This is a genomic window from Hydrogenophaga sp. RAC07, from assembly GCF_001713375.1.
GTDB lineage: Bacteria > Pseudomonadota > Gammaproteobacteria > Burkholderiales > Burkholderiaceae_C > Hydrogenophaga.
Genome location: NZ_CP016449.1, coordinates 1,456,207 through 1,513,171, shown reverse-complemented (window position 1 = coordinate 1,513,171; position 56,965 = coordinate 1,456,207). Strand labels below are relative to the sequence as shown.

47 protein-coding genes, 4 tRNA genes and 2 pseudogenes (2 of these 53 running past the window's edge) are annotated in these 56,965 nt (G+C 65.8%); 18 read left to right on the top strand and 35 right to left on the bottom strand.

The genetic code is table 11. The annotated features are described in order from the left end of the window. From BSY239_RS07105 to BSY239_RS07085, 5 genes are all read right to left on the bottom strand, one after another. Window positions 1–234: the start of a Bug family tripartite tricarboxylate transporter substrate binding protein gene (locus tag BSY239_RS07105; protein WP_069046230.1), read on the bottom strand. Its footprint begins 759 nt before the window's first position; the window shows 234 of its 993 coding nt (coding positions 1–234); it begins with the start codon at window positions 232–234; the stop codon falls past the left edge of the window. 35 nt (window positions 235–269) lie between these two features. Beyond that, window positions 270–1,598, bottom strand: a complete 1,329-nt coding sequence (locus BSY239_RS07100) for a malonyl-CoA decarboxylase (protein ID WP_069046229.1) — start codon at window positions 1,596–1,598, stop codon at window positions 270–272. Further along, window positions 1,595–2,263, bottom strand: coding sequence for a GntR family transcriptional regulator (locus tag BSY239_RS07095; RefSeq protein WP_069046228.1), 669 nt, complete (start codon window positions 2,261–2,263; stop codon window positions 1,595–1,597). The genes BSY239_RS07100 and BSY239_RS07095 overlap by 4 nt, the downstream gene beginning before the upstream one ends. Window positions 2,264–2,480: 217 nt before the next feature. Next, a complete protein-coding gene (lgt, locus tag BSY239_RS07090; protein WP_069046227.1) occupies window positions 2,481–3,281 on the bottom strand; it encodes a prolipoprotein diacylglyceryl transferase in 801 nt (266 codons plus the stop codon). Between the two features lie 4 nt (window positions 3,282–3,285). Next, complete coding sequence (locus tag BSY239_RS07085; RefSeq protein WP_069046226.1) at window positions 3,286–4,206, bottom strand: LysR family transcriptional regulator; 921 nt, start codon at window positions 4,204–4,206, stop codon at window positions 3,286–3,288. A gap of 98 nt (window positions 4,207–4,304) precedes the next feature. Here BSY239_RS07085 and ilvD point away from each other — a divergent pair, with 98 nt between their 5' ends. Next, complete coding sequence (ilvD, locus tag BSY239_RS07080) at window positions 4,305–6,011, top strand: dihydroxy-acid dehydratase (protein ID WP_069046225.1); 1,707 nt, start codon at window positions 4,305–4,307, stop codon at window positions 6,009–6,011. A gap of 6 nt (window positions 6,012–6,017) precedes the next feature. Here the strand turns inward: ilvD and BSY239_RS07075 are convergent, their stop codons facing one another. Further along, on the bottom strand, window positions 6,018–6,263 hold the full coding sequence (locus BSY239_RS07075; protein WP_069046224.1) for a TIGR04438 family Trp-rich protein: 246 nt from the start codon (window positions 6,261–6,263) through the stop codon (window positions 6,018–6,020). 124 nt (window positions 6,264–6,387) lie between these two features. On the opposite strand from BSY239_RS07075, the gene BSY239_RS07070 reads away from it, so the two are divergent. Both BSY239_RS07070 and BSY239_RS22805 read left to right on the top strand, forming a co-directional pair. After that, window positions 6,388–6,693: a c-type cytochrome gene (locus BSY239_RS07070; protein ID WP_069046223.1), complete on the top strand. Its 306-nt coding sequence runs from the start codon at window positions 6,388–6,390 to the stop codon at window positions 6,691–6,693. Between the two features lie 84 nt (window positions 6,694–6,777). Next, window positions 6,778–7,868, top strand: a pseudogene (locus BSY239_RS22805) (IS3 family transposase); the annotation flags it as partial. Window positions 7,869–7,875: 7 nt separating this feature from the next. Here BSY239_RS22805 and BSY239_RS22010 read toward each other — a convergent pair. After that, window positions 7,876–9,252, bottom strand: coding sequence for an IS30 family transposase (locus BSY239_RS22010; protein WP_083239850.1), 1,377 nt, complete (start codon window positions 9,250–9,252; stop codon window positions 7,876–7,878). 67 nt (window positions 9,253–9,319) lie between these two features. Between BSY239_RS22010 and BSY239_RS07050 the strand changes: the two are divergent. Continuing rightward, window positions 9,320–9,592 (top strand): annotated as a pseudogene (locus BSY239_RS07050) (IS3 family transposase); the annotation flags it as partial. A gap of 83 nt (window positions 9,593–9,675) precedes the next feature. On the opposite strand, the gene acs reads toward BSY239_RS07050, so the two are convergent. Further along, window positions 9,676–11,670: an acetate--CoA ligase gene (gene acs / locus BSY239_RS07045; RefSeq protein ID WP_069046219.1), complete on the bottom strand. Its 1,995-nt coding sequence runs from the start codon at window positions 11,668–11,670 to the stop codon at window positions 9,676–9,678. Window positions 11,671–11,884: 214 nt separating this feature from the next. Between acs and BSY239_RS07040 the strand changes: the two genes are divergently transcribed. Next, window positions 11,885–12,484, top strand: coding sequence for a TIGR00645 family protein (locus BSY239_RS07040; RefSeq protein ID WP_069046218.1), 600 nt, complete (start codon window positions 11,885–11,887; stop codon window positions 12,482–12,484). Window positions 12,485–12,539: 55 nt separating this feature from the next. Here BSY239_RS07040 and fumC read toward each other — a convergent pair whose 3' ends face one another. Then, window positions 12,540–13,925, bottom strand: a complete 1,386-nt coding sequence (fumC, locus tag BSY239_RS07035) for a class II fumarate hydratase (RefSeq protein WP_069046217.1) — start codon at window positions 13,923–13,925, stop codon at window positions 12,540–12,542. Between the two features lie 125 nt (window positions 13,926–14,050). On the opposite strand from fumC, the gene BSY239_RS07030 reads away from it, so the two are divergent. Together BSY239_RS07030 and murI are read left to right on the top strand one after the other, a co-directional pair. After that, on the top strand, window positions 14,051–15,604 hold the full coding sequence (locus tag BSY239_RS07030) for a fumarate hydratase (RefSeq protein ID WP_069046216.1): 1,554 nt from the start codon (window positions 14,051–14,053) through the stop codon (window positions 15,602–15,604). Continuing rightward, entirely contained in the window at window positions 15,601–16,401 is an 801-nt protein-coding gene (gene murI / locus BSY239_RS07025) for a glutamate racemase (protein WP_069046215.1), read from the top strand. Before BSY239_RS07030 ends, murI begins: the two co-directional genes overlap by 4 nt. Here murI and BSY239_RS07020 read toward each other — a convergent pair. From BSY239_RS07020 to BSY239_RS06955, 14 genes are all read right to left on the bottom strand, one after another. Then, window positions 16,390–17,703 carry an MFS transporter gene (locus tag BSY239_RS07020; protein ID WP_069046214.1) on the bottom strand — a complete coding sequence of 438 codons (1,314 nt, stop codon included), beginning with the start codon at window positions 17,701–17,703 and terminating at the stop codon, window positions 16,390–16,392. The genes murI and BSY239_RS07020 overlap by 12 nt on opposite strands. A gap of 89 nt (window positions 17,704–17,792) precedes the next feature. After that, window positions 17,793–18,416 carry a DUF6806 family protein gene (locus tag BSY239_RS07015; protein ID WP_069046213.1) on the bottom strand — a complete coding sequence of 208 codons (624 nt, stop codon included), beginning with the start codon at window positions 18,414–18,416 and terminating at the stop codon, window positions 17,793–17,795. A 40-nt stretch (window positions 18,417–18,456) separates the two neighbouring features. After that, window positions 18,457–18,549: transfer RNA gene (locus BSY239_RS07010), tRNA-Leu, on the bottom strand. A gap of 113 nt (window positions 18,550–18,662) precedes the next feature. Continuing rightward, window positions 18,663–18,736 (bottom strand) — tRNA-Cys (locus BSY239_RS07005). 73 nt (window positions 18,737–18,809) lie between these two features. Next, window positions 18,810–18,885: transfer RNA gene (locus tag BSY239_RS07000), tRNA-Gly, on the bottom strand. A gap of 98 nt (window positions 18,886–18,983) precedes the next feature. After that, complete coding sequence (gene lon, locus BSY239_RS06995) at window positions 18,984–21,416, bottom strand: endopeptidase La (RefSeq protein WP_069046212.1); 2,433 nt, start codon at window positions 21,414–21,416, stop codon at window positions 18,984–18,986. Between the two features lie 100 nt (window positions 21,417–21,516). After that, entirely contained in the window at window positions 21,517–22,782 is a 1,266-nt protein-coding gene (clpX, locus tag BSY239_RS06990; protein WP_069046211.1) for an ATP-dependent Clp protease ATP-binding subunit ClpX, read from the bottom strand. A gap of 116 nt (window positions 22,783–22,898) precedes the next feature. Further along, entirely contained in the window at window positions 22,899–23,516 is a 618-nt protein-coding gene (clpP, locus tag BSY239_RS06985) for an ATP-dependent Clp endopeptidase proteolytic subunit ClpP (protein WP_069048842.1), read from the bottom strand. 183 nt (window positions 23,517–23,699) lie between these two features. Beyond that, entirely contained in the window at window positions 23,700–25,010 is a 1,311-nt protein-coding gene (tig, locus tag BSY239_RS06980) for a trigger factor (protein ID WP_069046210.1), read from the bottom strand. 82 nt (window positions 25,011–25,092) lie between these two features. Then, window positions 25,093–25,179, bottom strand: a tRNA-Leu gene (locus BSY239_RS06975). A gap of 107 nt (window positions 25,180–25,286) precedes the next feature. Then, window positions 25,287–25,928, bottom strand: a complete 642-nt coding sequence (locus BSY239_RS06970; protein ID WP_069046209.1) for an aspartate/glutamate racemase family protein — start codon at window positions 25,926–25,928, stop codon at window positions 25,287–25,289. Window position 25,929: 1 nt separating this feature from the next. Further along, the gene (locus tag BSY239_RS06965) at window positions 25,930–28,512 is read right to left on the bottom strand and encodes a TRAP transporter permease (RefSeq protein WP_069046208.1); all 2,583 of its coding nucleotides are present in this window, start codon (window positions 28,510–28,512) and stop codon (window positions 25,930–25,932) included. 90 nt (window positions 28,513–28,602) lie between these two features. Further along, on the bottom strand, window positions 28,603–29,580 hold the full coding sequence (locus BSY239_RS06960; protein WP_069046207.1) for a TAXI family TRAP transporter solute-binding subunit: 978 nt from the start codon (window positions 29,578–29,580) through the stop codon (window positions 28,603–28,605). 155 nt (window positions 29,581–29,735) lie between these two features. Next, on the bottom strand, window positions 29,736–31,082 hold the full coding sequence (locus tag BSY239_RS06955; protein ID WP_069046206.1) for an aspartate aminotransferase family protein: 1,347 nt from the start codon (window positions 31,080–31,082) through the stop codon (window positions 29,736–29,738). 154 nt (window positions 31,083–31,236) lie between these two features. On the opposite strand from BSY239_RS06955, the gene BSY239_RS06950 reads away from it, so the two are divergent. Further along, complete coding sequence (locus BSY239_RS06950) at window positions 31,237–32,505, top strand: D-amino acid dehydrogenase (protein ID WP_069046205.1); 1,269 nt, start codon at window positions 31,237–31,239, stop codon at window positions 32,503–32,505. Here the strand turns inward: BSY239_RS06950 and BSY239_RS06945 are convergent. The 3 genes from BSY239_RS06945 to BSY239_RS06935 are packed head-to-tail and all read right to left on the bottom strand — an operon-like array spanning window position 32,465 to window position 37,689. After that, window positions 32,465–33,364 carry a LysR family transcriptional regulator gene (locus tag BSY239_RS06945; protein WP_069046204.1) on the bottom strand — a complete coding sequence of 300 codons (900 nt, stop codon included), beginning with the start codon at window positions 33,362–33,364 and terminating at the stop codon, window positions 32,465–32,467. The two genes, BSY239_RS06950 and BSY239_RS06945, sit on opposite strands and share 41 nt — an antisense overlap. 43 nt (window positions 33,365–33,407) lie before the next feature. Continuing rightward, a complete protein-coding gene (locus BSY239_RS06940) occupies window positions 33,408–36,572 on the bottom strand; it encodes an efflux RND transporter permease subunit (protein WP_069046203.1) in 3,165 nt (1,054 codons plus the stop codon). A 7-nt stretch (window positions 36,573–36,579) separates the two neighbouring features. Then, complete coding sequence (locus BSY239_RS06935; RefSeq protein WP_069046202.1) at window positions 36,580–37,689, bottom strand: efflux RND transporter periplasmic adaptor subunit; 1,110 nt, start codon at window positions 37,687–37,689, stop codon at window positions 36,580–36,582. A gap of 191 nt (window positions 37,690–37,880) precedes the next feature. Here BSY239_RS06935 and hpnC point away from each other — a divergent pair, with 191 nt between their 5' ends. The 4 genes from hpnC to bchO all read left to right on the top strand — a co-directional run bounded on the left by hpnC (window position 37,881) and on the right by bchO (window position 42,693). Further along, window positions 37,881–38,768 carry a squalene synthase HpnC gene (gene hpnC / locus BSY239_RS06930; protein WP_069048841.1) on the top strand — a complete coding sequence of 296 codons (888 nt, stop codon included), beginning with the start codon at window positions 37,881–37,883 and terminating at the stop codon, window positions 38,766–38,768. Window positions 38,769–38,897: 129 nt separating this feature from the next. Further along, the gene (gene bchI / locus BSY239_RS06925) at window positions 38,898–39,929 is read left to right on the top strand and encodes a magnesium chelatase ATPase subunit I (protein ID WP_069046201.1); all 1,032 of its coding nucleotides are present in this window, start codon (window positions 38,898–38,900) and stop codon (window positions 39,927–39,929) included. Between the two features lie 24 nt (window positions 39,930–39,953). Then, window positions 39,954–41,777, top strand: coding sequence for a magnesium chelatase subunit D (locus BSY239_RS06920; protein WP_069046200.1), 1,824 nt, complete (start codon window positions 39,954–39,956; stop codon window positions 41,775–41,777). 10 nt (window positions 41,778–41,787) lie between these two features. Beyond that, window positions 41,788–42,693: an alpha/beta fold hydrolase BchO gene (gene bchO / locus BSY239_RS06915; protein ID WP_069046199.1), complete on the top strand. Its 906-nt coding sequence runs from the start codon at window positions 41,788–41,790 to the stop codon at window positions 42,691–42,693. Between the two features lie 9 nt (window positions 42,694–42,702). Here bchO and ccmI read toward each other — a convergent pair whose 3' ends face one another. The 9 genes from ccmI to ccmA are packed head-to-tail and all read right to left on the bottom strand — an operon-like array spanning window position 42,703 to window position 49,709. Then, window positions 42,703–43,956, bottom strand: coding sequence for a c-type cytochrome biogenesis protein CcmI (ccmI, locus tag BSY239_RS06910; protein ID WP_069046198.1), 1,254 nt, complete (start codon window positions 43,954–43,956; stop codon window positions 42,703–42,705). After that, complete coding sequence (locus BSY239_RS06905) at window positions 43,953–44,441, bottom strand: cytochrome c-type biogenesis protein (protein WP_069046197.1); 489 nt, start codon at window positions 44,439–44,441, stop codon at window positions 43,953–43,955. The genes ccmI and BSY239_RS06905 overlap by 4 nt, the downstream gene beginning before the upstream one ends. Before the next feature lie 4 nt (window positions 44,442–44,445). After that, on the bottom strand, window positions 44,446–44,970 hold the full coding sequence (locus BSY239_RS06900; RefSeq protein ID WP_069046196.1) for a DsbE family thiol:disulfide interchange protein: 525 nt from the start codon (window positions 44,968–44,970) through the stop codon (window positions 44,446–44,448). Beyond that, window positions 44,967–46,979: a heme lyase CcmF/NrfE family subunit gene (locus tag BSY239_RS06895; RefSeq protein WP_069046195.1), complete on the bottom strand. Its 2,013-nt coding sequence runs from the start codon at window positions 46,977–46,979 to the stop codon at window positions 44,967–44,969. Before BSY239_RS06895 ends, BSY239_RS06900 begins: the two co-directional genes overlap by 4 nt. Beyond that, window positions 46,976–47,455, bottom strand: a complete 480-nt coding sequence (gene ccmE, locus BSY239_RS06890; protein ID WP_069046194.1) for a cytochrome c maturation protein CcmE — start codon at window positions 47,453–47,455, stop codon at window positions 46,976–46,978. Before ccmE ends, BSY239_RS06895 begins: the two co-directional genes overlap by 4 nt. Beyond that, window positions 47,452–47,625, bottom strand: a complete 174-nt coding sequence (gene ccmD / locus BSY239_RS06885; protein WP_069046193.1) for a heme exporter protein CcmD — start codon at window positions 47,623–47,625, stop codon at window positions 47,452–47,454. The genes ccmE and ccmD overlap by 4 nt, the downstream gene beginning before the upstream one ends. Next, window positions 47,622–48,365, bottom strand: a complete 744-nt coding sequence (ccmC, locus tag BSY239_RS06880; RefSeq protein ID WP_069046192.1) for a heme ABC transporter permease CcmC — start codon at window positions 48,363–48,365, stop codon at window positions 47,622–47,624. The genes ccmD and ccmC overlap by 4 nt, the downstream gene beginning before the upstream one ends. Before the next feature lie 4 nt (window positions 48,366–48,369). Beyond that, a complete protein-coding gene (ccmB, locus tag BSY239_RS06875; protein WP_069048840.1) occupies window positions 48,370–49,035 on the bottom strand; it encodes a heme exporter protein CcmB in 666 nt (221 codons plus the stop codon). Between the two features lie 50 nt (window positions 49,036–49,085). Further along, window positions 49,086–49,709: a cytochrome c biogenesis heme-transporting ATPase CcmA gene (gene ccmA / locus BSY239_RS06870; RefSeq protein ID WP_083239848.1), complete on the bottom strand. Its 624-nt coding sequence runs from the start codon at window positions 49,707–49,709 to the stop codon at window positions 49,086–49,088. A 290-nt stretch (window positions 49,710–49,999) separates the two neighbouring features. Between ccmA and BSY239_RS06865 the strand changes: the two genes are divergently transcribed. The 6 genes in view from BSY239_RS06865 to bchZ are tightly spaced (at most 32 nt apart) and all read left to right on the top strand, a layout consistent with a single transcriptional unit that may run on beyond the window. Next, a complete protein-coding gene (locus tag BSY239_RS06865) occupies window positions 50,000–50,911 on the top strand; it encodes a polyprenyl synthetase family protein (protein WP_069046191.1) in 912 nt (303 codons plus the stop codon). A gap of 11 nt (window positions 50,912–50,922) precedes the next feature. Continuing rightward, on the top strand, window positions 50,923–52,140 hold the full coding sequence (locus tag BSY239_RS06860; RefSeq protein WP_069046190.1) for a methyltransferase: 1,218 nt from the start codon (window positions 50,923–50,925) through the stop codon (window positions 52,138–52,140). A 32-nt stretch (window positions 52,141–52,172) separates the two neighbouring features. Next, a complete protein-coding gene (gene bchC / locus BSY239_RS06855) occupies window positions 52,173–53,135 on the top strand; it encodes a chlorophyll synthesis pathway protein BchC (RefSeq protein WP_069046189.1) in 963 nt (320 codons plus the stop codon). Then, window positions 53,135–54,145, top strand: coding sequence for a chlorophyllide a reductase iron protein subunit X (locus BSY239_RS06850; protein WP_069046188.1), 1,011 nt, complete (start codon window positions 53,135–53,137; stop codon window positions 54,143–54,145). Before bchC ends, BSY239_RS06850 begins: the two co-directional genes overlap by 1 nt. Before the next feature lie 4 nt (window positions 54,146–54,149). Then, a complete protein-coding gene (bchY, locus tag BSY239_RS06845; protein WP_069046187.1) occupies window positions 54,150–55,694 on the top strand; it encodes a chlorophyllide a reductase subunit Y in 1,545 nt (514 codons plus the stop codon). Continuing rightward, a protein-coding gene (gene bchZ / locus BSY239_RS06840) for a chlorophyllide a reductase subunit Z (RefSeq protein ID WP_069046186.1) crosses the window boundary here: on the top strand, window positions 55,694–56,965 show its 5' portion. 210 nt of this gene lie beyond the right edge of the window; the window shows 1,272 of its 1,482 coding nt (coding positions 1–1,272); it begins with the start codon at window positions 55,694–55,696; its stop codon lies off the right edge, out of view. The genes bchY and bchZ overlap by 1 nt, the downstream gene beginning before the upstream one ends.

The following is a 56,965-nucleotide window of genomic DNA, read 5'->3' as shown; positions in this document are numbered from 1 at the left end:
ACCAGCGCCGCCACGGTTGTCGATCACCAGGCTCTTGCCGGCCAGGCGTGTGAACTGCGCGGCCATGGGACGGGCAAACGCGTCGGTGCCGCCACCGGCGGGGAACGGCACGATCATGGTCACCGGCTTGGTGGGCCAGGTGGACTGCGCGTAGGACGCAGTGCCGGTTCCGAAAACGGCTGCACCTGCGACGGCGGCGCGCAGAACATCCCTGCGGTTGAAGTTGTCGGTCATGTAGTTTGTCTCCTGTGGTTGTGAAAAAAGCAGCGTCAAAGGTACAGGTCTTCGATCGCTGCGGCTATCGGGATCTTTCCCTGCGCCAGCCAGGCGCGGTGTTTCTCCAGGCGTTTAAGGTCATAGAGGTAATTGACCATCAAACCGTAGGATTGTTTGGAACCTTTGTTGGACGGATCACCGCCCCAATTCAGCCGCTCCACACGGGCACCGTTGCCCAGGTGGAAACGGGCAACCGGGTCCAGCGGCTTGCCGCCCTGCATTTCCTTGCCCAGGTAACGCGCAGCCCAGCCCAGCAGCGCCTTGCGCTCGGGCGCGGCCTCGGTGAGCTGCTCCAGGTTCTCCCAGCTCTTGAGCAATTCGGCCGGTGCATGTTTGTTGAGCCAGCTGCGCAGGCCCGGTATGGGCGAGAGCGTGACGAACACCTTGAGCTTGGGAAATTCCTGGTGCAGGGTCTCGACCACGCGCTTGATGAGCGAATCGCCAAAACTCACGCCACGCAGTCCGTTCTGCGTGTTGCTGATCGAATAGAAGATGGCGGTGGTGGCCTTGCTGATGTCGACCGGAGCGGCCTCTTCGTCCAGCAGCGGCGTGATGCAGTCCGCGATCTCGTTCATGAGTGCGACCTCCACGAAGATCAAGGGCTCCTCGGGCAGGCGTGGGTGGAAAAAGCCGTAGCAACGGCGGTCACCGTCGAGCCGGTTTTTCACATCGGCCCAGCTGCGGATGTCGTGCACGGCCTCGTACTTGATGAGCTTTTCCACCAGCGATGCGGGTGAATCCCAGCTGATGCGACGCAGCTCCAGAAAGCCCACGTCGAACCAGGTGGAGAACATGTACTCCATCTCCACGTCGAGCGCGTGCAGGCGCTTGTCGGCCTTGAGGTGGGGCTGCATCTCGGCGCGCACATCGACCAGAAAACGGATGCCTTCGGGGTGCGCGCTGAAACGCTGCAGGATGCGCCGGCGCGGCGACACGGTGGCACGCCGGTACAGCACCTCGGCCGCGGCTTCGTCCGGCGTACCCACGGCGGCGGCAAACTGGGCCTGGGCGGACTTGATCTGCTCGGCATCGGCCACGAACTGCTCGCTCATGAGCAGCCACAGGTCGCGCCGCTCGGGTGGCGTGGCCTTGGCATACCAGGCCATCAGGGACTGCGCGCGGCTGCCGCCCTCCACTTCGCTGAGCAAGGGATCGACGATGCCCTTGAGCTGATCGAGCAGGCGTCGCAACTGGCGCGGCGACATGGCCTCGTCATCGTGGCGCAGCGCGCCCTTGAGCCTTTCCTGGGTGGAGCGCACCCCCGCCTTGCCACTGGGGCGCAGCATGGAAGCGCCCTTTTCCAGCCATTGCGCGGTGTTCATGCGGTGATCCTCGACGTGTTGCTGCGCGCGAGCTCGCGCAAGGCCACGCGCTGGCGCGTGAGATGGGTGCGCATGGCGGCCTCGGCGCCTTCGGCGTCGCGCGCCTTGATGGCGGCAAACACCGCCATGTGCTCGGACAGGCTCTGGTCGAGCCGGCCCGGCGCGTGCAGTTGCTGCAAGCGGGCCAGCTTGACGATCTTGCGCAGGTCGCCGATCACCTGCGCCAGCCAGCGGTTGTTGGCCAGGGTGATGATGGCTTCGTGGATGGCGAAGTTGGCCTGGTAATAGTCGTTGATGCGGCGGTTTTTGGCACAACGGTTCAGGCGGTCGTGCATCTGCTCCAGCGTCACCAGATCGGCGTCGGTGGCGTTGCTCGCGGCTTCGAACGCACAACGGCCTTCGAGCAAGGCAATCACGGGAAAGATCTCGTCGAGGTCGCGCTCGGTGATCTGGTTGACGAAACACCCGCGCCGCGGCTCGTGGCGCACCAGCCCTTCGGCGGCCAGCACCTTGAGCGCCTCGCGCAGCGGCGTGCGCGAGATGGCCCATTCACCGCAGAGACCCAACTCGTCGATGAAGCTGCCGGGCGCCAGCACGCCGTCGAAGATGCGCTCGCGCAGCTTGGCGGCCACTTCGTCGTGCAGGGAGTTGAGCACCAGTCGCATGGGTGGGAATCTGTTCGTAATGATCTGTAATTACGCAGAATCATAAAAAATCCCCGGCGGTTCGTACCGGGGAATTACCCTTGCAGGCGATGAGTGGCGATCAGATCCGCCGCCGGTCCGCCCCCAGGAGGTTCAGCCCCAAGGAACCGGGAAGGACGGTGCCCTCCCCTTCCTGGGGCAGCAACCCGCGAAGCGGTGGAGCGTGGGGGCAGCTTCCCTAGCTCCGCCGGCCGTACCACCACCACATGAAGGCGCCCGCGCCGATCATGGGCACACACAGCCACTGCCCCATGCTCATGCCCAGCGAGAGCAGACCCAGGTGGGCGTCGGGCTCGCGGAAATACTCGGCGATGAAACGGAACACACCGTAGCCCATGAGGAATACGGCCGACACCTGGCCACGCGCGCGCGGCTTGCGCGCATAGAGCCACAGCAGCACGAAGAGCAGCAGGCCCTCCAGCAGGAACTGGTACACCTGCGAAGGGTGGCGCGGCAGGTCACCCGCGCCCCGAAACACCATGCCCCAGGGCAAGGACGGATCGGCCACGCGGCCCCAGAGTTCACCGTTGATGAAGTTGCCCGCGCGCCCGGCAGCCAGTCCGGTGGGCACGCACGGCGCCACGAAGTCCATGACTTCCATGAAGGGGCGTTTGCGGCTGTGCGCGTACCAGACCATCGCCAGCATCACGCCGATCAGGCCACCATGAAAACTCATGCCGCCCTGCCAGATGGCAAACACCTCCAGCGGATTGGCCAGGTAATACGCCGGCTTGTAGAACAGGCAGTAACCGATGCGCCCGCCCGCCACCACACCCAGCACGCCGAGGAACAGGATGTCTTCCACGTCGCGCCGCGTCCACGGCGGGTTGGTGATGCCGGCAAAGGGCTGGTGGCGCAAGCGCAGGTTGGCCAGCCACATGAAGAGGCCGAAGGCCGCGAGGTACGTGAGGCCGTACCAGTGGATGGCCAGGGGGCCGAGCTGCAAGGCAACGGGGTCGATTTGGGGGTGTTGGAGCATCGGACTATTGTGCCTTCGCGAAGCTGATGAAATGGGCGAGCGCCGGGCTCACCGCGCCCGACCTCCAGACCAGACTGGTCTCGCACGCAGGCACCGCCCGGCCCCTGGGCCAGCCCACCGCGCGGTACACCACGCCAGGCCGCTGGAACTGCCGCACGCTCTGCGGCACCCAGGCCATGCCGAGCCCGGCCGACACCAGGTTCACGATGGTCTGCATCTGGATGGCCTCTTGCGACACCTGCGGCACGCGCCCGGCCGCGTTGTAGAGCCCAAAAATCGCGTCGAACAGCGACGGCAGGATGCGCCGGGGAAAGATCACCAGCGGCTCGGCCAGGAGTTCACGCAGCATGGGTCGTTCCTCGGCCGCCAACGGGTGTGATTCGGGCAGTGCCACCAAGAGCGGCTCGCTGGCGATCAGCGCCTGTGCCAGGCCCGGGGCGATGAAGCCGGGCGAGTGCAGCACAAAGCCGGCGTCCACCTCGCCACGCGCGAGCATCTCCAGCTGCACATCTCCCGTCGCCTCGATCAGCTCCAGCGACACCTGCGGCCACTGCTCGCGAAAGGCGCGCACCCAGCGGGGCAGCAGATCAAAACCGACCGTGGACACGAAGGCCAGCCGCAGGCGCCCCAGTTCACCCGCCGCGGCGGCGCGGGCGAGCTCGGGCAGGGCCTGCGCTCGGGCGAGCAACTCGCGCACCTCGGGCAACAAGGCCGCACCTGCCGGCGTGATCTGCACGCTGCGCTGGTTGCGTTCGAACAACCGCGCACCCAGCGCAGCCTCCAAGCCCGCGATGGCCTGGGTCAGCGGCGGCTGGGTGATGTGCAGGCGCGCGGCGGCGCGGCCGAAGTGCAGTTCTTCCGCCAAGGCGACAAACTGGCGCCACTGGCGCAATTCAATGCGCAGCGATCTGGATACCTCATTCATACGCCGAGCGTATCAAACACCTGCCCCAAAGCAATTGGAAAGCGGGCGGGGGCTGCCGCATACTTGGCGCTCTTTTCCCCACCCCACGAGACAAGCCCATGGCCGACAGCAAAACCATCCCGATCAAACCCATCAACAGCCGCAGCGCGAACATCACGCAGGGCAAGTCGCGCGCACCCAACCGCTCCATGTACTACGCCATGGGCTACGAGGAAGGCGACTTCGTCAAACCCATGGTCGGTGTGGCCAACGGCCACAGCACGATCACGCCGTGCAACTCGGGCCTGCAGAAGCTGGCCGACGCGGCGATCGCGGGTATCGAGGAAGCCGGTGGCAACGCGCAGGTGTTCGGCACGCCGACCATCTCCGACGGCATGGCCATGGGCACCGAAGGCATGAAGTACTCGCTGGTGAGCCGCGAGGTCATCTCCGACTGCATCGAGACCTGTGTCGGCGGTCAGTGGATGGACGGCGTGGTGGTGGTCGGTGGCTGCGACAAGAACATGCCCGGCGGCCTGATGGGCATGCTGCGCGCCAACGTACCGGCCATCTACGTGTACGGCGGCACCATCCTGCCGGGTCACTGGAAGGGCCAGGATCTCAACATCGTCAGCGTGTTCGAGGCCGTGGGCCAGAACGCGGCCGGCAACCTGAGCGACGAAGACCTGCGCGAGATCGAGATGCGCGCCATTCCCGGCACGGGCTCGTGCGGCGGCATGTACACCGCCAACACCATGTCGTCGGCGTTCGAGGCGCTGGGCATCTCGCTGCCCTACTCCAGCACCATGGCCAACCCGCACGACGAGAAGATGAACTCGGCGAAAGAGTCGGCCAAGGTGCTGATCGAAGCCATCAAGAAAGACATCAAGCCGCGCGACATCGTGACCAAGAAGGCGATCGAGAACGCGGTAGCGGTGATCATGGCCACGGGTGGCTCCACCAACGCGGTGTTGCACTTCCTGGCCATTGCCCACGCGGCCGATGTCGAGTGGACCATCGACGACTTCGAGCGCGTGCGCCAGAAAACGCCGGTGCTGTGCGACCTGAAACCCAGCGGCAGGTACCTCGCGGTCGACCTGCACAAGGCCGGCGGCATTCCGCAAGTGATGAAGGTGCTGCTGAACGCCGGCCTGCTGCACGGTGACTGCCTGACCATCAGCGGTCAGACGATTGCCGAGGTGCTCAAGGACGTGCCCGATGCACCGCGCGCCGACCAGGACGTGATCCGCCCGATCGACAAACCCATGTACGAACACGGGCATCTCGCCATCCTCAAGGGCAACCTCAGCCCCGAAGGTGCGGTGGCCAAGATCACCGGCCTGAAGAACCCGGTGATGACCGGCCCGGCACGCGTGTTCGACGACGAGCAGTCCGCCCTGCAGGCCATCCTGGACGGCAAGATCAAGGCGGGCGACGTGATGGTGCTGCGTTACCTTGGCCCCAAGGGCGGCCCGGGCATGCCCGAAATGCTGGCGCCCACCGGAGCACTGATTGGCGCCGGGCTGGGCGAAAGCGTGGGCCTGATCACCGATGGCCGCTTCAGCGGCGGCACCTGGGGCATGGTGGTGGGCCACGTGGCGCCTGAAGCAGCAGCCGGCGGCACGATCGCGTTTGTGAACGAGGGCGACAGCATCACCATCGACGCGCACAAACTGCTGCTCGAACTCAACGTGCCGCAAGCGGAGATCGAAAAGCGCCGCGCCGCCTGGACGGCACCGGCTCCGCGCTACACGCGCGGCGTGCAGGCCAAGTTCGCCTTCAACGCGTCCAGCGCCAGCAAGGGTGCCGTACTGGACAACTATTGACGGGCTTCAGCGCGAGCGACGCTTGGTCTTGATGCCGAGGTTCTCGCGCTGTTTGTCGATGCGGTCCTGTTTTCGCTTGTCCATCTTGTCCATCTCGCGCCGCTTGGTGTAGCCCGTGCTGTCGGCCCAGGCCCACCAGGCCACGGCCAGCGCAAACGGGGACAACACCCACCACCACGAGACGTTGGCCATGACCTCCACGTCGAGGTACTTCATCAGCATCAGGATCACGCCCAGGATCAGCAAATACATCACACGCTCCAGTAAAGGTCCGACAAAGTGGGGCAAGAATCTGTAAGCGTTCGTTTCATCGGCCCCCGCCCTCGCTAAAATCCAGCCTGTGCTGACCCCTGCATTCACTCACAAGGACAACCCCATGAAACGCGCTCTCTTGATTATGGCCGCCATGACCACGCTGGCCGCTCCCGCTTTCGCCGACGAAGCCCTGGCCAAGAGCAAGAACTGCATGGCCTGTCACGCGGTGGACAAGAAACTGGTCGGCCCGTCGTACAAGGACGTGGCCAAGAAGTACGCGGGCGATGCCAAGGCCGTCGACGCACTGGCTGTCAAGATCGTCAAAGGCGGTTCGGGCGTGTGGGGCGCAATCCCCATGCCCGCGAACACGCAGGTGAGCGAAGCCGACGCCAAGAAGCTGGCCGCCTGGGTTCTGAGCCAGAAGTAAGCTCTGCTTCTGCCAACAAAAAACCCGCTGGAGTGAACTGCACCCCAAAAGTTGGACATCAATCCAACCTTTGGGGTGTTTTTCATGGCGAGACACGATGAGAGCTTCAAGCTCGAAGTGGTACAGCAATATCTTTCTGAGTCTTCAGGCGCGCGAACGATAGCCTTGCGATATGGGCTGGACCACGGGACAGTGCGCCGCTGGGTCGAGGGGTATCGCCTTCATGGAGTGGAAGGGCTGCGCAAGAAGTTCAGCCACTACGACGAGCAGTTCAAGATGAACGTGCTGTGCCGGATGTGGCGAGAGGAGCTTTCCTGCCGCCAGGTGACTGCATTGTTCGATATACGCGGTGGGCATGGCGTCGTATCGGGCTGGGAGCGTCAGTATCATGAGGGCGGTATAGACGCCCTCAAGCCCAAACGACGACGCGGCCCGAAGTTGATGACAGCGCCCAAGCCACCCGATCCCCCGCCACCACATGCCAACGACGTAAGCACGCTGGACGCGCTGCGCAAGGAAAACGAACATCTGCGCGCGGAGGTGGCGTACCTAAAAAAATTGGATGCCTTGGTTCGAGTGAATCGGCAAGCTGCGCAGAAAAAGCGCAAGCCGTGATCGGACTGAGGCAGGACCACCCGTTACCCGCGCTGCTCAAGGCCGCAGGGCTGTCGCGCAGCACGTTCTACTACCAGGCCAAAGTGCTTGAAGCCGGCGACAGGTACGCTGGGCTGAAGACGCGCATCCGTGCCATCTACGAGCGCCACAAGGGCCGATACGGATATCGGCGCATCACTGCTGCTCTTTGCCATGCAGGCGAGGTCATCAACCACAAGACTGTTCAGCGTCTGATGCAGGCTCTTGGCCTGAAATCTCTGGTGCGACCCAAGAAGTACCGCTCCTACCGTGGACAGATCGCCGCCGCTCCCAATTTGCTGAATCGCCAATTCGAGGCCAACGGAGCAAACCAGAAATGGGTGACTGATGTGACCGAATTCAATGTCGGGGGCAACAAGCTCTACCTGTCCCCGGTGATGGACCTCTACAACGGGGAAATTGTGGCCTACGAGATGCTTGAGCGCCCTGTCTTCGCGCTGGTGGGGCGCATGCTGAAGAAAGCGCTGGCCCGGCTCTCAGACCAAGATTCGCCGCTGCTTCACTCCGATCAGGGCTGGCAGGGCGGATTCAACCGGTCGTCGCAACACCGGGTTGGTCAGCCGATTTTAGGTAGTCATTGAGCGCTTCCGCCGGAGTCTTCCAACCCAACGTCTTGCGTGGCCTGTTGTTCAAGGTCAGTGCCACGGCTTGAATCTCTTGCTCGCTCCAGCGAGACAGGTCGGTGCCTTTGGGGAAGTATTGGCGCAGCAGCCCGTTTGTGTTTTCGTTCGTACCGCGCTGCCATGGACTGCGAGGATCGGCAAAGAAGACCTTCACCCCGGACTCGATGGTGAACCGTGCATGGTCGGATAGCTCCTTGCCACGATCCCAAGTCAATGACTGCCATAGCTGGGTAGGCAGCTTGGTCACTGTTCTCTTGAGGGCGTTGGCCATGGTTATGGCTCCGTAACCTGCCAGCGCAGGACCATTCTTTGTTCGAGGAATCAGTCCATAGCCTTCCTCGCGCGGCAGGTGCACGAGCATGGTGAAACGGCTTGACCGTTCCACCAGCGTGCCAATGGCCGACCTGTCCAGGCCGATGATCAGGTCCCCTTCCCAGTGACCGGGTACCGCACGATCTTCTATCTCAGCAGGGCGGCTGGAGATCATCACCTCTTCACTGACATGTGCCCATGCCTTGGCTTGGGACCTGGCCCGGGGTGTGCGCAAAGCACGCCCCGTACGCAGGTAGCTCACAAGCTCACGCTTGAGGGCGCCTCTGCCCTGGATATAGAGCGCTTGGTAGATGGCTTCGTGAGAGATGCGCATGGACGGATCATCCGGGAAGTCGACCTGCAGGCGGTTTGCAATCTGCTCTGGCGACCAGCCATTGACCCATTTGCGGTCACCACGATGAGGCTTGTTGCGGCCGATGAAAGGAGCCTGTCGAGGTCCAGCCACCTCCCGTCCTTGGGCATCGCGGATCTTGCCATCCAGACGGTCTTGGACATAGACGCGCAAACGCTGATTCGTCACAAGCTTGGCAGGCTTGGGCCTTCTGGCGACCAGATCCGACTTCCACTGCGCTACTGAGGCCCGGTACTCGAGCTTGCCACTGCGGGTCGCAGCGTTGCGCGTCAACTCCCGCGAAACAGTTGAGGGGCTTCGACCAATACGACGAGCGATCTCCCGCACGCTGACATCTTGAGCTCGCAGAAGTCCAATCTCTTCTCGCTCCGCGAACGACAGATATCTTCCAGATACAGGTTTCGACATGAACAATGGCATGCCGCCACGATGCCGGAACCAGCGCGAGCCCACCGCCTGCGATACGCCTACCGCCTCGGCTGCCCTCTCACTGGTGATTCCGGTTGCAATCTGTACCCAGAACTGGCGCTCGACCTCTCGCCGAAGTGCAGGAGCCCCCGGGGAGCGCATCGCGTCTCTCCCTGTCAATTGCTTCATCCATCCTGCGGGTCGCCCCATACACACCTCCTGGTTGAAGGTGTTGCGACGACCAGTTGAATCCGCCCAGTACCAGATGCCCGCCTACAGACGCCAACTCATCGACCATGGACTGCACCAAAGCATGTCGCGCAAGGGCAACTGTCTGGACAACGCAGCGATGGAGAGCTTCTTCGGCACGTTGAAAAGCGAGTTCTTCTACTTGACCAAATTCGCAAGCATCAAGCAACTCCAGCAAGGCCTACATCGCTACATCCACTACTACAACCACCACCGCATCAAGCTCAAACTCAAAGGCCTGAGTCCAGTTCAATACCGGATTCAGGCCTTGAGCCGCTGACTTCTAACCGTCCAACTAATTGGGGTCAGTTCAGGAGTCCAGCGGGTTTTTTGTTGCCTGATTGGGACCAGAGTCCCGAGCGATCAGTTGTTCTCCGACAACTGATCCAGGATGGCGGGGTTCTCCAGCGTCGAGGTGTCCTGCGTGATCGCCTCGCCCTTGGCGATGGAGCGCAGCAGACGCCGCATGATCTTGCCGCTGCGGGTCTTGGGCAGGTTGTCGCCGAAGCGGATGTCCTTGGGTTTGGCGATCGGGCCGATCTCCTTGCCCACCCAATCGCGCAGCACCTTGGCGATGGCCTTGGCTTCTTCGCCGGTGGGGCGCGAGCGCTTGAGCACCACGAAGGCCACGATGGCCTCTCCGGTCAGGTCGTCCGGGCGGCCCACCACGGCGGCTTCGGCCACCAGATCGGTTTTTCCGACCAGCGCCGATTCGATCTCCATCGTGCCCATGCGGTGGCCCGAGACGTTGAGCACGTCGTCGATGCGCCCGGTGATGCGGAAGTAGCCGCGGTCGGCGCTGCGCACCGCGCCGTCACCCGCCAGGTAGTAGCCCTTGAGTTCGTCAGGGAAGTAGCTCTTCTTGAAACGCTCCGGGTCGCCCCAGATGGTGCGGATCATGGAAGGCCAGGGCTTCTTGACCACCAGAATGCCGCCCGAGCCGTTGGGCACATCCATGCCGGCTTCGTCAACGATGGCCGCGGCAATGCCCGGCAGCGGCAGCGTGCACGAACCCGGCACCAGCGGCGTGGCACCTGGCAGCGGCGTGATCATGTGGCCGCCGGTCTCGGTTTGCCAGAAGGTGTCCACGATGGGGCAGCGCTCGCCACCCACGTGCTTGTAGTACCACATCCAGGCTTCGGGGTTGATGGGTTCGCCCACCGAGCCGAGCAGGCGCAGGCTCGACAGGTCGGAGCGCGCAGGATGCACCTTCTCGTCGCCCTCGGCGGCCTTGATCAGCGAGCGGATCGCCGTGGGCGCGGTGTAGAAGATGGTGCACTTGTGCTTCTCGATCATCTGCCAGAAGCGCCCGGCATTCGGGTAGGTGGGCACGCCCTCGAACACGATCTGCGTGGCGCCAGCGGCCAGCGGGCCGTAAGCCACGTAGGTGTGGCCGGTGATCCAGCCGATGTCGGCGGTGCACCAGAAGATGTCGTCGGCCTTCAGGTCGAAGGTCCAGTTCATCGTGAGATTGGCCCACAGCAGATAGCCGCCGGTGCTGTGTTGCACGCCCTTGGGTTTGCCGGTGGAGCCGGAGGTGTAGAGCACGAACAATGGGTGTTCCGCGCTCACCATCTCGGCCGGGCACACGTCGGATTCGCTGGCCATCACCTCGTGCATGAAGCTGTCGCGCCCGGCCACCATGTTGCAGGCGGTGGGCGTGCGCTGGAACACGATCACGTTCTTGATGCACTCGCAGCCGCCCATGGCGATACCGTCGTCCACGATGGCCTTGAGTGGCAGCTCCTTGCCGCCGCGCAACTGGTAGTTGGCGGTGATCACTGCCACGGCACCCGCGTCCTGAATGCGCTCCTGCAAGGCCTTGGCCGAGAAGCCGCCGAACACCACGCTGTGCGTGGCGCCGATGCGGGCGCAGGCCTGCATGGCCACCACGCCTTCAACCGTCATGGGCATGTAGATGACGACTCGGTCGCCCTTCTTCACGCCGCGCGCCTTGAGCGCATTGGCAAAGCGCGACACCTTGGCGAGCAGTTCCTTGTAGGTGACCTTGGTCACCTCGCCGCCGTCGGCTTCGAAGATGATCGCCGTCTTGTTCTCGACCGGCGTGCCCATGTGGCGGTCCAGGCAGTTGTACGAGGCGTTGAGCTCGCCGTCTTCAAACCACTTGTAGAACGGCGCGTTTGATGAATCCAGCGTCTTGGTGAACGGCTTGTTCCAGGTCAGCGTCTCGCGGGCCAGTCGGGCCCAGAAACCTTCAAAGTCCTTGTCGGCCTCGTCACAGAGCGCCTGGTAGGCCGCCATGCCCGAGACGCGCGCGGCCTTGACGGTGGCCGCGGTGGGCTCAAAAACGCGGTTCTCGATCAGGGTCGATTCGATGGACGTCGACGGTGCGGACATGGGCAGTCTCCTCAGGTGTTGTGGATTCGGGTCAACCAATGACTGTGGGCACAGGCTCTTACGAGCCACTTACATGGCACACAAGCACCCATTGGGACAGCCTCGCACGGCGGCAGGACATCGGTACAAACCCGGGTGCGAAGGCCTCGCCACCCTACAATACGCCGACCTTGCCGCCGCCCGCCCCGGGCACCCGGCGCATCGCCCTTTCCCCATGACCGACCCTGTCAAAACTCCCGCCCCGATCCGCGCCCTGCCCAACCTGATCTTTGCCAGCCGCTGGCTGCAGTTGCCGCTCTACATCGGCCTGATCGCGGCCCAATGTATTTACGTCTTTCACTTCTGGGTGGAGTTGGTGCATCTGGTGGAAGCCGCCTTCGGCAGCCAGATCGCGCTGGACAAACTGGTCAGCAGCATTGGCTACAAGACCGACGTTCAACTGACCGGTCTCAACGAGACGGTGATCATGCTGGTGGTGCTGGCGCTGATCGACGTCGTCATGATTTCCAACCTGCTGATCATGGTGATCATCGGCGGCTACGAGACCTTCGTGAGCCGCATGCACCTGGAGAACCACCCCGACCAGCCCGAATGGCTGAGCCATGTGAACGCGTCGGTGCTCAAGGTGAAACTGGCCACCGCCATCATCGGCATCAGCTCCATCCACCTGCTCAAGACCTTCATCAACGCCGCCAACTACACCGAGCAGGTGCTGATGTGGCAGACCATCATCCACGTGGTCTTCCTGCTCAGCGCCATGGCGATTGCCATGACGGACAAACTGATGCAACCCCCGGTGGGCAGCAAGCACTGAGAGCCGCAGCAGCGGGAAAGAGCGGCCTTCACGGCCGCTTTTTTTCGCCTGTGCGTCAGCGACCGACCATGTTTTCAGGGTGCACCCACTGGTCGAACTGATCGGCCGTCACATGGCCCGAAGCCAGGGCCGCCTCGCGCAGGCTGGTGCCTTCCTTGTGCGCCTTCTTCGCAATCTGGGCGGCCTTGTCGTAGCCGATGTGTGGATTGAGCGCGGTCACCAGCATCAGGGAACGTCCCACCAGTTCCTTGATGCGCTCGTGATTGGGCGTGATGCCCACGGCGCAGTGGTCGTTGAAGCTCTTCATGCCGTCGGCCAGCAGGCGCACGCTCTGCAGGAAGTTGTGCGCCACCATCGGCCGGAACACATTGAGTTCGAAGTTGCCCGAGGCGCCGCCGATGTTGATGGCCACGTCGTTGCCCATCACCTGGGCGCACAGCATGGTCACCGCTTCGCTTTGCGTGGGGTTGACCTTGCCCGGCATGATGGATGAGCCCGGCTCGTTCTCGGGGATGCTCAGCTCGCCAATGCCGCTGCGCGGACCGCTCGCCAGCCAGCGCACGTCGTTGGCGATCTTGTTCAGGCTGGCGGCCAGGGTCTTGAGCGCGCCGTGGGCGTGCACCAAGGCATCCACGCTGGCCATGTTCTCGAACTTGTTGGGCGCCGTCACGAGGGGCAGCCCTGTGAGCCGCGCCAGTTCGGCCGCCACCTGTTCGGCGTAGCCCCTGGGGGCGTTCAAGCCGGTGCCCACCGCGGTGCCGCCCAAGGCCAGTTCACACAGGTGGGGCAACGCGTCGCGCACGTGCTTTTCGCCGTGTGCGAGCTGGGCCACCCAACCCGAGAACTCCTGCCCCAGGGTCAGCGGCGTGGCGTCCTGCAGGTGGGTGCGGCCGATCTTCACGATGTCGGTGAACTCGGCGGCCTTCTGCGCCAGGGTGCTGCGCAGCAAAGCCAGCGAAGGCAGCAGCCGGTGCACGATCGCGTCCACCGCCGCCACGTGCATGGCGGTGGGAAACACATCGTTGCTCGACTGGCTGCGGTTCACGTCGTCGTTGGGGTGCACCTGCCGGCCCTCGCCGCGCTCGCCGCCCAGCAACTCGCTGGCGCGGTTGGCCAACACCTCGTTGAGGTTCATGTTGGTCTGCGTGCCCGATCCGGTCTGCCACACCACCAGGGGAAACTCGGCCACGTGCTGCCCGGCGATCACCTCGTCAGCTGCCGCCATGATCGCGTCGGTCTTCTGCGCATCCTGAAGGCCGAGCGCCAGGTTGACCACGGCCGATGAGCGCTTGACCTGCGCCAGCGCGCGGATGATTTCGCGCGGCATGCGCTCGCCCGAGATGTCGAAGTTCTGCAGTGAGCGCTGCGTCTGCGCACCCCACAGGCGATCGGCGGGCACCGCCACCTCGCCCATGGTGTCGCGTTCAATGCGGGTCTTCATGGCACTCTCCTGTGTCAGCCGGCGTTGGGACGACCTGTCAAAATACCGGCTGGCCCACCGTAGCAGACTGTGCACTTGTGCGGCCCCCTCGGCAACAGATCCCCGACACCAACCTCCCCACCGCCATGACCACGAGCATCCGCCAGAACGACCTGATCGAATCCGTCGCCGCCGCCCTGCAGTACATCAGCTACTACCACCCGGCCGACTACATCGCCCACCTCGCCCGCGCCTACGAGCGCGAGCAAAGCGCCGCCGCCAAGGACGCCATCGCGCAGATCCTGACCAACAGCAAGATGAGCGCCACCGGCCACCGCCCGATCTGCCAGGACACCGGCATCGTCAACGTGTTCCTCAAGGTCGGCATGAACGTGCGCCTCGACGGCTTCACCGGCAGCCTGGAAGACGCCATCAATGAAGGCGTTCGCCAGGGCTACAACCACCCCGACAACCAGCTGCGCGCCTCGGTCGTGGCCGACCCGCAGTTCGCGCGCAAGAACACCAAGGACAACACGCCCGCGGTGATCTTCACCGAGCTCGTGCCCGGCGACACGGTGGAAGTGACCGTGGCCGCCAAGGGCGGCGGCAGCGAGAACAAAAGCAAGATGATCATGCTCAACCCGGGCGACTCGGTGGTCGACTGGGTGATGAAGACCGTGCCCACCATGGGCGCCGGCTGGTGCCCGCCGGGCATGCTGGGCATCGGCATCGGCGGCACCGCCGAGAAGGCCGTGCTCATGGCCAAGGAGAGCCTGATGGACGACATCGACATGTACGAGCTGCAGTCCAAGGCGTCCAAGGGCGAGAAGCTCACGCAGGTGGAAGAGCTGCGCCTGGAGCTGTACGAGAAGGTCAACGCCCTGGGCATCGGCGCGCAGGGCCTGGGCGGCCTCACCACCGTGCTCGACATCAAGATCAAGATGTACCCCACGCACGCGGCCAGCAAGCCCGTGGCGATGATCCCCAACTGCGCCGCCACGCGCCACGCGCACTTCGTGCTCGACGGCAGCGGCCCGGTGTATCTGGAAGCGCCCAGCCTGGACCTCTGGCCCAACGTGAACTGGGTGCCCGACACGCAGAAAAGCCAGCGTGTGGACCTGAACAAACTCACCAAGGCCGAGGTGGCCAGTTGGAAACCCGGCCAGACGCTGCTGCTCAACGGCAAGATGCTCACCGGCCGCGACGCCGCGCACAAGCGCATCCAGACCATGCTGGCCCAGGGCGAAAAGCTGCCGGTGGACTTCACGAACCGCGTCATCTACTACGTGGGCCCGGTCGATCCGGTGCGCGACGAAGCGGTGGGCCCCGCCGGGCCCACCACCGCCACCCGCATGGACGGCTTCACCGACATGATGCTGGAGCAGACCGGCCTGATCGCCATGATCGGCAAGGCCGAGCGCGGCCCGGTCGCCATCGAATCCATCAAGCAGCACAAGAGCGCCTACCTCATGGCCGTGGGCGGCGCCGCCTACCTGGTGTCCAAGGCCATCAAACACGCCAAGGTGGTGGGCTTTGAAGACCTGGGCATGGAAGCCATCTACGAGTTCGACGTGGTGGACATGCCGGTGACGGTGGCGGTGGACTCGGGCGGCACCAGCGCGCACATCACCGGCCCGGCCGAGTGGAAACAGCGCATCGCCACCGGTGAGTTCAAGGGCATCAGCGTCGCTGCTGCTTGAAAACCGTCGGGGTGTTCGACAGCGGGGTCGGTGGCCTGAGTGTGCTGCGCGCCCTGCTGGCCGAATTGCCCGGGGTGCGTTTCATCTACGTGGCCGACAGCGCATACGCGCCCTATGGCGAACGCACGGTTGCCGAGATCACCGAGCGATCAGAACGCATCACCGCCTGGCTGCGCCAGACCCACCACATTGACGCCCTGGTGGTGGCGTGCAACACCGCCACAGCACTCGCCATCGACAGCTTGCGCGATGCACACCCTGACCTGCCCATCGTGGGCGTTGAGCCCGCGCTCAAGCCCGCCGCTGCGACGAGCCGGACGCGACACATCGGGGTGCTGGCCACGCGCGGCACGCTCAACAGCAAACGTTTCGCGCGCCTGCGCGCGCAACTGGAAAACACCGCCTCAAGTCCCGTTCATTTCGCCTGCCAGCCCTGCGACGGTCTGGCCGACGCGATCGAGCGTGGCGACCTGCAGGCGCAGCAGGCTTTGTGCGAGCGCTACGTTCACGCGCTTCGCGACGAAGCACCCGGCGACATGGACACCGTGGTGCTGGGCTGTACCCACTACCCGTTTGCCGCCTACATGCTGACGCAATTGCTGGGCGCCGGCGTGGCACTGGTCGACACCGGCGAAGCGGTGGCGCGCCGCACACGCGACGTGCTGGGCGTGACGGCAACCATGGACGCGAACACAACACCGCCCGTGCTGTTGTCCACCGGCGATCCCGCCGCACTGGCTGTGGCCGCCCAGCGATGGCTCGGCCTGCAAATCCGCGCAGAGAAACTAGCGACCTGAAACGTTCGCCGGTTCAAGCGCGGCAGCGCGGCCGCGCTTCATGTTGACCGGGATCAGCAGCACCAGCCCGATCACGAACAACACGGCGGTGGACCCGATGGCCAGTCGCTGGTTGCCCCCGGTCATCCACGTGATGGCGCCATAGCTCAGCGGCCCGATGATGCTGGCCACGCGCGTGGCGAACGTCCACAGGCCAAAGAACTCGGCCAGTTGGGCCGGTGGTGCCAGCATGCCGGCCATGGCCCGGCCAGACGACTGGCTGGACCCCATGCACACGCCGGCGATGGCCGCGGCGTACCAGAAGCCGCCCTTGGTGGTGGTGATGGCCGCGATGACGCAGGTGACGACCCATCCCACCAGGGTGATGCCCAACGCCAGCTTGTGGCCCAGTCGATCCTGCCAGTAGCCGAACGCGAACGCACCCACCATGGCGGCGATGTTGAGCACGAAGATCAGCACCATGGTTTCCTGCTGCACAAAGCCGATCACCTGCTCGGCGTAGATCGCTGCCAACGTGATCGCCACCGCCACACCCCCCTGGTAGGCCGTGGCGCAGGCAAGCAACCACATGAAGTCCTGGTAGCGTCGCGCCTGCTGGAACGTGCTGCGCAGTTGCCTGAACGACTGGCGCCAGGCGGAACCCGACACGCCCTTGAGGGGTTGCGCGCGCTCACGCAACAAGACCAGCGTGAAGATCGAAGCCAACGCGAACACCGCCGCCGTGATCAACATGGTCACCGGAACGAACTGAGCCGCCTTCTGCCCCTGCGCTTGCGCCCACAACACATAGGCCAGGCTCAGGCCGAGCGCCAGCATGCCGCCGCAGTACCCCAGGCTCCAGCCCCAACCACTCACACGCCCCATGGCCGCGGGCTTGGCCAGCTCAGGCAGGAAGGCCGCTACCAGCGACTCGCCCCAGGCAAAGAACACGTTGGACACCACAATGAGCACCATGGCCAGCACCACCGCGCCTGGCCCCACCAAGGCCAACGTTGCCGTGGCCAGCACACAGCCGGCGGTGGTGATCATCAGAAGCCGCTTCTTCGCGCCGTGTTGATCGGCCCAGGCGCCCATGGCCGGAATGGTCAGCATCACGATCAGGTGCGACAAGCTCAGGGCCGCGGTCCACGCAAATGCGGCCCATTCGGCACCATCGGCCACGGCACCCACAAAGTAAGCGGCAAACACCGCGGTCAACACCACAGTGGTGTAGCCCGAGTTCGCAAAGTCGAACATCGCCCAGCCAAACACCTCGCGCTTGCGCACGCCGGGGTTCAGGGCATCGTTGGAAAAGAAAGACATGGGCGCTCCGGGCGGCGGATTCGGAATTCCGCCGTGGTGCGCAGTCTAGTGCCTGGTCATGTCAGGGCCGGAGAAACCCCGGCCAGAGATCAGTGCAGATGGCGCGGCTTGCGCGGACCGCCGTGGCCCGACTGGCCGCCGTAACCGCGCGGAGGTTTGCCCAGTTGCATGGAATTCACCAGCGCGTCGAAGCGCTGGGTGAAGAGCTTGTCGATCGACCCGACCACGTCGCCCAACTCGGATGCATCGAAGTGACGCTCCATGATGTGCAGCACGTCCTGCACCAGCAAATCGCGTTGCACCTGCATGATGGCCGCGGGCGTGGGACCCACAAAACACATCAGGAAATCGTCACGTGCCTCTTCTTCGGAAGACTCGTCTTCCTCGTCGAACTCGGCGTCGTAGAACGAGACCTCCAACGGTGCGCCAGTGGATGCAATGTCGTTGAGACCCATGCAGGCCTCTTCGATCACCTGGCGGAAATCTTCGTCGCCGGGCACGGTCCAGCAGATCTGCAGCACATGGGATTCGGCATCGAAACGGATGCCCGGTTCGTCTTCGTAGCTGCTCTCGGCCGCGGCAGCCAACGACTTGGCGCCGGCGTAGACCCACAGCGGCTTCAGTGCGTCCTGGATCTGGGCAAAGACCACGTCGTCGCGCAAAGGCACATCGCCGTGCACGTGGATCTCGAAGGGCGCGTTGTATCGGGTCATGAAAACTCACTGTACCGGCGAAACCGGAAAAAACCTAGCCTGGTGCCTCGAACCGGGGTCGAACCGGTACGCTCCCTTTCGGGATGGCGGCGGATTTTAAGTCCGCTGTGTCTACCAATTTCACCATCGAGGCCGAGGGTGGATTGTCGCAGGTGTCGACACTTCACAGATCGGCCCTCGCAGGCTGCGCTCGGCTGAAATGAAACAACCCCGGCAACAAACGTGTTGGCGGGGTTGCTGATGATCTGGAGGCGCGATCCGGAGTCGAACCGGACTAACCGGATTTGCAATCCGGGGCATAACCGCTTTGCTATCGCGCCATCAGGGTCGATGCCGGAAGCATCAATCTGAAAAGGCTACAAAAAAGGGAAGCAGAGCTTCCCTTTTTGAATCTGGAGCGGGAAACGAGACTCGAACTCGCGACCTCAACCTTGGCAAGGTTGCGCTCTACCAACTGAGCTATTCCCGCATTTCTCAACACTTTTCAGTGCTGTTCCGCTTGTCTGCCGGAAGCTGAAATTCTAACCTAAAAAATGGGCCTCTTTCAAGCCCCCTCAAATTTTTTGATCAGTGTTTCACCGCGTCCTGCCCGGGCGTGGACGCACGTGTGGAGGCCGCAGCAATCTGCGCCGCCACCTCTTCGTCGGTCAACGGAACGGGCTGGCGTTCGAGAGCAATCGCCAGCACTTTGTCGATCCATTTCACCGGCACGATCTCCAGACCCTGCTTCACGTTGTCGGGAATGTCGGCGAGGTCCTTGACGTTCTCTTCGGGGATGATCACCGTCTTGATGCCGCCGCGCAAAGCTGCCAGCAACTTCTCTTTCAGGCCGCCGATCGCCGTGACTTCGCCACGCAGGGTGATTTCACCGGTCATCGCCACATCGGCCCGCACCGGGATGCCGGTGATGGACGACACCAGGGCTGTGGTCATGGCCGCGCCCGCGCTCGGGCCGTCCTTGGGCGTGGCGCCATCCGGCACGTGGATGTGGATGTCGCGCTTGTCGAACTGTTCGTCCTTGATGCCCAGCATGCGGGCGCGGCTGCGCACCACGGTGCGTGCGGCCTCGACCGACTCCTTCATCACGTCGCCCAGCGAACCCGTGCGGGTGATGATGCCCTTGCCCGGCATGATCGCGACTTCGATGGTCAGCAGATCGCCACCCACCTCGGTCCAGGCCAGACCGACCACCTGGCCCACCTGGTTCTGTGCCTCGGCACGCCCGTAGCTGTACTTGCGCACGCCCAGGAAATCGTTCAGATTTTCGGCGTCCACCACCACGGTCGGTGTGTACTTCTTGAGCAGCAAACCCTTGACCACCTTGCGGCAGATCTTGGAGAGTTCACGCTCGAGTGAACGCACGCCGGCTTCGCGGGTGTAGTAACGCACGATGTCACGCACCGCCTCTTCCTTCACCTCCAGCTCGCCCTCTTTCAGGCCGTTGTTCTTGAGCTGCTTGGGAAGCAGATAGCGCATTGCAATGTTGGTCTTTTCCTCTTCGGTGTAACCCGAGAGGCGGATCACTTCCATGCGGTCCAGCAGGGCCGGCGGAATGTTCATCGAGTTCGAGGTCGCGACAAACATCACATCGGACAGATCGAAATCGACCTCGACGTAGTGGTCACCGAAGGTGTGGTTCTGTTCCGGGTCCAGCACTTCGAGCAAGGCACTCGACGGATCGCCACGGAAGTCGGTGCCGAGCTTGTCGATCTCGTCGAGCAGGAACAGCGGGTTGCGCGTGCCGACCTTGGAGAGGCTTTGCAGCACCTTGCCGGGCATGGCGCCGATGTAGGTGCGGCGGTGACCACGGATCTCGGCCTCGTCGCGCATGCCGCCCAGGGCCATGCGGACGTACTTGCGCCCGGTGGCCTTGGCCACCGACTGCCCGAGCGAAGTCTTGCCCACACCGGGTGGGCCCACCAGGCACAGGATGGGGGCCTTCACCTTGTCCACGCGCTGTTGCACAGCAAGATACTCAAGGATGCGGTCCTTGACCTTCTCCAGCCCGTAGTGGTCTTCGTTGAGCACCGCCTCGGCGTGCGCGAGGTCGTGCTTGATCTTGGTCTTCTTGCTCCAGGGCAGCGCCACGAGAGCGTCGATGTAGTTGCGCACCACGGTGGCTTCGGCCGACATGGGCGACATCAGCTTGAGCTTCTTGAACTCCGCATCGGCCTTCTTGCGCGCTTCGGCGGGCATCTTGGCGGCCTTGATCTTCTTCTCGATCTCTTCGATGTCTGCGCCCTCTTCGCCTTCACCCAGTTCTTTCTGGATGGCCTTGACCTGTTCGTTCAGGTAGAAGTCGCGCTGGTTCTTTTCCATTTGCCGCTTCACGCGGCCACGGATCTTCTTGTCGACGTTGAGGATGTCGACTTCGCGCTCGAGCTGCTCGAACAGGTTCTCCAGCCGCTTGTTGACAGGGTCGAGGTCGAGCACGACCTGTTTGGATTCGAGCTTGAGCGGCAGGTGCGCGGCGATGGTGTCGGCCAGACGACCCGGATCATCGATGCTGGAGATCGACGTGAGGATCTCGGACGGAATCTTCTTGTTGAGTTTGACGTATTGGTCGAACTGCTGCATGACCGCGCGGCGCAGCGCTTCGAGCTCATTGGACTGTGTGTCCGCACGCTCAACCGCCGGGTCGACCGGGCTCACGCTGGCGATGAAATGGCTCTCACTGTCGCGAATGGCCAGCACCTTGGCGCGCTGCACACCCTCAACCAGCACCTTCACGGTGCCGTCGGGCAGCTTGAGCATCTGCAGGATGGTGGCCACGCAACCCATTTCGAACATGTCGTCGGTGGAGGGCTCGTCCTTGGCGGCGGCCTTTTGCGCGACCAGCATGATGCGGCGCTCGGATTCCATCGCGGACTCGAGGGCCTTGATGCTCTTGGGTCGGCCCACGAACAGCGGGATCACCATGTGCGGGAACACCACCACGTCGCGCAGGGGCAGCAGCGGAAGTTCCACCGGGGAGCTGGGGAGAGGAGTTTGTCCGGACATTTCAACCTCGACTAAAACGGGTAACTGGGGTTGGTGCGGGCGATATCAACCGGACGCATCGCTGGGGCACTGCAGGCGGCGCCCGTCGTCGCAGGCCTGTTCAGGCCTGCTTGGCCGCCTCGCGGTAAACCAGCAGAGGAGGCTTGTTTTCATCGATGGTGGACTCGTCCACCACCACCTTTTCGACGTTGTTCATGCTCGGAAGGTCGAACATGGTGTCGATCAACGCATTTTCCAGAATCGAGCGCAGGCCGCGCGCACCGGTCTTGCGGGCCAGGGCCTTGCGGGCGATGGCCTTGAGTGCGGCTGGACGCACCTCCAGTTCAGCACCTTCCATGGCCAGCAAACGCGAAAACTGTTTGACGACCGCATTCTTGGGTTCAGTCAAGATTTCGACCAGTGCATCCTCGCTGAGTTCCGACAGCGCCGCGATCACAGGCACGCGGCCCACCAGCTCGGGAATCAGGCCGAACTTGATCAGGTCTTCGGGCTCGATTTCCTTGAACGCTTCAGTCAGGCTGCGCTGCTGCTTGCTTTTGACCAGGGCCCCGAAACCGATACCCGAGGCTTCGGTGCGGTTCTCGATGATCTTTTCCAGGCCCGCAAACGCGCCGCCGCAGATGAACAGGATGTTGGTCGTGTCGACCTGCAGGAAGTCCTGGTTGGGGTGCTTGCGACCACCTTGGGGGGGCACCGAGGCCATGGTGCCCTCGATGAGCTTGAGCAGCGCCTGCTGCACGCCCTCGCCCGACACGTCGCGGGTGATCGAGGGGTTGTCGGACTTGCGGGTGATCTTGTCGATTTCGTCGATGTAGACGATGCCCTGTTGAGCACGCTCGACGTCGTAGTTGCAGCTCTGCAGCAACTTGGCAACGATGTTCTCGACGTCTTCGCCCACGTAGCCAGCTTCGGTCAGCGTGGTGGCGTCGGCCATGACGAACGGTACGTTGAGCATGCGCGCCATGGTCTGGGCCAGCAGCGTCTTGCCCGAACCCGTGGGCCCGATCAGCAGGATGTTGCTCTTCGCGAGTTCCACATCGTCCTTGCGGGCGGTTTGCTTGTGGCGCAAGCGTTTGTAGTGGTTGTAGACCGCCACGGCCAGAGCGCGCTTGGCTCCTTGTTGGCCGATCACGTAGTTGTCGAGGTTGGACTTGAGGTCGGCAGGCGTGGGCACGTCGTCGCCCGCGGCCTTGACCGACTCAAGACCCGGCAACTCGTCACGGATGATGTCGTTGCACAGGTCGATGCACTCGTCGCAGATGAACACCGAGGGGCCGGCGATGAGCTTTTTGACCTCGTGCTGGCTCTTACCGCAGAAGGAGCAGTAGAGCGCTTTTTCGCTGGAGGTCGCTTTTTTGTCGGCCATAGAGGGGCGTCTGGTGAATCAGTAAGAACAATGATAGATCAAGCCTTCCGGGCGCCAAACCCGGGAAAAGCACCTTTATGGGCACTGTCTCCCGCTTTTCGCTGCCGCGTTTGGCCTCAGGTCGCGCTCGGGCGCTTTTCGATGACTTTGTCGATCAGGCCGTATTCGGCCGATTCGGCGGCGGACATGTAGTAGTCGCGCTCGGTGTCGCGCGCAATGCGGTCCAGCGGCTGACCGGTGCGTTCGGCCAGGATCTTGTTGAGTTGCTCGCGGGTTTTCAGGATCTCGCGGGCCTGGATCTCGATCTCGGTGGCCTGGCCACGGCTGCCGCCCGAAGGCTGGTGGATCATGATCTTGGAGTTGGGCAGCGAGAAGCGCTTGCCCTTGGTGCCCGCCGCCAGCAGGAAAGCGCCCATGCTGGCCGCAAAACCGCAGCACAACGTGGACACATCGGGCTTGATGAAGTTCATGGTGTCGAAGATTGCCATGCCGGCGCTCACCGAACCACCGGGCGAGTTGATGTAGAACGAAATGTCCTTGTCGGGGTTTTCGCTTTCCAGGAACAACAGCTGCGCCACCACCAGGTTGGCCGAATGGTCGTTGACCTCACCCACCAAAAAGATCACGCGCTCCTTGAGCAGGCGCGAGTAGATGTCGTAAGCACGTTCGCCGCGACCTGAAGTTTCGATCACCATGGGCACCATGCCCAGGCCTTGAATGTCCATTGCGCTCATGCGTTTCTCCATGTGTTGATGCATTGCCGTCTCACTACTGTAACCAACCCACTGTGGCCGTATTCACACAAGGGCGATGGCCCGGGAGCCACCCAAAAGCCACAGTGGATCGCACGTGGGGCTCAAACCGGCAAAAAAAAGGGCGGATCACTCCGCCCTCTGCGTTTCTGCCCCGAGGGCCGATCAGTTCTGTGCCATCAGCTCGTCGAAGCTGACCGCCTTCTCGGAAATCTGGGCCTTGGACAACACGAACTCGGTCACGTTGTTCTCGATCACGATGGCTTCGACTTCGGCCATGCGGCGGTTGTCGCCCTGGTACCAGCGCACCACGTCGGCGGGCTTTTCGTAAGAGGCGGCCAGTTCTTCGATGTGGGTCTTGATCTGCTCTGGCTTGGCGTGCAGTTCGTTGGAACGCACCAGCTCGGCCACCACCAGACCCAGGCGCACTCGGCGCTCGGCTTGCGGGCGGAACAGCTCTTCGGGGATCGGGGCCTTCTCGGCGTCCTTCACACCGCGCTGCTTGAGGTCGGCGCGGGCGCCTTCCACCAGGCGGTCGAGTTCGGACTGCACCACGGATTTCGGCAAGTCCAGCTCGGACACGGCCACCAGCGCGTCCATCACGGACTGCTTGTTGCGGGCCTGCAGGCGGAACTTGACTTCACGCTCCAGATTTTTCTTGATATCGGCGCGCAGGCCGTCAACTGTGCCGTCGGCGATGCCGAGCGACTTGGCCAGGGCTTCGTCCACTTCGGGCAGGTGGGCGGCTTCAAGCTTGTTGACCGTGACCAGGAAATCGGCGGTCTTGCCGGCCACGTCCTTGCCGTGGTAATCCTCGGGGAAGGCCAGCGGGAAAGTCTTGCTCTCGCCCTGCTTCATGCCACGCACGGCGTCCTCGAATTCCTTGAGCATCTGGCCGTCGCCCACGATGAACTGGAACGCTTCGGCCTTGCCGCCCTCGAACGGCTCGCCGTCGATCTTGCCGGCGAAGTCGATGGTGGCGCGGTCGCCGTCCTGAGCGGCCTGGTCCTGTGCGCGTTGCGCGAAGGTGCGGCGCTGCTTGCGCAGGATGTCCAGGGTGCGGTCGATGGCGGCAGCGTCGACGTCGGCCGACACTTTCTCCACGGCGGCGGTGCTCAGGTCACCGATCTTGACTTCGGGGTAGACCTCGAACACGGCGTCAAAGGTCAGCTCACCTTCTGGAGCGCCTTCTTTTTCGGTGATCTTGGGTTGGCCAGCCACGCGCAGTTGTGCTTCGTTGGCGGCGGTGGCGAAAGCCTCACCGACCTTGTCGTTCATCACTTCGTAGTGGACCGAATAACCGTAGCGCTGAGCGACCACGTTCATGGGCACCTTGCCGGGACGGAAACCGTCCATCTTCACATCACGAGCCAGGCGCTTGAGGCGGTTCGCCACCTCGTTCTGGATCACATTGGCCGGCAGCGACAGCGTGATCTTGCGTTCGAGCTTTTCCAGGGTTTCAACGGTCACGGTCATGGTTCTCTCCAAAAGGGTGATGCCCAAAAATTGCGGTTCAGCCAGCCTGCCTGGACGAACCGGGGAATGCATGTGTCTGTGGTGGTGCGCGGGGGGGGACTCGAACCCCCACACCATTGCTGGCGTCAGGACCTAAACCTGGTGCGTCTACCAATTTCGCCACCCGCGCGCCTGGTTGGGGTTTCCGGCTCGGCGCAATTGGGTCTGCGCCACGCCTTGTCCTCCTCACGGCAACCCTCGATTGTAGCCCTTGCCAGCAGGCAGTCCGAACGCCGCTCAGGCGCCCAGGCGGTGGCGCAGCATGCGCACGGCGCTGCCCGGTGTGGTGAGCACCGGCAGGTCCACGGCCCTGTGCACCGCCATTTGCGCGCGTGCCATGCTGAACTGCGCCAATGCAATCACATCGCAGCCCTGGTTGGCGAGCCAGCGAGCGGCCTCGACGACCAGCGCGTCGTGCTCAGCGGTGTCACCGCGGTTGAGAGCATCCAGCGCACCGGCTGCCAGGCGGGTGACCAACGCGGTTCCCGCCGGGAACTCGGGCGGCATCGATTCGAGCGTGGGACCGAACGATGCAATCAGGCCCACGCGCCCTCCGTGGGCGGCTGCGTCAATCACCATGGCTTCGTTGGGCTTGAGCACCGCCATGTGACGCCGGCGCGCCGCTGCTGCCTCGATGCAGGGCCCAAACGCAGAGCAGGTGAACAGGATGCCGTGCGCCCCCGCGCGTTCGGCATAGGCGGACAAGTCCTCGAACCGCTGGTGCATGGCAGCGTCCAGCCCCGCGCCGTTGCGCGCCAGATCGGCCGACAGGCTGTCGTCGAGCAGGTTCATGCGAATCGCTTCGGGCCAACGGCGTTCCAGTTCTTCATTGATGGGCGCCACCGAATGGGCCAATGCGTGGATCAGGGCAATTCGCATGTCAGATCGCATTCCGAATGCGGGCCGCAGGCAGGCGCCGGCCCTGGTTCCACCACACCAGCAGGATCAACAGCAGGGCCGGCAGGTAAAACCAGTGCGGCGTGGGTCGATCGGTGGGCAACTGCACGCCCGTGACATCCCAACCCTGCTCGAAGCCGGACTTGGCCGCGCGCGTGCCGAATTTGACTTGCCCGATCTGCACCGCATCACCCAGGGGCACTAGTTGCAGGCCGGCTTCGGTCAGCCGCTTGCGTCCGTCCTCGCCCTTCTCGCCCAACTGCACCGCCACAGTCTTCACCACATCGTCTCCCTCGATGGTCATGCCCTGGATGATCATCACGACGCGGTCGTCGGTGGCGGTGTCACGAGCGATGTCATAGATCTGAGCCGCCGGCACCTGGCGGTACTGAGGTGTGAGGCGGTCCATGAAGAAGTCGGGGCGAAACAGCAGCACCACCGCCACCGCCAGCAGCGCGGTTTCCCACCAGCGGCTCTTCACGCGGAACCAGTTCATCGTCACGGCCGCGAAGATCAGCGTGGCCAGCGTGCAGGCCACCACCAGGCGAATGAGCTCGCCCCAACCGTGCACGTCGATCAACAGCAGCTGCGGATTGAAGATCCAGATGAAGGGAAGGATCACGGTGCGCAAGGCGTACACCGCGCCCTGGACGCCGGTCTCGATGGCGTCCTCACCCGAAATGGCTGCCGCCGCGAACGTGGCCAATCCCACGGGGGGCGTGATGTCACCCATGATCCCGTAGTAGAAAACGAACAGGTGAACCGCGATCAGCGGAATGATCAGCCCCGATTGCGCGCCCAGTTCCACCACCACCGGGGCCATCAGCGTGGCCACAAGCACGTAGTTGGCCGTGGTCGGCACACCCAGCCCCAGCACCAGGCAGACGAAGGCGATGAAGAGCAGCATCACCATCACGTTGCCTTGCGCCACGAATTCGACGAACTCGGTCATGCGCAGACCCAGGCCGGTGAGCGTGATGGCACCGACGATCACGCCTGCCGTGGCGGTGGCCACGCCAATACCGATCATGTTGCGCGAGCCATCGTTGAAGCCGCCCACCACCGACTGCCAGCCCTGCAGCCAGGTGCCGGCACCACTGGTGCGACGAAAGAGCGCGATCAGCGGGCGCTGGGTGAGCATGAGCACGATCAAGGTCGTGACCGCCCAGAAGGCCGATAGCGATGGCGACATTTCTTCGACCATCAGGCACCAGATCAGCATGGCGATCGGCATCAGGTAGTGCAAGCCGGCGCGCACCGTGGGCCAGGTCTGCAGTGGCTTGGGATCGTCGATGTCGATGTCGTCGGGCAGGTCCGGGCAGCCTGCGGCCTGGTACACCGAGAACAGGTAAAGCGCCAGCACCACCGCCGACACCGCGTAAGGCGCCACAGGGCCCATGACGGCCTTGATGCCCTGGAGCAGGTAGTACACCGCGCCAACCACCGCGATGCTGCCGGCAATGCCGAGGGCATTGCGCAGCACGCGCACCCGCCATGGCCGGGCCACGGTCTGCAGGATGGGCTGCATGCCCATCTTGAGTGCCTCCAGATGCACGATGTAGAGCAGGCCGATGTAAGACAAGGTGGCTGGCAGGAAGGCATGCTTGACGACGTCGGCATACGGGATGCCCACGTACTCGACCATCAGGAAGGCGGCCGCGCCCATCACCGGCGGCATGATCTGGCCGTTGACCGAGCTCATGGTCTCGATCGCGCCGGCCTTCACGCCGCCGTAGCCGGCCTTCTTCATGAGCGGGATGGTGAAGATGCCGCCGGAGACCACGTTGGACACCGACGAGCCGGAAATCATGCCGTTGAGCGCCGAAGACACCACGGCCACCTTGGCCGGGCCGCCGCGCAGGTGGCCCAGTGCCGCGAAGCTGACCTGCATCATGTAGTTGCCACCGCCCGCGCGGTCCAGCAACGCGCCGAACAGCACGTAGACAAAGATGGTGCCGGCCGAGACGCCCAGCGCAATGCCATAGACACCCTCGGTGGTGAGCCACATGTGGGAGATGAGGCGGTTGACCGACGCGCCCTTGTGCGACAGCACCTCGGGCAGGTACGGTCCGAGCAGGCAGTAGGCCAGGAAGACAACCGCCAGCGCTGCCATGGGCCAACCCACCGCGCGGCGCGTGGCCTCCAGCAGCAGCAGAACACCGGCGGACCCGACCACGATGTCCATGGTGTTGGGCTGGCCGGGCCGGGTGGCCAGCTCTGCGTAGAACAGCATGATGTAGGCGCCGCAGAAGGCGGCCACCAGCGCCAGCAGCCAGTCCACCACCGGCACCCGGTTGCGCGGAGAACCCTTGAACGCAGGCCAGGCCAGAAAGGCGAGGAACAGGGCAAAGCCCAGGTGGATCGCGCGGGCCTCGGTGTCGTTGAGGATGCCGAAGCCCAGCGCGAACGGCAAGGGCGATGCGTACCAGTACTGGAACAGGGCCCACAGCATGGCCACGGCGAACACCACGCCGGCTGTGACACCCGTGGGCTTTCGACCACCCGTGTCGCTGTCGGCCACGAGTTGCTGCAAGGCTTCCGGCGCTTTTTCGAGGTCTGTTGTCATGGCATCAGGTCCGCTGGAGAAGGCTAAAAAAATGGCGAAGATCACTTCGCCATGGAGATCACTTCAGGCCCGCCTGCAGGCCCGCGCAGATCACTTCATCCAGCCTTTTTCCTTGTAGTACTTCACCGCACCTTCGTGCAGCGGCGCACTCAAGCCGTCCTTGATCATGTTCTCGGGGTTGAGGTTGGCCAGCGCAGGGTGCAGCTTCTTGAACTCGTCGAAGTTTTCAAACACCGACTTGACCACGGCGTACACGGTGTCGGTCGGCGTCTTGCTGGAGGCCACCACGGTGGCGATGACACCGTAGGTGTTGGTCGGTTGTGGATTGTTCGGGTACAGGCCACCGGGCAGCGTGACCTTGGCGTAGTAGGGCTTGTCGGCCACGAGCTTGTCGATGGCAGGACCGGTGATGGACACCAGCTTGGCGCCGCAGGAGGTGGTCGGATCCTGGATGTTGGCGCTCGGGTGGCCCACTGCGTAATAGAAACCGTCGATCTTGCCGTCACACAGCGCCGGGCCGTGTTCGTCGGCCTTGAGTTCGGAGGCCAGCGAGAAGTCGCCCATTTTCCAGCCCATCGCGCTCAGCAGCTCTTCCATCGACGAGCGTGTGCCTGAACCCGGATTGCCGACGTTGAAGCGCTTGCCTTTGAAGTCCTCGAACTTGGTGATGTTGGCTTCCTTGCGTGCCACCACCGTGAAGGGCTCGGGGTGCACGGCGAAAACGGCTCGCAGGTCGCCGTAGGCTCCTGCGTCCTTGAACTGGCCCACACCTTTGAGGGAGTTGAACTGCACGTCCGACTGGGTGAAGCCCAGGTCCAGTTCACCGGCCTTGATGGTGTTGACGTTGAACACCGAGCCACCCGTGGACTCCACCGAGCAGCGGATGCCGTGCTTGGCGCGATCCTTGTTCACCAGCCGGCAGATGGCACCACCCGCTGCGTAGTACACGCCGGTGACACCGCCGGTGCCGATGGTCATGAATTTCTGTTGCGCCTGGGCCGGTGCCATGGGAACCATGAGGGCCGTCGCAGCGGCCAGTGTGCTCAGACGGAGGGAGATGTTTTTCATGCGGAAGGCTCCTGGAGGTTTCTACGTGGTTGAACAAACTCGGTGCGGACACGAAGGTGTTTGTCGGAAAAAGCAAGCTTCGTGCAGACCCGCCCTCGCGGCGACGGGGTTTACCCCAGATGGGCAGGCAAATGCGTCATGTATCAAGCCCTGCATCAGGCGGCCACCGCCCTGTCGATCGCACCGGCCAGCTGGTCCACGATCTGCTCCAGCTCTTGCGGCGTGCTGATGAAGGGCGGTGCCAGCAACACGTGATCGCCGCAGCGTCCGTCCACCGTGCCACCCATGGGATAGACCATCAGGCCACCGGCCATGGCTTCGCGCTTGATGCGGGCGTGCAGCTTGCGCGCGGGGTCGAACCACTGCTTGTTGCCGCGGTTGGCCACGAGTTCAACGCCCCAGAACAGGCCACGTCCGCGGATGTCGCCAACGTGAGGATGGTCGTCAAATGTCTGGTGCAGCAGGGCCTGCAGTTGCAGCCCGCGCTCGCGCACCTGCGCCAGCAAACCATCGCGCTGAATCACGCGTTGCACGGCGAGCGCGGCAGCACAGGCGATGGCATGACCCAGGTAGGTGTGGCCGTGCTGAAACAATCCACTGCCCTGGCGAAACGCGTCCACCACCCTGCCCTGCGCCAGCACGGCACCGATGGGCTGATAGCCACCGCCCAAGCCCTTGGCGATGGCCATCAGATCAGGCATCACGCCCTCCTGTTCGCAGGCGTGCAAGCTGCCGGTGCGACCCATGCCGCACATCACCTCGTCCAGGATCAGCAGGATGCCGTGGCGGTCGCACAGTTCGCGCACGCCCTTGAAATAACCCGGCACCGGCGTGAGCACGCCCGCCGTGGCGCCGCCCACGGTCTCGGCCACGAAGGCCATGACGTTCTCGCCGCCGAGGCGGTCGATGGCATCGGACAGCTCGGCCACCAGGCGCTGGCCATACTGCTCGGCGGTTTCGTCGTCGCGCCGGTGGCGGTATTCGTAACACGGCGCCACATGGGTCACGTCGATCAACAGCGGCTTGAACTGCTCGCGCCGCCAGGCGTTGCCGCCGACGGCGAGCGCGCCCAGGGTGTTGCCGTGGTAACTCTGATGCCGGGCGATGAAGTGCCGACGCTGTGGTTGACCGATCTCCACGAAATACTGCCGCGCCATCTTCAGTGCTGCTTCCATGGCCTCCGAGCCGCCGCTCACGAAATACACATGGCTCATGCCGGCGGGTGCCGTCTCGATCAACAGGTCGGCCAGTTCCTCGGCCACCTCGGTGGTGAAGAAACTGGTGTGGGCGTAGGCGAGCTTGTCGATCTGCGCGTGCATGGCGGCGATCACGTCCGGATGGCCGTGGCCCAGACAGGAAACCGCTGCACCACCCGAAGCGTCCAGGTAAGAACGGCCAGTCGCGTCGGTGAGCGTGATGCCCCGACCGCTGACCGCGGTGGGCAAGGCGTGACTGAGCTGGCGGTGGAAGACACGGGTACCGGGCAGGCTGGAGGGGGTCATGGAACAGACAGGCAGGATTGAGCAGAAGACCAGTTTAGGCAGCGGCCCCCACTTCGAAAAATGCCTTTTTGGTGCCGACCCATGACTTTGCGGCATGGGTTGTTCTGCTGTGGGCATTTTTCAGAAACCCACCGCGTGTCTACATTCGGGCTCCATGCAAAGCACTTCTCCATCCGTCCGGCAGGTCTGCGTTCTGGGTGCAGGCATCGTCGGCCTGGCCACCGCGTGGCAACTGCTGCGCGACGGCCACACCGTGACCGTGGTCGACAGCGCGCAGGCCGGAACCGGCGCGAGTGCGGCCAATGGCGCACAACTGAGCTATGCCTACGTGCAACCGCTGGCCGACCCCGGCATCTGGCGCCAGTTGCCCAAGCTTCTGCTGGCCAGCGACTCCCCGCTGAAACTGCGGCCGCAGATGGAACCGCAGCAGTGGGCCTGGGGTCTGCGGTTCCTGGCCGCGTGCCGCGCCAGCGTTTCGGCCAGCACCACGAAAGCGTTGCTCACCCTGGCGGCCGAAAGCCGGGCGGGCTTCGAGCGACTGCTCGCCCAGGAAAAGATCGATTGTGATTTTTCAACCACCGGCAAGCTCGTGCTGTATCCCGACGAAGCCGGGTTTACATCGGCGCGACGTCAGATGGAGCTGCAGCGCGCTTTGGGCACCTTGCAGCACGCCCTGTCGCCCACGGAGGCGGTTGCCGTTGAACCCACCCTCGAAGGCTATGCGGCGCGATTTGCAGGCGCGATTCACACCCCGGGCGAGTGCGCGGCGGACTGCTTCAAAGTGTGCCAGGAACTGCAGCGACTGCTGCAGGCGCGCGGCGTGCGATTCGTCTTCGACACCCCGGTCACGCGACTGGTGCGTCGCCATGGACGCATCCACTCGGTCGACACCCCGAACGGCCCGATCGAGGCCGACGCCTTCGTCGTGGCACTGGGTTCGTCCTCCCAAGCCCTCGCCCGGCCCCTGGGGCTGAGCGTGCCGGTGTATCCGCTCAAGGGCTACAGCATCACCGTGCCAGCCACCGACGCGGCGCCCCGGGTGAACGTCACCGATGTGTCGCGCAAGGTGGTCTTTGCCCGCATCGGCGAGCGCCTGCGCGTGGCCGGCATGGCAGAGCTGGTGGGTCACGACAGGACGATCGATCCCGGTCGCATCCAGTCGCTGATGGAGAGCGTGAGCGAGGTCTTTCCGCAGATGGAGCCCGCCACCGAGGTGAGCCCCTGGGCCGGCCTGCGCCCCGCCACCCCCACCGGCCTGCCCGTGCTGGGCCACCTGAGCGGTTCACCCGCGAACCTGTTCTTCAACACCGGTCACGGCGCGCTGGGTTTCACGCTGGCCTTCGGCAGCGCCGAGCGGGTGGTGCGCGAACTCACGGCCTCGTTCAGCCCAGTTGCTGCAGCGCCTGTTGCATGCAGCGCGTGAAGGCGCGCGTGGTGAGCGAATTGGGCCGGGCCGTGGGCCGCAGCATGTGCACCGAGGTGGCGATGGCCGGCTCCAGCGTGAGCACGTCGACCCGTTCGCGATCGGCCGACGCAGCCGTGCAGCCTTCGACCATGGCCACACCCACGCCGTGGTGCGCCAGCGCCAGGGCCACGTGGTAGGTCTGCACGGTCATCACCTCGTTGAGCCCCGCGCCCGCCTCGCGGACAGTGTGGGCCAGCAGCATCCCCAGCGGGTCCTGCCCGTCGAGCGCGATCACAGGCAGTTTTGAAAGCTGGGCCAGTGTGATCGTGCCGGCCTTCACCTGCTTCGCGTTCAAGAGTCCCTTGGGCACCACACACTCCACCCGCCGCTCGGCCAGGCGCTCCTGCGCCAGTGCCGGGTGCGTGACCGCGTTGAACACGTAGCCCACATCGGCCTCCTGCAACACCAGGCTGGAGACGATCTGTGGTGAGTGCAAGGCCTCGTGGTGCACCATCACGGCGGGGTGCTTTTCGCGAAACAGGCGCATGGCGAGCGGAAACACCTCGTAGCTGAGGGCAAGCACGGTGAGCACCCGCAACTCGCCTTTGCCGCGCCCGGCCTTGAGGCTGGCCGAGAGGCGCTGCACGTCATCGAGCTGGGCAAACAGGCGTTCGATGTGCGGGTACAGGGTCTGCGCTTCGACCGTGGGCTTGAGCCTTCCGCCAACGCGCTGGAACAACTGGAACCCCAGCTGCAGCTCGGCGTGCTGCAAGGTACGGCTCACCGCCGGCTGGGTCACATTGATCATGCGGGCAGCGGCACTCACGCTGCCGGTCTGCATGACGGCGTTGAAAACTTCGATGTGTCGTAGTCGCATGGGCCTATTGTTGCCCGGCGATGGAACTGCGGCGGTGCAGCGTTCAGCGCGCTGCCGGCTCCCGCTTCACCCGGAACCACGCCGCGTACATCGCAGGCAAAGCCAGCAGGGTCAGCACCGTCGCAACGACAAGACCACCCATGATCGCCACCGCCATCGGTCCCCAGAACACACTGCGGGACAAGGGAATCATCGCCAGCACAGCCGCAGCGGCGGTCAGCACGATGGGGCGCATGCGCCGCACGGCGGATTCCACCACCGCGTCCCAGGCCGGGACGCCGCGCGCACGGTCCTGCTCGATCTGGTCGATCAGGATCACCGAGTTGCGCTGGATCATGCCCATGAGCGCGATCACGCCCAGCAGCGCCACAAAACCGAATGGCCGGTTGAGCAACAGCAACGCGCCCGCCACACCCGCCAACCCCAACGGTCCGGTGAGGAACACCAGCACCGAGCGGCTGAAACTCTGCAACTGCAGCATCAGCAGGGTGAACACAATGAACAACATCAGCGGAATGCCCACCGCGATCGACGACGAACCCTTGCTGCTCTCAGCCACCGCGCCTGCCACCTCGATTCGGTAGTCGGACAGGCCCTGCGAGGCCCAGCCATCGCTGATCTTTTTCAGCACCGGCTGCAATTCGGCCGTGACCGTCGCACCCTGCAGGCCCTCGACCACATCGCCCTGCACCGTGATCGCATAGTCGCGGTTCTCACGCCACAGCACGCCAGCCTCCCAGTCGAACACCGGCCTGGCAATCTGCAACAGCGGGATGCTTTTCCCGTTGCTCGTGGGCAGGTTGGCATTGGCCAGGTCGGAGATGGCGCTGCGTTCGTCCAGCGGCTGACGCAGCACGATGTCGATCAGTTTGTCGCCGTCCCGGTACTGGCCCACGGTGCTGCCGCTGAGCAAGGTGCGTGCGGCCTGTGCAATCGACTGGCTGGACACACCCAGCGCGCGCGCCTTGGCCTGGTCCACCTCCAGCCGCAGACGCTTGACCGATTCGTTCCAGTTGTCGTTGACACCACGCATGTTGGGGTTGGCGCGCATGGCCACCTTCACCTCGTCGGCCAGCGTGCGCAGCTGCGCGGGGTCGGTGCCGACCACGCGGAACTGCACCGGATACGGCACGGGTGGACCGTTGGGCAGTAGCTTCACGCGTCCGCGCACCTCGGGGAATTCGGTGGCCAGCAAAGCCGGCAGCGCCTTGCGCAAACGCTCACGCGTCTTCAGGTCTTGCGGCAACACGATGAGCTGCGACACGTTGGTCTGCGGAAAGATCTGGTCCAGCGGCAAATAGAAGCGCGGCACGCCCGAACCGATCCAGGTGCTCACACTCTTGACGCCCTCTTCCGCCGCCATGCGCGCTTCCAGCCGCTTCGTCACCTCGTCCATGGCCTGGATGCTGCTGCCCTCGGGCAGCCAGATGTCCACCAGAATCTCGGGCCGGCTCGAGTCCGGAAAGAACTGCTGCTGCACCTGCCCCATGCCGACGATGCCCAGCACAAAGGTGAGCACGGTGGCACCGATGGTGATCCAGCGGTGCTGCACGCACCAGTCCACCACCGCACGGAAACGCACGTAGAACGGGCCGTCGAACACCTCGTGAACCTCGCCCACGTGCGGCTTGACCTTGAGCAGGCGCACGCCCAGGTAGGGCACGAAGAACACCGCCACGATCCACGACAGCAGCAGCGCAATCACCGTCACCGCGAAGATGGCGAAGGTGTATTCACCGGTGGTGGAGTTGGCCAGGCCGATGGGCAGGAAACCGGCCGCCGTGATCAGCGTGCCGGTGAGCATGGGCATGGCCGTGGCCTCCCAGGTGAAGGTGGCCGCGCGCACCATGCTGTAGCCCTCTTCGAGCTTGCGCACCATCATCTCCACCGCAATGATCGCGTCGTCCACCAGCAGGCCCAGCGCAATGATGAGTGAGCCCAGCGAGATCTTGTGCAGCCCGATGCCCCAGTAGTTCATGGCCAGGAAGGTCATGGCCAGCACCAGCGGGATCGTGATCAGCACCACCAGACCCGGGCGCATGTCCAGCGTGTAGCCGCGCAGGCCCTTGCTGCCCGCGCGCTTGTGCAGGCCCAGCGCCAGAAAACTCACCGCCAGCACGATCACCACCGCTTCAATCAACACGGTCACGAACTCGTTCACGCTTCGGGTCACCGCGCTCGGCTGGTCCTGCACCTGCGCCAGCACCATGCCGGCGGGCAGCGTGGCCTCGATGCGAGCCACCGTGGTCTTGAGCGCCTTGCCCAGCGCAATGATGTCGCCGCCCTTGGCCATGGAAATGCCCAGGCCGATGCTGTCCTTGCCGTTGTGGCGCACCAGCACCTGGGGTGGGTCCACGTAGCCCAGGCGGATGTCGGCGATGTCGCCCAGGCGGATCTGCGTGCCGTTGGCCGCGCGGATCGGCATCGCGTTGAGTTGCTCCACCGAGTTGAAAGCCCCGCCCACGCGCACCTGCACCACGTCGTGTGGCGACTGAACCGCGCCAGCCGAGGCCACCGCGTTCTGCTGGCCCAGCGCGTCGAACACCTGCTGCAGGTTCAGGCCCAGCACCGCCAGACGTTTCTGCGAAATCTCGATGAACAACTTCTCGTCCTGGGCGCCGAAGAGCTCCACCTTGCTCACATCGGGCACACGCAGCAGCTGCTGGCGCACGTTGTCGGCCACCTGCTTCTTGTCCGCGTATGAAAACCCGTCACCCTGCAGCGCGTAGATCACACCGAACACGTCGCCGAATTCGTCGTTGAAAAACGGTCCCACCACCCCCTGCGGCAGCGTGGCCTGCATGTCGCCGATCTTCTTGCGCGCCGTGTACCAGATCTGCGGTACCTCGGCGGCAGGCGACGAGTCCTTCAGCTGAAAGATCACCAGCGTTTCGCCGGGCTTGGAATAGCTGCGGATCTTGTCGGCGTAGGGCACCTCCTGCAGCGTCTTCTCGATGCGATCGGCCACCTGCTCGGCCACCTGCTCGGCCGTGGCGCCGGGCCAGTAGGCCCGCACCACCATGGCGCGAAAGGTGAACGGCGGGTCTTCGTCCTGCCCGAGCTGAAAGTACGCTGCCACGCCCAGCAACATCAGCACGATCATGAGATAGCGCGTGAAGGCCTGGTGGTCCAGTGCCCACTGCGAGAGGTTGAAGCGCGACACCCACGTCGCGGCCTGGTCGGCGGAGGAATAGTCGGACGAACTCATGCGGTCCTCACTTCGTGGCCGCGCCAACAAAACGTGTCACCTTCTGCCCCGGCGACAACACATGCACACCCGCGGCCACCACCTCGTCGCCCGGCTTCAGGCCCGAGGCGATCACCATCTCGTTGCCATCGGCACCGGCAACCACCACCGGGCGTGGCTGCACCGTGCTGCTGGCGGCGTCAAACACCCAGACCGCGCTGCCGCTGCGGTCGCCGGCCTCGGAGCGCATCAGCGCCGAGGTGGGCAGCTTGATGGCCGCGGTCGGCGCCCCGGCGGGCGGCGCCATCGTCACGTAGGCCGTGGCACCCAGCGGTGCGGTGGCGCCCTCGGTCAGCGACAGCTTCACCTGGTAGGTGCGTGTGACCGGGTCGGCACTGGCCGCCACCTCGCGCACCACCGCGCTCAGGGGCGCAGCATCGCCCGCAGGTGAACCCGACCACAGGCGCACCTGCGCGGCCTGGCCGGTCTTCAGCGCGGCCAGGCGGTCTTCGGGCACCGCAAACACCACGTCGCGCGGACCGTCCAGGGCCACGCGCACCACGGGCGTGCCGGCGGCCACCACCTGCCCCACCTCGGCGTCCACCGCGAGCACCACACCCGCCCCGTCGGCCAGCAAGCGGGCATATGCCGCCTGGTTGCCTTGCACGGTGCCCTGGGCGCGCGCCTGGCGCAGCGTGGCTTCGGCCGATTGCAGCGTCGCCTGCCGGCGCTCGATCTCGGCGCCGCTCACGAAACCCTGGGCCAGCAGGTCCTGGTAACGCTTGAGGTCGGCCGCAGCCAGATCGCGCTGGGTCTGCGCCGCGCTCACCTGGGCCTGGGCGGCCTGGCTGGAGAGCACGAGGTCTTGCGCGTCGAGCTGGGCCAGCAACGCACCCGTGTTCACCCGTTGTCCCACCTGGGCTGGGCGCTGCACCAGCTTGCCCCCGACCCGAAAGCCCAGCCGGGATTCCGTGCGCGCCCGCACCTCACCCGCGTACTCGGTCTGGGCACCCAAGGCGCTGGCCCCCACCGTCATCAGCTTGACCGACCGGATGGGTTCGGTGGGCGCCGGAGCGGGCGCGCACGCCGCCAAGGCGAGCGTGGCGGTCATGATCAGGACAAGATGCGGCGTTTTCATGGCGGTCAGGACGTTGTGAAAATGGGTGGGGCGCGGCAAGATCACGCGCCGACAAGGCCCGTATATTACTGACTGACCGGTTAGTAATCAAAATCTCCGACGAAAATCACACCCCATTCATGACGCAACCCACGCCCGCCACCCCGCCACCGACAGACGACCGCGCCCACGGTCAGGCTGAGGCGGCACGCATGGCGAACCCCGGCGCGCTGGGCGCCCTGGGCCCGGGCGTGGGGCACTATGAAAACTTCCCCGTGGCTTCGTGGCTCTGCCCGCCCCGGCTGCGCCCCACGGTCGCAGCCATCTACCGGTTCGCCCGCACGGCCGACGACATCGCAGACGAAGGCCAGGCCACAGCCGCAGAGCGGCTGGCCGATCTGGCCGCTTGCCGCAGCGAGCTGGCGCGTTGCATCGATAAGGCCGCCGGCGGCGCCGTGGTGCCCGCGCCCGAGCGCTGGCCGGCGGTGTTCGGCCCGCTGGGTCTGGCCATTGCGCGCCACGACCTGCCCACGCAACTGCTGCACGACCTGCTGAGCGCCTTCGAGCAAGACGTGCGGTACACCGCGCAACAGCACCGTTACGAGAACACCGAAGAACTGCTGGGTTACTGCCGCCTTTCGGCCAACCCGGTGGGGCGGCTGCTGCTGCACCTGTACGGCGTGCACGACGCGCGCTCGCTGCAGCAGAGCGACCAGGTCTGCAGCGCGCTGCAACTCATCAACTTCTGGCAGGACATCAGCCGCGACCTGCCCAACGGGCGCTGCTATCTGCCGGCCGACACCTTGCACCGCCATGGCCTGCAGGTGGCCGACTTCGAACAGCCCACGCTGGAGGTGACCCCCGATCGCCAAGCCGTGGTGGCCGAGCTCTGTGCCTACGCGCGCGGCCTCATGCAGCTGGGCGCTCCGCTGGCGCGGCGGGTGCCGGGGCGGGCCGGGTGGGAGCTGCGCCTGGTGGTGCAAGGTGGCTTGCGCATCCTGGACGCCATCGAAGAAGACGGTCACCGCAGCTGGCAGACCCGTGTGACGCTGCAACGCGCCGACCTGCCGCGGCTGGCGTGGCGCGCGCTGTGGATGTGAAGTCGCGCGCACATCGCATCGCGCAGGTGACACGCAAGCCGTTGCAGTCGCTGAAATGCCACTGAAGGCCGCGCCCCCCGTACAAGCTCTGGGGTGGTGAGCGCAGACCCTGTGCCATACTGATTTTCCATGGCACAGGCATTCCCTTTCTCCGCGATAGTTGGTCAAGACGAGATGAAAACGGCGATCCTGATCGCCGCCATCGATCCCTCCATCGGAGGTGTTCTGGTCCTCGGTGACCGGGGCACCGGCAAGTCCACCGCGGTGCGGGCGCTGGCCGCCTTGCTGCCGAAAATGCGGGCGGTGAACGGGTGTCGCTACAGCTGCGATCCGGCCGACCCCGCCAGCCGCTGCGCCGACTGCGCCCAGCTTCGCGGCCCCGACCAGCCGCCCCCCAAGACCCACCTCATTCCCGTGCCCGTGGTCGACCTGCCCCTGGGTGCCACCGAAGACCGTGTGGTCGGCGCGCTCGATCTGGAGCGCGCGCTCTCGCAGGGCGTGAAGGCTTTCGAACCCGGCCTGCTGGCGCAGGCGAACCGCGGCTTTCTCTACATCGACGAAGTCAACCTGCTCGAAGACCACCTGGTCGATCTGCTGATCGACGTGGCCGCCTCGGGCGAGAACGTGGTCGAGCGCGAAGGCCTGTCGGTGCGCCATCCCGCGCGTTTTGTGCTGGTGGGCAGCGGCAACCCCGAAGAAGGTGAACTGCGTCCGCAACTGCTGGACCGCTTCGGCTTGTCGGTGGAGGTGAAGACACCCGAGCTGCTGCAGGAGCGCGTGGAGGTGGTGCGCCGGCGCGATGCGTTTGAACAGGACCGCGAGGCTTTCATCGCGAGCTGGCAGAAGGAAGACGAACGCATCCGCCGCAAACTCGTGGCGGCGCGCAAACGCCTGGTTGACGTGGAGATCACCGACGCCGCACGCCAGCGCGCCGCGGCCCTGTGCATGGCGCTGGGCACCGACGGCCTGCGCGGCGACCTCACACTCATCCGCGCCGCGCGCGCCATCGCCGCGCTGCAGGGCGATGCCGCCGTGACCGACGCGCACTTCAAACGTGTGGCCGGCCCCGCGCTGCGCCACCGTCTGCGCCGCAATCCACTGGACAACGCCGGCTCCACGGCCCGGGTCGACCGCGCCGTTGCCGAACTGATGGGCGCCTGAGCGCGGGTCTCGGGCTCACCACCGATGCTCGACACCCTCACATCCCCGGTTCCCAACGCCGACGCGGCCCTGGTCGCGGCCTTGCTGGCGGTGGACCCGGCTGGCCTCGGTGGCGTGGCCTTGCGCGCAAGCGCCGGCCCCTTGCGCGACGCCTGGCTCACCCTGCTGCGCGAAAACCTGCCCGCCAGCACCCCCATGCACCGCGTGCCCCTGCACGCCACCGACTCGGCCCTGCTCGGCGGGCTCGATCTGGCCGCCACCCTGCACGCCGGGCGCCCGGTGGCCCAACTCGGATTGCTCGCACGCTGCGACGGCGGTGTGCTGCTGCTGGCCATGGCCGAGCGCGTGGGTGCCGGTGTGGCGTCGCAACTTTCGGCCGTGCTCGACACGCAGGTGGTGGCGCTGGAGCGCGACGGCCTCACGCAGCGCCGCCCCGCGCGCGTGGCGCTGGTGGCGCTGGACGAAGGCGATGGTGACGAAGAACAGATGCCCGCCACCTTGCTTGACCGCGTGGCCTTTCACCTGGTGCTGCAGGCCGCCGCATCGGACGACGATGCGCCGGTGGACTGGACACGCACCGAGATCGCCGAGGCGCGCGCGCGCCTGGCCCAGGTGGTCGTTCCCGAGAGCGTGGTGCAGGCGTTGTGTGCCGCCTCGCTGGTGTGGGGCGTGTACTCCATGCGCGCGCCCCTGCTCGCGGTGCGCGTGGCGCGCGCTGCAGCAGCCTTGTCGGGCATGGACGAGGCCGAAGAGGTGCACGCCTCGCTGGCGGCGCGCCTTGTGCTGGCGCCACGCGCCACCCGCGTGCCCGCACCACCGGCGGAAGAAACCGACGACACGCCCCCGCCACCGGCCGAAGCGCAGGAGGCCGCACCCGATGAAGACGACGCTCAGGACACGCCACCCCCTGACTCACCGCAAGACGAAACGGAGAACACGCAGGACGAGGAGGAAGCCCCCGGCGCACTGGACGACCGCCTGATCGAAGCCGTGCGCGCCGCCATTCCCCCGGGCCTGCTGGCGGCCTTGCAGATGGGCCAGGCCCGGCAAGCGCGCGCCGCGGCCGCTGGCCGCTCGGGCGAGCTCATGAAGAACCAGAACCGCGGGCGCCCGGTGGGCACACGCCGCGCCGAACCCCGCTCGGGGGCCAGGCTGCACATTCTGGAAACGCTGCGCGCCGCCGCGCCCTGGCAGCGATTGCGTCAACAACGAGCGGATGGCCCCAAGCGCATCCAGGTGCGGCGCGAGGACTTTCACGTGGTGCGCTTCCGCCAGCGCCGGCCCACCACCACGCTGTTCGTGGTGGACGCCTCGGGCTCGGCTGCGCTGCACCGCCTGGCCGAGGCCAAGGGCGCGGTGGAGTTGCTGCTGGCCGAGTGTTATGTGCGGCGCGACAAGGTCGCGGTGCTGGCGTTTCGCGGCGAGGGCTGCGAGCTGCTGCTGCCGCCCACGCGCTCGCTGGCGCGTGCCAAGCGCAGCCTGGCCGCGCTGCCCGGCGGTGGCGGCACGCCGCTGGCGGCCGGCATTGAAGCCGCGCGCGAACTCGCGCAGCAGATCGGGCGCCAGGGCGAAACGCCGGTGGTGGTGATGCTCACCGACGGCCGCGCCAACGTGGCTCGCGACGGTCGCCACGGCCGGGTCCAGGCCACCGAAGACGCGCTGGCCGCCGCCGACGCGTTCCGCCTCGCCGGTTTCGCAGCGCTGCTCATCGACACCTCGGCGCAACCGGGCGAAGCTTCGCGCCAGATGGCCGAGCGCATGGGCGCCACCTGTGTGCCGCTGCCACACGCGGGCGCGGCCGGCCTGTCGCAGGCCGTGCGGCTGGCGAGTGTGCCCGGCGCACGCTGAACCGTTCAACATGGGTCAAGCCCTCGACTGGCAACGCGACGGCCCCCGCTGGCCGCACCACGCGCTGAGCAGCTTCGTGTGGGCGTCCGGCCTGCAGTGGCATGTGCAGCGGTTCGCCGGCCCCGAAGGCGCGCCCTGTCTGGTGCTGCTGCACGGCACCGGCGCCTCCACGCATTCGTGGCGCGACCTCGCGCCGCTGCTCGCGCAGCGCTTCGAGGTGGTGACCATGGACCTGCCCGGCCACGCCTTCACCGGCATGCCGCCGGGCGGCGTGGGGTCGCCGCAACTTTCCTTGCCCGGCATGGCCCGCGCGGTGCATGGTTTGCTGCAGACGCTGGCCCTCAGCCCGGCGATGCTGGTGGGTCATTCGGCCGGTGCGGCCGTGGCGGTGCGGATGTGCCTGGACGGCCTGGCCACGCCTCGTTCGGTGCTGGGCCTCAACGCTGCGCTGATGCCGCTGGGAGGGCTGGCGGGTCGCCTGTTTTCGCCGGTGGCCAAGCTCATGGCGTCTGCGCCGTTCGTGCCGCGCCTGTTCGCCTGGCACGCCAACGAACCCGCCGTGTTGCAGCGCCTGCTGCTGAGCACCGGCTCCACGCTGGACGCCACCGGCACGGCGCTCTACCGCCAGCTCGTCAGCAGCCCCGAACACGCGGCGGGCGCGCTGGGCATGATGGCCAACTGGGATCTCGACTCCCTCTGGCGCGACCTGCCCCGCCTGGCCGTGCCGCTGGATCTGGTGGTGGGCGAACGCGACCGCACCGTGCCGCCCGAGCAGGCCACCCGCGCCATGGCCCGGCTTCCGTCGGCGTTGAACGCGCAGTACCTGCAGCTCGACGGCCTGGGGCACCTCGCGCACGAAGAGCAGCCCGACACGGTGGCGCGGCTCATCAACGAACGCTTCAACGCACGCGCCTGACGCCTTGCCTCAGGGCACCACGCTGTCGATGCGGATCTGCAATTGCGCGCTGTTGCTCGGCACCGGGCCGCTGCTGCCTTGCAGGTCGCCGCTCTGGGGCATGGCCTGCCCTGTGCGGCTGATTCGGGCCTCCACCACCACCTGTTCGTGCATCGACACGCGAAGCTCGGGCGCCATGGCCTGGCTGTCGTCAAGAGAAAAAGCGACGGGGCCAGCACTCGCCGCCACGCGCATCACGGCCAGCGGCATGCGCGGACCTTGCACCGGGCGCGCGAACACGAACAAGGTGTCGCCCGCCGCGAGCCTGGCTTGCAACTCGGGCGCGATGGTGATCTGCCCATGCACGCCGGGGTGGCTGGACGCGGCCGGCGCCGGGTCGGCGGGTGCTGCGGCCAGGCGCGCCGCGCCACCAGGTTGTGATGCGATGCCGGCCCGCGCGGCTTCCAGGCTGCTCTCCAATCCTTGAGCAAAGGGGCTGCCCGGCGCGGCGCGCTCTCGGGCGCGTTGCCAGAACGCTGCAGCCGCCACAAAGTCCTGGCGGCCGTATGCCGAACTGCCGGCCAGGGCGAGCGCCTTGGGGTGGCCCGGGTCGATCGCCAGCGCCCGGTTGACCAGGCGCATGGGCTCCCCGTCGGCGCTCTGGCCTTGCAGCAGCGACAGCAGATCGGCACGGTCGGCGAGCAGGTCGGCGTTGTCGGGGGTGAGCTCCAGCGCGCGCTGGTAGGCCTTGTCGGCGTCGGCAAAGCGCTGGCGGCTGGCGTGTGCGCGGGCCAGCATCTCCCAGGCGGAGGCATCGGCTTTCTGCCCGGGCGGGCGGCCCTCGAGTTGCTGGGTCATCTGGCGAATCATGGCGTCGACATCGCCGTCAGAGGCGCCCTCCTGCCGGGCGAGTTCAGCTTCGAAGCGCACCGCGTCGGGCTCACCGAGCCAGACATACAAGCCGATGGCCAGCGCAGGCACGGCCAGCAGCAAGCCGGTGGCGGTGCCGTGCCGGTGGGTGGTGCGCACACGCTGGTCCAGCGGCGCCGACTCCTCGATCACGCGCCGCGCCAGTTCCTCGCGCGCCTGCTCGAATTCCGCGGATGAGAGCTTGCCTTCGGCGTGCTCCGCATCCAGTTGGGCACGCTGCTCGCGCAGCAGCGCCAGGTTGGCCTGCTGCGGCATGGTGGGCACGGCGGTCGCACGCGTGCGCCACAGCACCGTCAACAGAGGCCACAGCGCGAGCGCCAGCAGTGCCAACGCGAGAGCAACAAACACGGTCATGGCGTGCCTCCGGCATCGTCGAGCAGGCGCTGGGCGCGCTGCAGTTCGGCGGGACTCAAAGGCGCTGGCTCGGCCAACGGATCACGCCGTCGGATGTTCATCAACAGCACCACCGCAGCCACCAGCAGCAACACAAACGGCCCGGCCCACAGCAGCACGGTGCTGAACTTGAGCGGTGGCCGGTAGAGCACAAAGTCGCCATAACGCTGCGCCATGAAATCCAGGATGTCTTCCTGCGTACGACCTTGCGTGAGCTGCTCGCGGATCTGCTGGCGCAGGTCCTTGGCCAGGTCGGCTTGCGAGGCGGCGATGGTTTCGTTCTGGCACACCAGGCAGCGCAGCTCTTCGGCGATCTTGAGCACGCGCGCTTCCAGCACCGGGTCGGCCGACAAGGGCGCGGCCTTCGATTCAGCCGGCGCCTGCGCGGCCACCCCGCCCGGCCCCAGGAGCCAGCCCAACACCAGGATCATCAGCACAACACGCATGGGCTCAGGCACCGAGTTCGTTCATCAAGGGCAGCAGCTTGTCGCGCACCGCCTCGGGCGTGACCGGGCCGGTGAACTTGAGCCGGATCACACCCTGTTTGTCGATCACATAGGTCTCGGGCACGCCGTAGACACCGAAGTCCAGGCCGACGCGGCCGTCCCTGTCGAACAGCGTGGTCTTGTAGGGGTTGCCGTGTTTGCCCAGCCACGTCAGCGCCAGGTGGCGCTGGTCCTTGTAGTTCAGGCCGATCAGGGGCACGGCGCTGGTTTTGGCCAGGTCCATGAGGACCGGGTGTTCCTGCTGGCAGGCCACACACCACGAGGCCCACACGTTGAGCAGCCACACCTGGCCGCGCAGGTCGTCGGGCGCCACCAGCGTGTCGGGTGCGGCGAGCGTGGGCAGGCGGAACGCGGGCACCGGCTTGTTGATCAACGGCGACGGCACATCGCGCGGGTTGAGCTGCAGGCCCATGCCGAGAAAACCCAGCATCACCACAAAGATGGCCAGCGGCCACAGGTAGCGCTTCATGGGCGCGCGCTCCGCACCGTCATCACCGGGCGTGCTGCGCCCACGCCAACCGCCACCGGCGCGGGCGCCACCACGGCCGCCTTGCGCACGCGGTAGCGCCGGTCCATCACGGCCATCAGTCCTCCCAGCGCCATCAGCAAGCATCCGCCCCAGATCCAGTTGACCAGGGGCTTGTGGTGCAGGCGCACGCTCCAGGCGGTTTCGCTCACCGGCTCACCCAGCGCCACGTACACGTCGCGCATCACGCTGCGGTCGATGGCCACTTCGGTCATCGCCGTGCGGCTCACGGTGTAAATGCGCCGCTCGGGGTGCAGCACCGCCACCAGTTCACCATCGCGGCTCACAGTGAGCGTGGCTTTGGCCGAGGTGTAGTTCGGCCCCTGCACCAGGTCCATGCTGTCGAGCCGGATGCTGTGGCCACCCACCTCGGCGGTCTGGCCCACTTCCATGCGCACGTCGTTCTCGGTCTGGAAGCTGCTCACCACCGTGACCCCGGCGATGAACACCGCCACCCCGAAGTGCGCCAGCAACATGCCGAAGTAGCTGCCCGGCTGGGCACGGAACGCGACCCAGGCCGAAGAAGGATGGGCGCGCAACCGTTGCACCAGGTTGAGCACCGCCGTGCTCGCGACCCACACCGCCAGCAGCAGCCCCAGGCCGGTGAGCGGCGACCAGCGCTGCAGCACCAGCGGCGCGATCGCCGCGCTGGCCACGCTCACACCCGCGGCCCAGCGCAGCTGGTGCGCCAGATCCCCCAGCGAGGCCTGCCGCCAGCGCGCCAGCGGCCCCACGCCCATGAGGAACAAGGCCGGCGCAATGAGCGGCACAAACACCGCGTTGAAGTACGGCGGGCCCACCGAGAGCTTGCCCATGCCGAGTGCGTCGATGAGCAAGGGGTAGAGCGTGCCCAGCAGCACGGCCGCGGCGGCCACCACCAGCAGCACGTTGTTGGCCAGCAGCAGGCTCTCCCGCGAGAGCAATTCGAACGCGCCACCACCGCCCACCCTGGGACCGCGCCAGGCAAACAGCGTGAGCGAGCCGCCCACCACAAGGGTGAAGAACACCAGGATGAACAGGCCGCGCGCCGGGTCGGTGGCAAACGCATGCACCGAGCTGAGCACGCCCGATCGCACGATGAAGGTGCCCAAGAGCGAGAGCGAAAACGCCAGGATCGCCAGCAGCGCCGTCCACAGCTTGAAGCCCCCACGCTTCTCGGTGACCGAGAGCGAATGGATGAGTGCCGTGCCCACCAGCCAGGGCATGAAGGACGCGTTTTCCACCGGGTCCCAGAACCACCAGCCGCCCCAGCCGAGTTCGTAGTAGGCCCAGAAGCTGCCCAGCGCAATGCCCACCGTGAGGAAGCACCAGGCCATGGTGGTCCAGGGGCGCGACCAGTGCGCCCAGGCCGCGTCCACCCGGCCCGCGAGCAGGGCCGACACGGCAAATGCAAAAGCGACCACAAAACCCACGTAGCCCATGTAGAGCATGGGCGGGTGGATCGCCATCCCCAGGTCCTGCAGCAGCGGGTTGAGGTCTTTGCCATCGAGCGGCACCGGGTACAGGCGCTCGAAGGGGTTGGAGGTGAGCAGCGTGAAGAGCAGGAAGCCCACGCTGATCAGGCCCATGAGGCCGAGCACGCGGGCGCGCATGGGTTCGTCGAGCTGATTTGAGAACACGGCCACTGCCAATGTCCAGCCCGCAAGGATCAGGCTCCACAGCAGGATGGAGCCTTCGTGGTTGCCCCACACCGCGGTGATGCGGTAGATCAACGGCGAGCTGGTGTGCGAGTTCTGCGCGGCCAGCAGCACCGAGAAATCGCTGGTGACGAAGGCGTGCATGAGGCAGCCGAACGAGACCAGCAGCAGCACGAACTGCGCAAAGGCCGCCGGGCGGGCCAGCGCCATCCAGTGCCGGCGGCCCTGGTGCGCACCCACCAGCGGAAACACGCTCTGGACCAGTGCCATCACGAGCGCCAGCACGGCGGCGAAATGACCGAGTTCGGGGATCACGGTTGGGCTCCTTGGGGCAGCACCAGCGAGGTCTGTCCGGGCATGGCGTTCGCGTTGCGCGCCTTGTCCAGCGCTTCGGCCGCTTCGGGTGCCATGTAGTTCTCGTCGTGCTTGGCCAGCACCTGCTCCGCACGGAACACGCCGTCAATGCCCAGCTTGCCTTGCGCCACCACGCCCTTGCCTTCCTGGAACAGGTCGGGCAGCAGGCCGGTGTACGTGACCGGAATGCTTTGGGCGGTGTCGGTCACCTTGAAGCGGATGGTGAGCCCTTGGGGTTCACGCACCACACTGCCCTGCTCCACCAGGCCACCCACGCGAAAGTTGCGCTCCTTCGGTGCTTCGTTGGCCACCACCTGCGTGGGGCTGAAGAAAAACACCAGGTTGCTGTTGAAGGCATTGAGCACGAGTGCCGTGGCCGCAGCCAGCGTGGCCAGGCCCACGGCGAGGGCAACGAACCGGCGGTTGCGCGGCTTCATGCCGTGGTCTCCCCGGTGGCACGCTCATCCATCACCTCCTGCGCGAGCAGGCGGCGGCGAAAGCGGATCACCATCAGCTCGGCCACCACCACCGCAGCGCACATGCCCAGCGACCCCCACACATACAGGCCATATCCGCCCATGGCCAGCAGTTCACTCAAGCTGTTCATGCCATGCCCTCCAGTGCCTGCCGCGCCCAGGGCGCGTGGCGTTCACGCTCAAGCATGATCACGCGCACGCGGGCCAGGGCCACCGCAATGCAGTACATCCAGCAGGCCAGCGCCATCACCAGCATGCCCAGCAGCATGGGCGTGGCCATGCTGGGGGCCCTGGTGATGCTGACCGAGGCGCCCTGGTGCAGCGTGTTCCACCACTGCACCGAGAAATAGATGATGGGCAGGTTGACCACCCCCACGATGGCCAGCAGGCCGGCGGCTCGGTCGGCGCGGCGCGTGTCGTCGATCGCGCTGTGCAGCGCCATGAAGCCGATGTAGAGGAAGAGCAGCACCAGCTCGGAGGTGAGCCGCGCGTCCCACACCCACCAGGTGCCCCAGGTGGGCTTGCCCCAGAGCGCACCGGTCCACAGCGCGAGAAAGGTCATGAGCGCGCCGGTGGGCGCCAGCGCCGTGGCCATCATGGACGAGAGGCGCGAGTTGAACACCAGGCCGATGGCCGCCCAGGTGGCCATGGCGAGGTAGACCACCATGGACATCCAGGCCGTGGGCACGTGCACGAAGATGATGCGGTAGGCCTCGCCTTGCTGCGCGTCGGTGGGCGCCACCCACAGGCCAATGTAAAGGCCGATGGCGGTGAGCACCACGGCCAGCGCGCCGAACCACGGCACCAGCCGGCCCGCCAGGGGATAGAAGCGCTGCGGTGCTGCGTAGTGGAACCAGTTGATCGAGGCCATCAGCTCACTCCATGGAGATGCGCAAGGCAGCGCTGGTGACCAGCGGCGCGGCAAACAGGCTCAGCAGCAGCAAGGCAGCGAGCAGCGAAAAATGCCCGCCCACCCCCAGCCCGGCGGAGTGCGCCTCGACCGCGCCCGCGCCGAAGATCAGCACCGGGATCACCAGCGGCAGCGTGAGCAGCGACATCAGCACCCCACCACCACGCAGACCCAGCGTGAGCGCCGCACCGATGGCACCCACCAGGCTGAGCACCGGCGAACCGATGAGCAAGGTGAGCAGCAACACGCCGGTGGCAGAAGCCGAGAGGTCGAACTGCAGCGCCAGCAGCGGCGACACCAGCACCAGCAGCAGCACCGAGCCGCACCAGTGCGCAGCGATCTTGCCCAGCACCAGCAGGGGCAGCGGGTGCGCCGAGAGCAGCAGTTGTTCGAGCGTGCCGTCCTGCAGGTCGTCGGCGAACAGGCGCGCCAGCGGCAGCGTGCAGGCCAGCAGCGCGGCCACCCACACCACGCCCGGCGCCATGGTGCGCAGCAGCGCGGGTTCCGGCCCCACGCCCAGCGGAAACAGGCTCACCACCATCACGAAAAACACCACCGCGGCCAGCGAATCGGTGCGCCGGCGCACGGCGATGCGCAGGTCGCGCTGGAAGACGCAGCGAAAACCCTCCAGCCAGCCCTGCGGCGCGGCGGAAGCGGTCGGGTGCGCGGCCACGTGGGTGTTCACAGGCTGAGCACCTGGTGCGGCGTGTCGTCGAGCGACACGCCCTGGTGGCTGGTGAGCACCACCGCGCCGCCACGCAGCAGCTGGGCGCGTATCAGGCCTTCGAGCCAGGCGGTGGCGGTGGTGTCGAGTGCGTTGAAGGGTTCGTCCAGCACCCACAGCGGAGCTGCGCGCGCCAGCACCAGCCTGGCCAGTCCGCAGCGTCGCCGCTGGCCTTGCGAGAGGCGGCGTGCGGGCGTGCGCTCGAAGCCGCGCAGGCCGGCATCGCCCAAGGCCTGCAGCGCGCCGACCCGGTCGGCAGCCTGGCCGCCCAGCGTGCAGGCGGTGATCAGGTTGTCCAGCGGTGACAGATCGTCCTTGAGCGCGGCGGCATGGCCCAGGTACACGAGGTCGCGGCCCCACTGTTCACGCTGCGCCGCCATTGGCTGGCCGCGCCACAGCACCTGACCTTCCGTGGGCGTGAGCAAGCCACACATCAAGCGCAGCAGGCTGGTCTTGCCGGCGCCGTTGGCTCCCGCCACCCGCAACAACTGGCCGCCGGGCAATTGCAGGTCCAGGCCACTGAACAAGGTGCGTCCGCTGCGGATGCAACTCACCTTGTTCAGGGCCAGTGTGGCGGTCATGGGAGCACTTTCGTGCGCAATGTCGGGGACTTCACCGGTGTGTCTCAAAAATCGTATGTCAACTTGATTTGACACTTATAGCACCAGACGTTTTGAGCAACAAACCGGAAAAACCCATGGCGCGTATGGCATTCGGGCGATTTCAGGTTGCCCTGGAAGGCCCCGGCAGGACGCCGCGCCTGTGTGCGCTGCACAAGAAAAGACCCTTTGACATTCCGAGGTGTCATGTTAGATTGACATTCAGTGATGTCACACATCGATGACATCCCGACCACGGTCAAGGGGCTCTCATGGACATGATGACTCGCATACAAGCCGCGCTGGATCACGAACTGACCCAGGCCAGCAGCCCCAGTGCCCCGCCCCGTCTGATGGCCGCCATGCGCCACGCGGTGTTCCCCGGCGGCGCCCGCATCCGCCCACAGCTCTGCCTGGCCGTGGCCGGTGCCTGCGGCGAAGACGCCCCTGCGCTGACCAACGCCGCCGCCATGGCCATCGAACTGCTGCACTGCGCCTCGCTGGTTCACGACGACATGCCCTGCTTCGACGACGCCGACACGCGCCGCGGCCAACCCACCGTGCACAAGCTGTACGGGGAGCCGCTGGCCCTGCTCACCGGCGACGCATTGATCGTCATGGCCTACCAGATCCTGGCTCGTGCGGGCGCACTGCACCCCAACCGCCTCGCCGGTCTGATCGATACCGTGTGCATCGGCACCGGCGCGCCCGACGGCATCGTGGCCGGACAGGCCTGGGAATGCGAGAACCGGGTCGATCTCGGCCAGTACCAGCGCGCCAAGACCGGCGCCCTGTTCGTGGCCTCCACCTGCGCCGGCGCGCAGGCCGCCGGCGCCGACCCCGAAAGCTGGCGCGCCCTGGGCGAATGCCTGGGCGAGGCCTACCAGGTGGCCGACGACATCCGCGACGTGTTGATGCAGGCCGATGAGCTGGGCAAACCCGCCGGGCAGGACGCCCAGCACGGTCGCCCCAGCGCTGCGGCCGACCTCGGACTTGTGGGCGCCATCGACCATTTCCACGGCCTCATGCAGGCCGCCATCGATTCGGTGCCGGCCTGCCAGAGCCGCCACGCCATGCGCCAGCTGGTGCTGCACGAAGCCAGCCGGCTGATCCCGCAGAGCACCTGCGACCGCATCGAGCTGCAACGCACGCCCGACCACCCCGCCGTGCGCCTGGCCGCCTGAAGGTCGTCACCATGGCCGCCCTGGACGCCCTCAAGCCCCTGTCGGATGGTCCGCCGCCCTCGTGGCGCGAGCGCCTGGCCAGCCGCATCGACCGGTGGATGACCAGCCCCGCGCTCAACCGCTGGGCCAGCCGCAGCGTGCTCACCCGCTGGCTGGTGCGCCGCCGCTCGGCGCAGCTGTTCGATCTGATGGCCGGCTTCGTTCACTCGCAGGTGCTGCTGGCCTGTGTGCGGCTCAAGCTGTTCGAACACATGCTGCAAGCCCCGCGCACCGCCGACGAGCTGGCCACGCTGTGCAGGGTGCCCACCGCTCAGCTCGCCCGCCTGCTCGACTCGGCCGTGGCCCTGCACCTGCTGGAGCAGCGAGGCAGCGGCCGCTACGGCCTGGGCCCCATGGGCGCGCCGGTGGTGGCGCACGCCGGCATCCGCGACATGATCGAGCACAACGCCGTGCTCTACGAGGACATGCGCGACCCGCTGGCCCTGCTGCGCGAGCCGAACGCCGCGCGCATGCACGCGTACTGGCCCTACACCGAAGACCCGGCCGGCAACCCGCAGGCGCCGGCGCCGGTGGACCAGTTCGCCCGCTATTCGTCGCTCATGTCGACTTCGCAGCGCTTCGTGATCGAAGAGCTGCTGGCTTCGTACGCCTTCAACGAACACCGCGTGGTGCTCGACGTGGGCGGCGGCATGGGCGGCTGGGTGAGCGCGCTGGCGCTTCGCCATCCCCACCTGCAGCTGCAGCTGTTCGACCTGCCCCCGGTGGCCGCACTCGCCGCGGACAACGTGCAGCGCCAGGGCCTGAGCGATCGCATCAGCACCCATGGCGGCAGCTTCACCCAGGACACCCTGCCCCGCGGTGCCGACCTGGTGACGCTGGTGCGCGTGGCGCACGACCACCCGGACGGCGATGTGAGAGTCGTGCTGCGCGCCATCTTTGACGCCCTGCCCCTGGGCGGCGCGCTGCTGCTGGCCGAGCCCATGGCCCAGGCCGGCGGTGCGCCCGAGCCCAGCGACCCGTATTTCCACTTCTACCTGATGGCCATGGGCTCGGGGCGCCTGCGCACGCCGGCCGAACTCACCGCCCTCATGGCCGACGCGGGTTTCACCCACATCGAGCGCGTGCCCAACCCCATGCCGCTGCATGCGCAGCTGTTGGTGGGCCGCAAGGCCCACGACCACCGTAGGGGTTTACCCGCCATTACACCGCCCAGTGTCACTTTGTCTTGACACTTTTTAATGTCAACTCTTTAATACACATCATGCAAGCCCAAGCCATCGTTTTCCAGAGCCCATGCAACCTCTCGGTGCGGGCGCTGGAACTTCGCGGCCTCAGCGACGGCGACCTGGAGGTCGAAGTCGAGTACAGCGGCATCAGCACCGGCACCGAGCGCCTGCTGTGGGACGGCAGCATGCCGCCCTTCCCCGGCATGGGTTACCCGCTGGTCCCCGGCTACGAGACGGTGGGCCGCGTGATGCGCACGCAGGGTGACTGCGGCCACGGCCAGAACAGCATCCAGGTCGGCGACCAGGTGTTCGTGCCGGGCTCCTACAGCTTCGAAGGCGTGCACAACCTCTTCGGTGGTGCCGGCTCGCGCCTGGTGGTCCCTCACGACCGCGTGGTCAGGCTGCACAACGACCTGGGTTCACAGATGGTGCTGCTGGCCCTGGCCGCCACCGCCTACCACTCGGTCACCTTCGGCGGCAGCCGCGCACCGGCCACACCGCCCGAGCTGATCATTGGCCACGGTGTCATGGGCCGACTGCTGGCGCGCCTCACGGTGGCCTCGGGCGCACCCGCCCCGGTCGTGTGGGAAACGCAGGCCGCGCGCCGCGTGGGCGCCGAGGGCTACAGCGTCATCGACCCCACCGAGGACACGCGCAAGGACTACCGCGCGATCTACGACGTGAGCGGCGACGCCGACATCCTGAACAAGGTGATTCCGCGCCTGGCCAAGGGCGGCGAGGTGGTGCTCGCCGGCTTCTACAAAAACGACATCTCGTTCTCGTTCGCTCCGGCCTTCATGCGCGAAGCGCAGATCCGCGCCGCCGCCGAATGGAAACGCGCCGATCTCGTGGCCGTGACGCAACTGGTGCAGACCGGGCGCCTGTGCCTGGACGGCCTGATCACCCACACCGAAACCCCGGCCCGCGCAAGCGACGCCTACGCGGCCGCCTTCGGCGATCCGCAGTGTTTGAAGATGGTCCTGGACTGGAGAAACTGATGAACGCGATCCCCGTCAACCAAGTGCAGTCCGCCAAATTCATGGACCAGCTTCGCGCTGAAGCCGCCATGGAACCGGCACCGGTGCACACCGGTGAAGTGAAGAAGGAAACCCAGATCATTGCCATCTACGGCAAGGGCGGCATCGGCAAGAGCTTCACGCTGGCCAACCTCAGCTACATGATGGCCCAGCAGGGCAAAAAGGTCCTGCTGATCGGCTGTGATCCCAAGAGCGACACCACCAGCCTGCTGTTCGGTGGCCGCGCCTGCCCCACCATCATCGAGACCTCGTCGAAGAAAAAGCTCGCCGGTGAAGCGGTGGCGATCGGCGACGTCTGCTTCAAGCGCGACGGCGTCTACGCCATGGAACTCGGTGGCCCCGAGGTCGGTCGCGGCTGCGGTGGCCGCGGCATCATCCACGGCTTCGAGCTGCTGGAGAAACTCGGCTTCCACGAGTGGGGCTTCGACTACGTGCTGCTCGACTTCCTGGGGGATGTCGTTTGTGGTGGGTTCGGTTTGCCGATTGCCCGCGACATGTGCCAGAAGGTCATCGTGGTGGCGTCGAACGACCTGCAGTCGCTCTACGTGGCCAACAACGTCTGCAGCGCGGTGGAGTACTTCCGCAAGCTCGGCGGCAACGTGGGCGTGGCCGGCATGGTGATCAACCGCGACGACGGCACCGGCGAGGCGATGAACTTCGCCGAAGCCGTCGGCATCCCGGTGCTCTCGGTGATCCCGGCCGACGACGACATCCGCCGCAAGAGCGCCAGCTACGAAATCATCGGCCGCCCCGAATCGGTGTGGGGCCCCATGTTTGCCCAGCTCGCCGAGAACGTGGGCAACTCCACCCCCATGCGCCCCAAGCCCATGACGCAGGACGAATTGCTCGGCCTGTTCTCCGCCTCGGCCGTGGGCCGCGACGTGGTGCTGGAGCCGGCCACCCAGTTCGACATGTGCGGCAAGACCGACACCAGCAAGCCCACCCTGGAAGTTGTGTACGACGAGGTCTGACACCATGACCGGCACCACCATCCCCATCATTCCCGCGAAGGCCACCACCGCCATCGAGGGCGATGGCATGGGTTGCCACGCCGGCGGCGAGACGCTGCTGGCCGCGGCCAAATCGGCCGGCAAGAGCGAAATCCTGGCGCAGTACGCCGCCGACTACCCCCAGCGCGACAACGCCGGCCCGCACGACCAGCCGCAGAGCATGTGCCCGGCCTTCGGTTCGCTGCGGGTGGGCCTGCGCATGCGCCGCACCGCCACCATCCTCAGCGGCTCGGCCTGCTGCGTCTACGGCCTCACCTTCACCAGCCACTTCTACGGTGCGCGCCGCAGCGTGGGTTATGTGCCCTTCAACAGCGAATCGTTGGTGACCGGCAAGCTGTTCGAGGACATCAGCGAGGCGGTGCACGCCCAGGCCGACCCCGAGAAGCTGGACGCCATCGTGATCATCAACCTGTGCGTGCCCACCGCCAGCGGCGTGCCGCTGCAGATCCTGCCCAAGGCCATCAACGGGGTGCGCATCATCGGCATCGACGTGCCCGGCTTCGGCGTGCCGACCCACGCAGAAGCCAAGGACGTGCTCACCGGCGCCATGCTGAAGTACGCCCGCAGCGAGATCATGGCCGGCCCGGTGCCCGCACCGCGTGAGAAGCGCAGCGACAAGCCCACCATCACGCTGCTGGGCGAAATGTTCCCGGCCGACCCGATGCTGATCGCCCAGATGATCGCGCCCATGGGCCTGGCCGTGGGCACCGTGGCACCCACCCGCGAATGGCGCGAGCTGTACAGCGCGCTCGACAGCGTGGCCGTGGCCGCCATCCACCCGTTCTACACGGCGAGCATCCGCGAATTTGAAGCGGCGGGCCGTGCGATCGTGGGCTCGGCCCCGGTGGGTGTGGACGGCACGCACGACTGGCTGGGCGCCATCGGCCAGGCCACCGGTGTGGCGCAGGCGCAGATCGACGTGGCGCGCAACGCCACGCTGGCCGCCATCCGCGGCGTGTTGTCGCAACAGAAGATCCACGGTCGCATCACGCTCAGCGGCTACGAAGGCTCCGAGCTGCTGGTGGGCCGTCTGCTGGTGGAGTGCGGCGCCGACCTGCGCTACGTGGGTTCGGCCTGCCCGGCCACACCCTGGAACGCACACGACGCCGCCTGGCTCAAGTCCAAGGGCGTTCAGGTGCAGTTCCGCGCCTCGCTTGAAAACGATCTGGATGCCATGCGCGAGTACCAGCCGCAGCTGGCCATCGGCACCACGCCGGTGGTGCAGGCGGCCAAGGAAGCCAGCATCCCGTCGCTCTACTACACCAACCTGATTTCCGCCCGCCCGCTGATGGGTGTGGCCGGTGCCGGCTCGCTGATCCAGGTGATCAACGCCGCCATGGGCAACCAGCACCGCTTCGACCAGATGAAGGACTTTTTCGGCAGCGTGGGCAACGGCGACAAGGCCGGTGTCTGGGAAGAGGTGCCGAAAGACTATCCGGACTTCCGCAAGGAACAGCGCCGCCAGCTGGACAAGCAGGCGAAAAAGCGCAAAGCCGAGGAGATGGGCTGATGCTGGTACTCGACCACGATCGCGCGGGCGGCTACTGGGGTGCCGTCTATGTGTTCACCGCCATCAAGGGCCTGCAGGTGGTCATTGACGGCCCGGTGGGCTGCGAAAACCTGCCCGTCACATCGGTGCTGCATTACACCGACGCCCTGCCTCCACACGAGCTGCCGATCGTGGTGACCGGCCTGGCCGAAGAGCAGCTGGGCCGCGAAGGCACCGAAGGTTCGATGAAGCGTGCGCACGCGGTGCTCGACCCCGAGCTGCCGGCGGTGGTGGTCACCGGGTCGATTGCCGAGATGATCGGTGGCGGCGTGACCCCCGAGGGCACCAACCTCATGCGCTTTTTGCCTCGCACCATCGACGAAGACCAATGGCAGTGCGCCAACCGCGCCATGTTCTGGCTCTGGAGCGAGTTCGGCATGAAAAAGGTGCCGGCCCGCAAGCCCTTTGCCGAGCGTCCGGCCGGCGAGAAGCCGCGCGTGAACATCATCGGCCCGAGCTACGGCACCTTCAACAGCCCGAGCGACCTGGCCGAGATCCGCCGCCTGGTGCAGGGCATCGGTGCCGACATCAACATGGTGTTCCCGCTGGGCAGCCACCTCTCGGAAGTCTCACGACTGGTCGAGGCCGACGTGAACATCTGCATGTACCGCGAGTTCGGCCGCATGCTCTGCGAAGCACTCGACCGCCCCTACCTGCAAGCCCCCATCGGCCTGCACAGCACCACCAAGTTCCTGCGCACGCTCGGTGAACTGCTGGGCCTGGACCCGGAGCCCTTCATCGAGCGCGAGAAGCACACCACCATCAAACCGGTGTGGGACCTGTGGCGCAGCGTCACGCAAGACTTCTTCGCCACCGCCAGCTTCGCGGTGGTGGCCGGTGAGACCTATGCGCGCGGCATCCAGCACTTCCTGGAAACCGAGATGGGCATGCCCTGCAAGTTCGCTGTCTCGCGCAAGGCCGGCGAAAAGACCGACAACGCCGCGGTGCGCGAGCTGGTGCGCACCCAGATGCCGCTGATCCTGTTCGGCAGCTACAACGAGCGCATGTACCTCGCCGAGGCCGGCAGCCAGGGGCCGATGAAGGCGACCTACATTCCGGCATCGTTCCCGGGCGCCATCATCCGCCGCCACACCGGCACCCCCTTCATGGGTTACAGCGGCGCGACCTACCTGATCCAGGAGGTGTGCAACTCGCTGTTCGACGCGCTGTTCCACATCCTGCCGCTGGGCACCGACATGGACCGTGTCGACCCCACGCTGGCGCGCGGTGAA

Excerpts from the sequence above, each read along its gene's own strand:
- clpP (WP_069048842.1), bottom strand. The coding sequence starts at position 23,516 with ATGAGCGCAATGGACATTCAAGGCCTGGGCATGGTGCCCATGGTGATC.
- lgt (WP_069046227.1), bottom strand. The coding sequence starts at position 3,281 with ATGCTCCAACACCCCCAAATCGACCCCGTTGCCTTGCAGCTCGGCCCC.
- BSY239_RS07095 (WP_069046228.1), bottom strand. The coding sequence starts at position 2,263 with ATGCGACTGGTGCTCAACTCCCTGCACGACGAAGTGGCCGCCAAGCTG.
- ccmD (WP_069046193.1), bottom strand. The coding sequence starts at position 47,625 with ATGAACAGCTTGAGTGAACTGCTGGCCATGGGCGGATATGGCCTGTAT.
- BSY239_RS06940 (WP_069046203.1), bottom strand. The coding sequence starts at position 36,572 with ATGAGTTCGTCCGACTATTCCTCCGCCGACCAGGCCGCGACGTGGGTG.
- clpX (WP_069046211.1), bottom strand. The coding sequence starts at position 22,782 with ATGGCCGACAAAAAAGCGACCTCCAGCGAAAAAGCGCTCTACTGCTCC.
- BSY239_RS06945 (WP_069046204.1), bottom strand. The coding sequence starts at position 33,364 with ATGCGACTACGACACATCGAAGTTTTCAACGCCGTCATGCAGACCGGC.
- lon (WP_069046212.1), bottom strand. The coding sequence starts at position 21,416 with ATGTCCGGACAAACTCCTCTCCCCAGCTCCCCGGTGGAACTTCCGCTG.
- BSY239_RS06850 (WP_069046188.1), top strand. The coding sequence starts at position 53,135 with ATGAACGCGATCCCCGTCAACCAAGTGCAGTCCGCCAAATTCATGGAC.
- BSY239_RS07030 (WP_069046216.1), top strand. The coding sequence starts at position 14,051 with ATGACCACGAGCATCCGCCAGAACGACCTGATCGAATCCGTCGCCGCC.
- hpnC (WP_069048841.1), top strand. The coding sequence starts at position 37,881 with ATGGCGAACCCCGGCGCGCTGGGCGCCCTGGGCCCGGGCGTGGGGCAC.
- BSY239_RS07085 (WP_069046226.1), bottom strand. The coding sequence starts at position 4,206 with ATGAATGAGGTATCCAGATCGCTGCGCATTGAATTGCGCCAGTGGCGC.
- BSY239_RS06955 (WP_069046206.1), bottom strand. The coding sequence starts at position 31,082 with ATGACCCCCTCCAGCCTGCCCGGTACCCGTGTCTTCCACCGCCAGCTC.
- ccmE (WP_069046194.1), bottom strand. The coding sequence starts at position 47,455 with ATGAAGCCGCGCAACCGCCGGTTCGTTGCCCTCGCCGTGGGCCTGGCC.
- BSY239_RS07040 (WP_069046218.1), top strand. The coding sequence starts at position 11,885 with ATGACCGACCCTGTCAAAACTCCCGCCCCGATCCGCGCCCTGCCCAAC.
- fumC (WP_069046217.1), bottom strand. The coding sequence starts at position 13,925 with ATGAAGACCCGCATTGAACGCGACACCATGGGCGAGGTGGCGGTGCCC.
- tig (WP_069046210.1), bottom strand. The coding sequence starts at position 25,010 with ATGACCGTGACCGTTGAAACCCTGGAAAAGCTCGAACGCAAGATCACG.
- bchO (WP_069046199.1), top strand. The coding sequence starts at position 41,788 with ATGGGTCAAGCCCTCGACTGGCAACGCGACGGCCCCCGCTGGCCGCAC.
- ccmC (WP_069046192.1), bottom strand. The coding sequence starts at position 48,365 with ATGGCCTCGATCAACTGGTTCCACTACGCAGCACCGCAGCGCTTCTAT.
- BSY239_RS06865 (WP_069046191.1), top strand. The coding sequence starts at position 50,000 with ATGGACATGATGACTCGCATACAAGCCGCGCTGGATCACGAACTGACC.
- BSY239_RS06950 (WP_069046205.1), top strand. The coding sequence starts at position 31,237 with ATGCAAAGCACTTCTCCATCCGTCCGGCAGGTCTGCGTTCTGGGTGCA.
- BSY239_RS06905 (WP_069046197.1), bottom strand. The coding sequence starts at position 44,441 with ATGCGTGTTGTGCTGATGATCCTGGTGTTGGGCTGGCTCCTGGGGCCG.
- BSY239_RS07070 (WP_069046223.1), top strand. The coding sequence starts at position 6,388 with ATGAAACGCGCTCTCTTGATTATGGCCGCCATGACCACGCTGGCCGCT.
- bchI (WP_069046201.1), top strand. The coding sequence starts at position 38,898 with ATGGCACAGGCATTCCCTTTCTCCGCGATAGTTGGTCAAGACGAGATG.
- BSY239_RS06920 (WP_069046200.1), top strand. The coding sequence starts at position 39,954 with ATGCTCGACACCCTCACATCCCCGGTTCCCAACGCCGACGCGGCCCTG.
- BSY239_RS06935 (WP_069046202.1), bottom strand. The coding sequence starts at position 37,689 with ATGAAAACGCCGCATCTTGTCCTGATCATGACCGCCACGCTCGCCTTG.
- BSY239_RS06970 (WP_069046209.1), bottom strand. The coding sequence starts at position 25,928 with ATGCGAATTGCCCTGATCCACGCATTGGCCCATTCGGTGGCGCCCATC.
- bchC (WP_069046189.1), top strand. The coding sequence starts at position 52,173 with ATGCAAGCCCAAGCCATCGTTTTCCAGAGCCCATGCAACCTCTCGGTG.
- BSY239_RS06860 (WP_069046190.1), top strand. The coding sequence starts at position 50,923 with ATGGCCGCCCTGGACGCCCTCAAGCCCCTGTCGGATGGTCCGCCGCCC.
- BSY239_RS07075 (WP_069046224.1), bottom strand. The coding sequence starts at position 6,263 with ATGTATTTGCTGATCCTGGGCGTGATCCTGATGCTGATGAAGTACCTC.
- BSY239_RS06965 (WP_069046208.1), bottom strand. The coding sequence starts at position 28,512 with ATGACAACAGACCTCGAAAAAGCGCCGGAAGCCTTGCAGCAACTCGTG.
- ilvD (WP_069046225.1), top strand. The coding sequence starts at position 4,305 with ATGGCCGACAGCAAAACCATCCCGATCAAACCCATCAACAGCCGCAGC.
- ccmI (WP_069046198.1), bottom strand. The coding sequence starts at position 43,956 with ATGACCGTGTTTGTTGCTCTCGCGTTGGCACTGCTGGCGCTCGCGCTG.
- BSY239_RS06960 (WP_069046207.1), bottom strand. The coding sequence starts at position 29,580 with ATGAAAAACATCTCCCTCCGTCTGAGCACACTGGCCGCTGCGACGGCC.
- acs (WP_069046219.1), bottom strand. The coding sequence starts at position 11,670 with ATGTCCGCACCGTCGACGTCCATCGAATCGACCCTGATCGAGAACCGC.
- BSY239_RS06900 (WP_069046196.1), bottom strand. The coding sequence starts at position 44,970 with ATGAAGCGCTACCTGTGGCCGCTGGCCATCTTTGTGGTGATGCTGGGT.
- BSY239_RS07020 (WP_069046214.1), bottom strand. The coding sequence starts at position 17,703 with ATGTCTTTCTTTTCCAACGATGCCCTGAACCCCGGCGTGCGCAAGCGC.
- bchY (WP_069046187.1), top strand. The coding sequence starts at position 54,150 with ATGACCGGCACCACCATCCCCATCATTCCCGCGAAGGCCACCACCGCC.
- ccmA (WP_083239848.1), bottom strand. The coding sequence starts at position 49,709 with ATGACCGCCACACTGGCCCTGAACAAGGTGAGTTGCATCCGCAGCGGA.
- BSY239_RS07100 (WP_069046229.1), bottom strand. The coding sequence starts at position 1,598 with ATGAACACCGCGCAATGGCTGGAAAAGGGCGCTTCCATGCTGCGCCCC.
- BSY239_RS07015 (WP_069046213.1), bottom strand. The coding sequence starts at position 18,416 with ATGACCCGATACAACGCGCCCTTCGAGATCCACGTGCACGGCGATGTG.
- BSY239_RS22010 (WP_083239850.1), bottom strand. The coding sequence starts at position 9,252 with ATGAAGCAATTGACAGGGAGAGACGCGATGCGCTCCCCGGGGGCTCCT.